Origin of the sequence: Leuconostoc rapi (genome assembly GCF_016908715.1) — a bacterium.
GTDB lineage: Bacteria > Bacillota > Bacilli > Lactobacillales > Lactobacillaceae > Leuconostoc > Leuconostoc rapi.
The window spans coordinates 57,672-115,342 of the sequence record NZ_JAFBEK010000003.1 but is presented as its reverse complement, the minus strand read 5'-3'; the positions used below and the strand labels follow the sequence as shown (position 1 = coordinate 115,342).

At 37.1% G+C, this 57,671-nt stretch carries 60 protein-coding genes (2 of these 60 cut by a window edge); 6 read left to right on the top strand and 54 right to left on the bottom strand.

The features are described 5' to 3' along the window. Window positions 1-1,123 carry the 5' portion of a collagen-binding domain-containing protein gene (locus JOD28_RS04400; protein ID WP_204769662.1) on the bottom strand. It extends 266 nt beyond the left edge of the window, so the window shows 1,123 of its 1,389 coding nt (coding positions 1-1,123); the start codon lies at window positions 1,121-1,123; its stop codon lies beyond the left edge, outside the window. A 269-nt stretch (window positions 1,124-1,392) separates the two neighbouring features. Between JOD28_RS04400 and JOD28_RS04395 the strand changes: the two genes are divergently transcribed. Beyond that, window positions 1,393-2,739 carry a threonine/serine exporter family protein gene (locus tag JOD28_RS04395; RefSeq protein WP_204769661.1) on the top strand — a complete coding sequence of 449 codons (1,347 nt, stop codon included), beginning with the start codon at window positions 1,393-1,395 and terminating at the stop codon, window positions 2,737-2,739. Window positions 2,740-2,858: 119 nt separating this feature from the next. Here JOD28_RS04395 and JOD28_RS04390 read toward each other — a convergent pair whose 3' ends face one another. The 39 genes from JOD28_RS04390 to JOD28_RS04200 all read right to left on the bottom strand — a co-directional run bounded on the left by JOD28_RS04390 (window position 2,859) and on the right by JOD28_RS04200 (window position 41,263). Beyond that, the gene (locus tag JOD28_RS04390) at window positions 2,859-3,563 is read right to left on the bottom strand and encodes an L-ribulose-5-phosphate 4-epimerase (protein ID WP_204769660.1); all 705 of its coding nucleotides are present in this window, start codon (window positions 3,561-3,563) and stop codon (window positions 2,859-2,861) included. 1 nt (window position 3,564) lies between these two features. Next, window positions 3,565-5,187: a xylulokinase gene (locus JOD28_RS04385; RefSeq protein WP_204769659.1), complete on the bottom strand. Its 1,623-nt coding sequence runs from the start codon at window positions 5,185-5,187 to the stop codon at window positions 3,565-3,567. A 138-nt stretch (window positions 5,188-5,325) separates the two neighbouring features. Then, on the bottom strand, window positions 5,326-6,591 hold the full coding sequence (locus JOD28_RS04380; protein WP_204769658.1) for an oligosaccharide MFS transporter: 1,266 nt from the start codon (window positions 6,589-6,591) through the stop codon (window positions 5,326-5,328). Window positions 6,592-6,612: 21 nt separating this feature from the next. Then, window positions 6,613-7,581 carry a glycoside hydrolase family 43 protein gene (locus JOD28_RS04375; RefSeq protein ID WP_204769657.1) on the bottom strand — a complete coding sequence of 323 codons (969 nt, stop codon included), beginning with the start codon at window positions 7,579-7,581 and terminating at the stop codon, window positions 6,613-6,615. Between the two features lie 18 nt (window positions 7,582-7,599). Beyond that, window positions 7,600-9,021, bottom strand: a complete 1,422-nt coding sequence (gene araA, locus JOD28_RS04370; protein ID WP_239531083.1) for an L-arabinose isomerase — start codon at window positions 9,019-9,021, stop codon at window positions 7,600-7,602. Between the two features lie 238 nt (window positions 9,022-9,259). Further along, window positions 9,260-10,345: a GntR family transcriptional regulator gene (locus tag JOD28_RS04365; protein ID WP_204769656.1), complete on the bottom strand. Its 1,086-nt coding sequence runs from the start codon at window positions 10,343-10,345 to the stop codon at window positions 9,260-9,262. 382 nt (window positions 10,346-10,727) lie between these two features. Continuing rightward, on the bottom strand, window positions 10,728-11,585 hold the full coding sequence (gene rfbD / locus JOD28_RS04360) for a dTDP-4-dehydrorhamnose reductase (protein WP_204769655.1): 858 nt from the start codon (window positions 11,583-11,585) through the stop codon (window positions 10,728-10,730). 60 nt (window positions 11,586-11,645) lie between these two features. Next, window positions 11,646-12,683 (bottom strand): dTDP-glucose 4,6-dehydratase, encoded by a 1,038-nt coding sequence (rfbB, locus tag JOD28_RS04355; protein ID WP_204769654.1) that lies wholly within the window; start codon window positions 12,681-12,683, stop codon window positions 11,646-11,648. 13 nt (window positions 12,684-12,696) lie between these two features. Then, window positions 12,697-13,290: a dTDP-4-dehydrorhamnose 3,5-epimerase family protein gene (locus JOD28_RS04350; protein ID WP_204769653.1), complete on the bottom strand. Its 594-nt coding sequence runs from the start codon at window positions 13,288-13,290 to the stop codon at window positions 12,697-12,699. Window positions 13,291-13,299: 9 nt separating this feature from the next. Further along, window positions 13,300-14,175, bottom strand: a complete 876-nt coding sequence (gene rfbA / locus JOD28_RS04345) for a glucose-1-phosphate thymidylyltransferase RfbA (protein WP_204769652.1) — start codon at window positions 14,173-14,175, stop codon at window positions 13,300-13,302. A 57-nt stretch (window positions 14,176-14,232) separates the two neighbouring features. Beyond that, entirely contained in the window at window positions 14,233-15,384 is a 1,152-nt protein-coding gene (locus JOD28_RS04340) for a glycosyltransferase family 2 protein (protein ID WP_204769651.1), read from the bottom strand. 305 nt (window positions 15,385-15,689) lie between these two features. After that, window positions 15,690-16,691 (bottom strand): polysaccharide pyruvyl transferase family protein, encoded by a 1,002-nt coding sequence (locus JOD28_RS04335; RefSeq protein ID WP_080968809.1) that lies wholly within the window; start codon window positions 16,689-16,691, stop codon window positions 15,690-15,692. Beyond that, on the bottom strand, window positions 16,684-18,093 hold the full coding sequence (locus JOD28_RS04330) for a lipopolysaccharide biosynthesis protein (protein WP_204769650.1): 1,410 nt from the start codon (window positions 18,091-18,093) through the stop codon (window positions 16,684-16,686). Before JOD28_RS04330 ends, JOD28_RS04335 begins: the two co-directional genes overlap by 8 nt. A gap of 38 nt (window positions 18,094-18,131) precedes the next feature. Continuing rightward, window positions 18,132-19,232: an EpsG family protein gene (locus JOD28_RS04325; RefSeq protein WP_048592255.1), complete on the bottom strand. Its 1,101-nt coding sequence runs from the start codon at window positions 19,230-19,232 to the stop codon at window positions 18,132-18,134. A gap of 18 nt (window positions 19,233-19,250) precedes the next feature. After that, window positions 19,251-20,318, bottom strand: coding sequence for a glycosyltransferase family 4 protein (locus tag JOD28_RS04320; RefSeq protein WP_204769649.1), 1,068 nt, complete (start codon window positions 20,316-20,318; stop codon window positions 19,251-19,253). Next, on the bottom strand, window positions 20,315-21,289 hold the full coding sequence (locus tag JOD28_RS04315; protein WP_048592257.1) for a glycosyltransferase: 975 nt from the start codon (window positions 21,287-21,289) through the stop codon (window positions 20,315-20,317). The genes JOD28_RS04320 and JOD28_RS04315 overlap by 4 nt, the downstream gene beginning before the upstream one ends. After that, the gene (locus JOD28_RS04310; RefSeq protein ID WP_048592258.1) at window positions 21,282-22,199 is read right to left on the bottom strand and encodes a glycosyltransferase; all 918 of its coding nucleotides are present in this window, start codon (window positions 22,197-22,199) and stop codon (window positions 21,282-21,284) included. Before JOD28_RS04310 ends, JOD28_RS04315 begins: the two co-directional genes overlap by 8 nt. Then, window positions 22,193-22,981 carry a glycosyltransferase family 2 protein gene (locus JOD28_RS04305; protein WP_048592259.1) on the bottom strand — a complete coding sequence of 263 codons (789 nt, stop codon included), beginning with the start codon at window positions 22,979-22,981 and terminating at the stop codon, window positions 22,193-22,195. The genes JOD28_RS04310 and JOD28_RS04305 overlap by 7 nt, the downstream gene beginning before the upstream one ends. Beyond that, on the bottom strand, window positions 22,962-23,597 hold the full coding sequence (locus JOD28_RS04300; protein WP_048592260.1) for a sugar transferase: 636 nt from the start codon (window positions 23,595-23,597) through the stop codon (window positions 22,962-22,964). The genes JOD28_RS04305 and JOD28_RS04300 overlap by 20 nt, the downstream gene beginning before the upstream one ends. Window positions 23,598-23,632: 35 nt before the next feature. After that, window positions 23,633-24,391 (bottom strand): CpsD/CapB family tyrosine-protein kinase, encoded by a 759-nt coding sequence (locus tag JOD28_RS04295; protein ID WP_204769648.1) that lies wholly within the window; start codon window positions 24,389-24,391, stop codon window positions 23,633-23,635. A gap of 18 nt (window positions 24,392-24,409) precedes the next feature. Next, complete coding sequence (locus tag JOD28_RS04290) at window positions 24,410-25,303, bottom strand: YveK family protein (protein WP_048592262.1); 894 nt, start codon at window positions 25,301-25,303, stop codon at window positions 24,410-24,412. A gap of 22 nt (window positions 25,304-25,325) precedes the next feature. Next, window positions 25,326-26,093 (bottom strand): tyrosine-protein phosphatase, encoded by a 768-nt coding sequence (locus tag JOD28_RS04285; protein ID WP_204769647.1) that lies wholly within the window; start codon window positions 26,091-26,093, stop codon window positions 25,326-25,328. Between the two features lie 161 nt (window positions 26,094-26,254). Continuing rightward, window positions 26,255-26,980 carry a tRNA (guanosine(37)-N1)-methyltransferase TrmD gene (trmD, locus tag JOD28_RS04280; RefSeq protein ID WP_204769646.1) on the bottom strand — a complete coding sequence of 242 codons (726 nt, stop codon included), beginning with the start codon at window positions 26,978-26,980 and terminating at the stop codon, window positions 26,255-26,257. Continuing rightward, a complete protein-coding gene (rimM, locus tag JOD28_RS04275; protein WP_204769645.1) occupies window positions 26,980-27,501 on the bottom strand; it encodes a ribosome maturation factor RimM in 522 nt (173 codons plus the stop codon). Before rimM ends, trmD begins: the two co-directional genes overlap by 1 nt. Window positions 27,502-27,527: 26 nt before the next feature. Next, window positions 27,528-28,022: a methylated-DNA--[protein]-cysteine S-methyltransferase gene (locus tag JOD28_RS04270; RefSeq protein WP_204769644.1), complete on the bottom strand. Its 495-nt coding sequence runs from the start codon at window positions 28,020-28,022 to the stop codon at window positions 27,528-27,530. Between the two features lie 96 nt (window positions 28,023-28,118). After that, window positions 28,119-29,912 carry a DNA-binding protein gene (locus JOD28_RS04265; protein WP_204769643.1) on the bottom strand — a complete coding sequence of 598 codons (1,794 nt, stop codon included), beginning with the start codon at window positions 29,910-29,912 and terminating at the stop codon, window positions 28,119-28,121. Window positions 29,913-30,098: 186 nt separating this feature from the next. Further along, the gene (locus tag JOD28_RS04260; protein WP_204769769.1) at window positions 30,099-32,027 is read right to left on the bottom strand and encodes a PTS fructose transporter subunit IIABC; all 1,929 of its coding nucleotides are present in this window, start codon (window positions 32,025-32,027) and stop codon (window positions 30,099-30,101) included. Window positions 32,028-32,035: 8 nt separating this feature from the next. Then, complete coding sequence (pfkB, locus tag JOD28_RS04255) at window positions 32,036-32,953, bottom strand: 1-phosphofructokinase (protein WP_204769642.1); 918 nt, start codon at window positions 32,951-32,953, stop codon at window positions 32,036-32,038. Beyond that, window positions 32,950-33,714, bottom strand: coding sequence for a DeoR/GlpR family DNA-binding transcription regulator (locus JOD28_RS04250; RefSeq protein ID WP_204769641.1), 765 nt, complete (start codon window positions 33,712-33,714; stop codon window positions 32,950-32,952). The genes pfkB and JOD28_RS04250 overlap by 4 nt, the downstream gene beginning before the upstream one ends. Before the next feature lie 138 nt (window positions 33,715-33,852). Next, window positions 33,853-34,449, bottom strand: coding sequence for a 5' nucleotidase, NT5C type (locus JOD28_RS04245; RefSeq protein ID WP_204769640.1), 597 nt, complete (start codon window positions 34,447-34,449; stop codon window positions 33,853-33,855). A 154-nt stretch (window positions 34,450-34,603) separates the two neighbouring features. Next, entirely contained in the window at window positions 34,604-34,891 is a 288-nt protein-coding gene (locus JOD28_RS04240) for a PTS sugar transporter subunit IIB (RefSeq protein ID WP_204769639.1), read from the bottom strand. 12 nt (window positions 34,892-34,903) lie between these two features. Next, on the bottom strand, window positions 34,904-36,229 hold the full coding sequence (locus JOD28_RS04235) for a PTS galactitol transporter subunit IIC (RefSeq protein WP_204769638.1): 1,326 nt from the start codon (window positions 36,227-36,229) through the stop codon (window positions 34,904-34,906). A gap of 17 nt (window positions 36,230-36,246) precedes the next feature. Next, complete coding sequence (locus JOD28_RS04230; RefSeq protein WP_204769637.1) at window positions 36,247-36,696, bottom strand: PTS sugar transporter subunit IIA; 450 nt, start codon at window positions 36,694-36,696, stop codon at window positions 36,247-36,249. Beyond that, complete coding sequence (locus JOD28_RS04225; RefSeq protein WP_204769636.1) at window positions 36,683-37,063, bottom strand: PTS sugar transporter subunit IIA; 381 nt, start codon at window positions 37,061-37,063, stop codon at window positions 36,683-36,685. The genes JOD28_RS04230 and JOD28_RS04225 overlap by 14 nt, the downstream gene beginning before the upstream one ends. Beyond that, a complete protein-coding gene (locus JOD28_RS04220; protein WP_239531081.1) occupies window positions 37,056-38,447 on the bottom strand; it encodes a BglG family transcription antiterminator in 1,392 nt (463 codons plus the stop codon). The genes JOD28_RS04225 and JOD28_RS04220 overlap by 8 nt, the downstream gene beginning before the upstream one ends. 159 nt (window positions 38,448-38,606) lie before the next feature. Further along, a complete protein-coding gene (rpsP, locus tag JOD28_RS04215; RefSeq protein ID WP_204769635.1) occupies window positions 38,607-39,020 on the bottom strand; it encodes a 30S ribosomal protein S16 in 414 nt (137 codons plus the stop codon). 88 nt (window positions 39,021-39,108) lie between these two features. After that, window positions 39,109-40,572 carry a PH domain-containing protein gene (locus JOD28_RS04210; protein WP_204769634.1) on the bottom strand — a complete coding sequence of 488 codons (1,464 nt, stop codon included), beginning with the start codon at window positions 40,570-40,572 and terminating at the stop codon, window positions 39,109-39,111. Continuing rightward, complete coding sequence (locus JOD28_RS04205; RefSeq protein ID WP_204769633.1) at window positions 40,565-41,056, bottom strand: PH domain-containing protein; 492 nt, start codon at window positions 41,054-41,056, stop codon at window positions 40,565-40,567. Before JOD28_RS04205 ends, JOD28_RS04210 begins: the two co-directional genes overlap by 8 nt. A gap of 3 nt (window positions 41,057-41,059) precedes the next feature. Continuing rightward, on the bottom strand, window positions 41,060-41,263 hold the full coding sequence (locus JOD28_RS04200) for a hypothetical protein (protein ID WP_204769632.1): 204 nt from the start codon (window positions 41,261-41,263) through the stop codon (window positions 41,060-41,062). Window positions 41,264-41,547: 284 nt separating this feature from the next. Here JOD28_RS04200 and mscL point away from each other — a divergent pair, with 284 nt between their 5' ends. Further along, window positions 41,548-41,928 carry a large conductance mechanosensitive channel protein MscL gene (gene mscL / locus JOD28_RS04195; RefSeq protein ID WP_204769631.1) on the top strand — a complete coding sequence of 127 codons (381 nt, stop codon included), beginning with the start codon at window positions 41,548-41,550 and terminating at the stop codon, window positions 41,926-41,928. A gap of 97 nt (window positions 41,929-42,025) precedes the next feature. Continuing rightward, window positions 42,026-42,658 (top strand): deoxynucleoside kinase, encoded by a 633-nt coding sequence (locus JOD28_RS04190; RefSeq protein ID WP_204769630.1) that lies wholly within the window; start codon window positions 42,026-42,028, stop codon window positions 42,656-42,658. Window positions 42,659-42,701: 43 nt separating this feature from the next. Here the strand turns inward: JOD28_RS04190 and ruvA are convergent, their stop codons facing one another. From ruvA to racE, 7 genes are all read right to left on the bottom strand, one after another. Further along, entirely contained in the window at window positions 42,702-43,292 is a 591-nt protein-coding gene (ruvA, locus tag JOD28_RS04185) for a Holliday junction branch migration protein RuvA (RefSeq protein WP_204769629.1), read from the bottom strand. Window positions 43,293-43,405: 113 nt separating this feature from the next. Beyond that, complete coding sequence (gene queA / locus JOD28_RS04180; protein WP_204769628.1) at window positions 43,406-44,467, bottom strand: tRNA preQ1(34) S-adenosylmethionine ribosyltransferase-isomerase QueA; 1,062 nt, start codon at window positions 44,465-44,467, stop codon at window positions 43,406-43,408. After that, the gene (locus JOD28_RS04175; protein ID WP_204769627.1) at window positions 44,460-45,323 is read right to left on the bottom strand and encodes a metallophosphoesterase family protein; all 864 of its coding nucleotides are present in this window, start codon (window positions 45,321-45,323) and stop codon (window positions 44,460-44,462) included. The genes queA and JOD28_RS04175 overlap by 8 nt, the downstream gene beginning before the upstream one ends. Beyond that, window positions 45,323-46,381, bottom strand: coding sequence for a Holliday junction branch migration DNA helicase RuvB (ruvB, locus tag JOD28_RS04170; protein WP_204769626.1), 1,059 nt, complete (start codon window positions 46,379-46,381; stop codon window positions 45,323-45,325). Before ruvB ends, JOD28_RS04175 begins: the two co-directional genes overlap by 1 nt. A gap of 106 nt (window positions 46,382-46,487) precedes the next feature. Then, window positions 46,488-47,024: a YfcE family phosphodiesterase gene (locus JOD28_RS04165; protein ID WP_204769625.1), complete on the bottom strand. Its 537-nt coding sequence runs from the start codon at window positions 47,022-47,024 to the stop codon at window positions 46,488-46,490. A gap of 34 nt (window positions 47,025-47,058) precedes the next feature. Next, window positions 47,059-47,664 carry an XTP/dITP diphosphatase gene (locus JOD28_RS04160; protein WP_204769624.1) on the bottom strand — a complete coding sequence of 202 codons (606 nt, stop codon included), beginning with the start codon at window positions 47,662-47,664 and terminating at the stop codon, window positions 47,059-47,061. Continuing rightward, on the bottom strand, window positions 47,639-48,511 hold the full coding sequence (racE, locus tag JOD28_RS04155) for a glutamate racemase (protein ID WP_204769623.1): 873 nt from the start codon (window positions 48,509-48,511) through the stop codon (window positions 47,639-47,641). Before racE ends, JOD28_RS04160 begins: the two co-directional genes overlap by 26 nt. Before the next feature lie 90 nt (window positions 48,512-48,601). On the opposite strand from racE, the gene JOD28_RS04150 reads away from it, so the two are divergent. Further along, complete coding sequence (locus tag JOD28_RS04150; RefSeq protein WP_204769767.1) at window positions 48,602-49,321, top strand: YslB family protein; 720 nt, start codon at window positions 48,602-48,604, stop codon at window positions 49,319-49,321. A gap of 52 nt (window positions 49,322-49,373) precedes the next feature. Here the strand turns inward: JOD28_RS04150 and dltD are convergent, their stop codons facing one another. Genes dltD through JOD28_RS04125 form a run of 5 tightly spaced genes read right to left on the bottom strand, consistent with a single transcriptional unit; the run spans window position 49,374 to window position 53,814 of the window. Beyond that, a complete protein-coding gene (gene dltD, locus JOD28_RS04145) occupies window positions 49,374-50,657 on the bottom strand; it encodes a D-alanyl-lipoteichoic acid biosynthesis protein DltD (RefSeq protein WP_204769622.1) in 1,284 nt (427 codons plus the stop codon). Between the two features lie 5 nt (window positions 50,658-50,662). Beyond that, window positions 50,663-50,899 carry a D-alanine--poly(phosphoribitol) ligase subunit DltC gene (gene dltC, locus JOD28_RS04140; RefSeq protein WP_013103812.1) on the bottom strand — a complete coding sequence of 79 codons (237 nt, stop codon included), beginning with the start codon at window positions 50,897-50,899 and terminating at the stop codon, window positions 50,663-50,665. A 28-nt stretch (window positions 50,900-50,927) separates the two neighbouring features. Then, window positions 50,928-52,133 (bottom strand): D-alanyl-lipoteichoic acid biosynthesis protein DltB, encoded by a 1,206-nt coding sequence (dltB, locus tag JOD28_RS04135; RefSeq protein ID WP_204769621.1) that lies wholly within the window; start codon window positions 52,131-52,133, stop codon window positions 50,928-50,930. Further along, entirely contained in the window at window positions 52,126-53,658 is a 1,533-nt protein-coding gene (gene dltA, locus JOD28_RS04130; protein ID WP_204769620.1) for a D-alanine--poly(phosphoribitol) ligase subunit DltA, read from the bottom strand. The genes dltB and dltA overlap by 8 nt, the downstream gene beginning before the upstream one ends. Window positions 53,659-53,673: 15 nt before the next feature. After that, the gene (locus tag JOD28_RS04125) at window positions 53,674-53,814 is read right to left on the bottom strand and encodes a teichoic acid D-Ala incorporation-associated protein DltX (RefSeq protein ID WP_204769619.1); all 141 of its coding nucleotides are present in this window, start codon (window positions 53,812-53,814) and stop codon (window positions 53,674-53,676) included. A gap of 151 nt (window positions 53,815-53,965) precedes the next feature. Here JOD28_RS04125 and JOD28_RS04120 point away from each other — a divergent pair, with 151 nt between their 5' ends. Next, window positions 53,966-55,183, top strand: coding sequence for a PTS sugar transporter subunit IIC (locus tag JOD28_RS04120; protein ID WP_204769618.1), 1,218 nt, complete (start codon window positions 53,966-53,968; stop codon window positions 55,181-55,183). Beyond that, window positions 55,173-56,000, top strand: coding sequence for an alpha/beta hydrolase (locus JOD28_RS04115; protein WP_204769617.1), 828 nt, complete (start codon window positions 55,173-55,175; stop codon window positions 55,998-56,000). Before JOD28_RS04120 ends, JOD28_RS04115 begins: the two co-directional genes overlap by 11 nt. 41 nt (window positions 56,001-56,041) lie before the next feature. Here JOD28_RS04115 and JOD28_RS04110 read toward each other — a convergent pair whose 3' ends face one another. Both JOD28_RS04110 and JOD28_RS04105 read right to left on the bottom strand, forming a co-directional pair. Continuing rightward, complete coding sequence (locus JOD28_RS04110; protein WP_204769616.1) at window positions 56,042-57,409, bottom strand: DEAD/DEAH box helicase; 1,368 nt, start codon at window positions 57,407-57,409, stop codon at window positions 56,042-56,044. Between the two features lie 24 nt (window positions 57,410-57,433). After that, window positions 57,434-57,671: the end of a DHH family phosphoesterase gene (locus JOD28_RS04105; protein ID WP_204769615.1), read on the bottom strand. It continues 755 nt past the right edge of the window; the window shows 238 of its 993 coding nt (coding positions 756-993); the start codon falls outside the window, past its right edge; its stop codon occupies window positions 57,434-57,436.

Genomic DNA, 57,671 nt, shown 5'->3' with positions numbered 1-57,671 from the left:
CTGTTGCTTGAGGCGCCAAAACGGCGCCAATATTATCGTTAGTCGTTCCTAGGTTCACATTTCCAGCAAAATTCGACTGTCCTGCTTCGTTATAATAATTAAAAAATATGCCTTTATCTTCTGTGCCATTCACAAATGTTAAATTTGTTGTTGATACATCATTAACACCTGTTGTATCAACAGTAATCACAATCCTTTGATTTGCTGCAACACCCGTTACATTTAATCGATTATTCATACCAGACAAATCGCTAGCTTTGACTGTCATATATTTTATATTATCTTTTGCAGGGATATTAGTGACATCAAAAGTGATTAATCCATAGTAGTTAGTGACTATTGGCACATTATTTTTGGAATAATGTGCAATGTTTTCAGATGACGTACTTAGTCTATTAAATTCCGCATCAAAATCAATGTATTTTGACCCATTTGCATCTTGACGTAAGTTTTTAGGCGCAGTATCTAACCGTATGCCATTAATTGCAGGTCTTCCCCATTGAAAGTCCGGATTATAATTGAACGATTGCCCTAAAATTAACGTATCACTATTAAAGCCAATCGAATCACCATCTGAAGTGATGTTATTTTGGACATATGAGAGACTCTTGTTGCCATTTACAACCCAAGATTGTGTTTTTACAGTTTGAGTCGCAAAATTACCATCAACTGGGTGATTCTGGGTTGTGTCCATATTTCTAGCAAACACATTAAATTGACCTGCAATACCTAAAGCATTATTTTGATTAACGTTTTTAAAGTCATCAGTCCAGTTTCCTGCAGTTGGTAATCCAGAATCAGATATAACAGCTCGACTAGTAATCTTTGGTGCTTCAGATTCAGGTTTCTTTGAGTTCTCAGATGAACTGTTACTGCTACTGCTACTGCTACTGCTACTGCTACTGCTACTGCTACTGCTACTGCTACTGCTACTGCTACTCATTATGGCACCATCTTCTGTGCTTGAGGAGGCTTCATTAGCTAAGGGTTTCATTTCATATTGACTAGGTCGTGACGAACGAACGAACATTTCTGATTTATCGTTTGTATGCTGAAAATAGACTGCCCCCCTTACGAATAGCATAGAAGTTGCCAAAGTTATGATACTTCTTTTGTTGGTCATATAAGGCTCCTTTCAGCTAAACGACTTAATTTAAGTTGCGGCCTTGCTATTGAATATATTTTTTCACAATAATAAATTAGTTTTACTATGATTTTAATACTTTGTAAAGTGTTATTATTTTAATTGTAAATTGTATTGTTAACAATTACTATTTATATGCTAAAAATTTATTAATCGTTACTGACCCCATGCACACGGCAACTAAACATTAGCATTAAAACACTTCAAGGTTTAAAATAAAGTTAATGTCATACACATTGGACGATATCATGGACAAATTGAGTAAATCACAACAAATAAACATTTCCAAACCGCATCATATGCCAATTCCTTGGCAAAGCTTAATTCAAAATGATGAACTGCCCGCACAAGAGGCCAGTTTGCCAGAACGCGCTTCTATCGTTGGCCGCATCGGTATTTTGATGCTATCGTGTGGCACAGGTGCGTGGCGTGTACGAGATGCTATGGATAAAACCGCTAGAAAATTAAATCTCACTTGCTCAGCTGATATTGGTTTGATTACCTTGTCGTTTACTTGCTTTAGCGATGGCGACAGCTACACACAAGTTTTATCCTTGCCAAATACAGGTGTGAACACTGATAAACTAAACGCGTTAGAAAATTTCGTCAGAAATATTGATCATTCTTTTGCAACGCAAACAGTACGACAAATACACAAATCAATCAATCATATTCAAACTAAACCGACACAGTATTCACCCCTCGTTGCTGGCTTAGCAGCTGCTCTTGCATGTAGCGCTTTTATTTTTCTACTCGGTGGTGGCATACCAGAAATGATTTGTTCATTTCTAGGTGCTGGTATTGGTAATTTTGTCCGCGCAACTTTAGGGAAGCACACGATTACAACGCTTGTTGGTGTTGCTGTCAGTGTCGCTATTGCCTGCCTAGTCTATATGTTGACATTCAAAATATTTGAATCTTATTTTCATGTTTTGGTTCAACATGAGGCTGGTTACATTGGCGCGATGTTATTCGTGATTCCTGGATTTCCTTTCATTACCAGTATGTTAGACATGTCAAAGCTAGACATGCGGTCAGGGTTAGAAAGATTAACTTATGCATTAATGATTACGTTAGTCGCAACATTAGTCGGTTGGTTAGTGGCTTTAATTTTTAATTTTCGACCTGAAAACTTTTTACCACTTGGCCTTTCACCTATTGTTATTGCCTTGCTCAGATTACCTGCTAGTTTTTGTGGCGTTTATGGCTTTTCAATCATGTTTAATAGCTCGCAAAAAATGGCTATTGTTGCTGGCTTTATTGGTGCATTGGCCAACACATTACGTTTAGAGTTAGTTGACTTAACCGTTATCCCTCCCGCTGCGGCAGCCTTTGCCGGTGCGTTACTTTCTGGATTAATCGCATCGATTGTGACACGATACAATGGCTATCCAAGAATCTCTCTAACTGTGCCATCAATCGTGATTATGGTTCCAGGTCTATATATTTATCGCGCCATTTATAATATTGGCACCAATCAAATAGGCGTTGGTGCCCTTTGGCTAACGAAAGCTGCTTTAATCATGATGTTTCTACCTCTTGGTCTCTTTGTTGCCCGTACCCTATTAGATAAAAATTGGCGTCACTTCGATTAGCACTAAAATAATTTATCAACCAAATAAAAAATAAGATCTTTTTAAAGACCTTATTTGAACAAACGATTAGTTTTGTTGACAGACACATTTTTTCTGTCGATAGACCTTATCGTTTTATTTTAAGATTGAACTTGTCCGTAGTAGGCATTTTTACCATGTTTACGGAAATAATGCTTATCCAAGAGATACTGTGGCACATGAACATCTGTTGCAGTATCTAGTGTCATTGTATGATAAGCCATTTCCGACACAACGTCTAGTACAATCGCATTATGCACGGCCGCCATGGCATTTTCACCCCATGTGAATGGGCCATGATCATTTGTCAAAACACCTGGAATAGCCATTGGATCGATATGATCACGATCAAAGACACGTGCAATTGACTTACCGGTATTTAATTCATAGGCACCTTCGACTTCTTCTTTTGTCAATTTATCCGCAACCGGCACATCCCCATAAAATGTGTCAGCATGCGTTGTGCCTGCAGCGGGTACCGCCATTCCTGCTTGCGCAAAAGCTACAGCCCACTTAGAATGTGTATGCACGATGCCACCTATATCCGGCCAATGCCTGTATAAAAATGCGTGCGTTGGTGTATCACTAGAAGGGTTTAAATTGCCTTCAACAACATGACCATCCAAATCTACAATCACAATGTCTTCAGGCTTTAAGGCGTTATAGTCAACACCACTAGGCTTAATAGCAAATACACCCTTATCTCTATCAATTTGTGACACATTTCCCCAAGTCAATGTGACTAAATTATTAGCAGGTAAAGCCATATTAGCTTCATAAACTGTTTGCTTTAATTCTTCTAACATATCAGTGATTTCCTTCCTTTTTTGATGGTAGTGCTTTGATCGCTGCCAACTCAATATCTAATCCTGCAATATACCGTTGCATAAATGTATCAAATCCTTCAACATCACTTGTTTCTGGTGCGATTGTTTCTGATTCTTCATGTGCGAAAACAGTATCATCTAAAAATTCATCCAGTGTTTGGTCGGGTAATTTATCAGTAACATAGAGGCTCAATATTGCCATACCCCATGGTCCACCTTCGCTGGCAGTTTTCATCACTGTAATGTCCGTGTTTAGTGCTGCAGCCAATAACTTTTGAGCAACAATCGGCGTTTTGAAAACACCGCCTTGTGCAACAATGTTATCGGTCAAAACTGCCTCATCAGACAAAATCCGCATACCGATTTTGATTGCACCAAATGCTGTAAATAAGTGAAAACGCATGAGATTACCAATGGTAAATGCTGACTCAGGTTGACGAACCAATAATGGTCGACCTTCTGGCATCGCTGTAATATTTTCACCTGAATAATAACCATAACCTGTTAGGCCACCTGCATCTGCCTCAGCGTCATTCAAAGCCGCATTGAAGAGTATTTTATAAAGCTCATCTGTTGAAATATGACTACCAATCATCGTCGCAAATTGATCAAATAATTTAGTCCAAGCATTCAAGTCTGATGCTGAATTATTCGCATGCACCATGGCTACTGGTAAGCCAGTTGGCGTGTTTACAATATCAATGTTATTGTAAACATGCTTTAAATTGTGTTCCAAGACAATCATTGAAAAAATTGAAGTACCCACGGAAATGTTGCCAGCTTTTGTTTTAATGCTATTTGTTGACACCATACCTGTACTTGCATCACCTTCTGGTGGTGCCACAATCGCGCCTGCCTTTAAGCGGCCAGTTGGATCTAGCAATTTAGCGCCAACTTCTGTCAATTGACCAGCTATCTCGCCTGCCTTTAAAGGTTTTGGCAAAATGTTAGCAATCTGCCACGTATATTGCTGAACAGACTTCAATGAACTGAACTGTTGCATCATGTTTTGGTTATAAGATCCGGTTGCAGTTTCAATTGGAAACATGCCAGATGCATCACCAATACCAATTACTTTTTTACCTGTTAATTGCCAATGTACATAACCTGCCAGTGTTGTCAAAAAATCAATATTTTTAACATGTGCTTCTTGATTTAAAATCGCTTGATATAAATGTGCAATACTCCAACGTTGTGGAATGTTAAAACCAAATAATTTGGTTAAATCAGTCGATGCTTGCCCTGTAGTTGCATTACGCCAAGTTCTGAAAGGTACCAATAACTGATCATTTTTGTCAAATGCTAGATAACCATGCATCATGGCCGAAACACCAAGACTTTTAATAGTTGCTATTTCGGCACCATAATGGTTGAACACTTGTCGGTTGAGTTTTTGATAGGCTGTCTGTAATCCCAGCCAAATATCATCAATACTATAAGTCCACAAGCCGTTTTCAAGGTTATTTTCCCAATCATAACTTCCTGAACCAATCGTTTTAAAATCATCAGCGATTAATGATAGTTTAATGGTAGTTGAACCAAACTCGATACCCAAGGCAACATTTCCTGATTCTATTATTTGTTTGACTTCTTTTTTTACCATTACCCTTTTTCTCCTGTAAAATGAAGCGTTCTAATAAATATAGGTATCACGCATTAACCTGTTTATTCAGATATATTATTTAATTTACCTGGCATTTGACACAATACTTAACCAAGATACGTTATTTATCATTCGAATCTATACTTTAATTTCTTCTGGTTCTTTATTGTTCACTATTTTTAAATTATTACTGTCAGTTTTTGAAAGAAATATGGTAGCAAATATTGAAACTACCAGAACAAAGACACCCATAATCAGATAAGTTTTTTGAAAACCAATGTTATCGTACATGTTTCCCGCTAACGCTGAAAATATGAAGACTGAAATTTGCTTCATGAAATTGGCAGCTAACGCATAAACTGTTGCATATAATCGCAAATCGAAGGAATCAGAAATATACTTCATAATAGATACCAAGACTAATGGCATTTCAAATCCTGCAAGTAGCCGTAAGGCAACAATAACTATCCAATTAGGTGCCAAAGCTGTACCGATGATGCGGATTGCAGTAATAAACCCGTAAATAAGTAAGCCATTTCGAGGTCCAATCTTATTAATGATCCAAGGCATAGGTATCATTAATACAAGTTCAATAATCATCTGAGCTGTAACAGTGTTAGCATAAACGGTTGTTGACATAGCAACTGAAGAGAAAAATTGATGGAAGAATATAATAAACTGCTGGTCGAATACATCATATAATGCGGAGGCACCCATATAAAATATACCTAGCACCCAAAAATTTTTTAGTTTAAATATTTTAGTAATATCTGATACTTTGAGTTTTTCTGAATTTTCTCCAACTAGATCAGCATTGCCATAATTTATTTTGTTAAAAAAGGCAAACATTACAATAGCAATCAGTGCAGTTACTGTAGCTGCCCAAAATATTGCGTTAGGTGTCCACAAAAATAGACGTCCACCTATAAATGAAGCAACCATTCCCGCAACGGATCCGCCAATGCGGGAATGACCAAATTCAAATTTATTGGCTAATGACGCTCTTTGTATATATTGCTCAATAACTGACACGCCACCATTAAGCACGAATGCTAAGTATATACCTGTGAATATTGCAACACTAAAAGCATTCATGGCATGTAATACTGGCAGAAAGACCCACTGGAAGTAAGGCCCAATCAACGCACCTGCGAATAAAATTATAAATACTAAGTTCTTTTTTAACAACAATCGATCTGACACAATACCAAAGATGGGTTGATAAATCAGTGACATACCTGCCATCAATGAAAACACCATGCCTGATTCAGAGCCCGATAGATTTGCTACTTGCTCCAACCAAAGTGTCAAGTAGCCGTTCACAATTGCCCAAATAAAGAAATAGGAAAAATGAGAAACTGGAAATGACCAAAATTGTCCATGTGCTTTTGATATAGCTTTCATTTTAATTGTTCTCCTAACAATTTATTCGTAATTATAATTAACAGGTGAGCCAAATACTGGATAACCCTCAACATCCCAGCCAAATTCTTGGACATTTGTATGACGATTTGGATCGTATAATGGATCGCCTGCTATTTTTGTATAGTTACGAGAATGATATACTAATATATCTTTTGTCCCGTCTTCTGAAACAGTGAACGAATTGTGTCCTGGTCCATATTGATTAATTTCTAAATTGCTCGTAAAGACAGGCTTTTCTGATTTACGCCACGCATTTGGATTTAAAACATCCTGATCATCATTCAAAGATAGCATCCCCATCGCATAATTTTCATCAGTTGCGCTTGCTGAGTAAGTTAAAAATATTTTATTATCATGATGAATAACAGCTGGCCCTTCATTGACCCAAAAAATTTGTTTCTCCCAATCATACTCTGGTTTAGTCAGTAAAACAGGTTCTGTTTTTAATGTCCAAGGATTTGCCATTTCAGAAATATAAATGTTGGAATTTCCTTTAATAGTAGGATCTTTTTGCGCCCATACATAATACAATTTGTTTTTTAAAGTGAAAACAGTTGCATCGAGGGAAAAGCTATCGATCGGCGTCTCAACACGACCCTTTTCAATCCAACTATCCTCACTTTCCATAGGATTCTCCGCTATGCTTTCTAACACAAACATGCGATGCTGAAACATACCATTCTCATCAAACTCAGTTGTACTTGCTGCGGCAAAATAGACATACCATTTACCATTCAAAAAATGAATTTCTGGTGCCCAAATGAGTTGACTCATTTCACCAGTATCATGTTTACGCCAAATTGTTTTTGGTGTTGCGTGAGCCAAACCATTTATTGTCTTTGCTCTGCGTAATTCAATTCGATTATAATCTGGCACGGAAGCACTAAAGTAATAAAAACCGTCACTGTGTTTATAAATTTGTGGATCTGCTCGCTGAATAACTAACGGATTAATATATTCACTTACCATTTTAATTTCTACCCTTTCTTATTTAATATCTACATAACTCAGTCCAAACAAGTTGGCCAAGTCTTGTAACTGTTCAGAAGTAACGCTAAAACTTAGTGTTGTATGGTGCCCACCACCAATTGCTAACCACCCTTCAGCGCCAGACTTGAGTCCTGACTTAGGTGTCCACAACTGCTTTGCAACAGGCAAATATGGTGTATCAGCCTCGGGCTTATTGCCTACAACGTCATAGCTAAGTAGCTTAAATTCATCACCGTAGTCGGCCAAAGTGACATCAACTGCGTCGCCTGTCTGACCTGTGAATACAAGGCGAGCAGGATCTTCTTTGCCACCGATACCAAGAGGATGTACCTCTACGCGTGGCTTATCAGAAGTAATTGTCGGATCAACTTCAAGCATGTGTGAACCAAGAATAGCTTCATGCCCTTTACGCAAGTCTAAAGTATAATCTTCCATGAACACTGTGCCTTTGTTATGCGAAACGATTTTAAGCAATCGAGTTAATGCAGCAGTCTTCCAGTCGCCTTCGCCAGCAAATCCATACCCTTCACTCATTAACAATTGAACAGCTAACCCTGGCAATTGCTCCAATCCTACTAAATCTTCAAAGTTGGTAGTAAATCCTGAATAACCCTTGTCATCCATAAACTTTTTGATAGCAATATATTCACGTAGTTGGTACTTAACATGATATTCAAATTTTTCTGGATCATTTTGACCTGCAACAAAATCATATTTTTGTTGTAAGTCTGTATAGAGTTTATTGACAGCAGCTTCATCAACAGCTTCAACATATGACACTAAATCGCCAACGCCCCAATAATCGACTGTCCAGCCCAATTTAATTTGCGCTTCAATTTTATCACCGTCGGTTACTGCAACATCACGCATTTTGTCACCAAATGTCACAATTTTGATATTGAAACTCTCGTTATACCCGACAGCGACATTCATCCAGTCGCCAATTTGCTTTTGAATTGCTTTATCTGCCCAGTGTCCGAAAATAATTTTATTATTGACGCGCAAACGTGCGTTGATATAAGCATATTCTCTATCGCCATGAGCTGATTGATTCAAATTCATATAATCAAAATCAATTGTGTCATAAGGAATCGTTTCTAACATTTGAGTCGCCAAATGAAGAAGCGGTTTCGTGAGTAATTGTGTTCCTCTAATCCAATTTTTTGCAGGTGAGAATGTATGAGCCCATGTAATCACACCAGCAACTTCATCATTAAAATTGGCTTCTTTCATTGTTTCAGTGATATTTTCAGCAGTAATGCCCACTGTCTTAAACTCGATTGGATAAGCTAACTCGCCTGAAGCATTCAAAGCATCAATCATTTTTTTTGAATCTATCTCTACTTGTTTCAAAACTTCTGGACCATAAAGTAATTGCGATCCTGTCACAAACCAAAACTTATAATTTTTACCTGTCATGATTACCAAATCCTCTTCTGCTATTTTTATAATCCTTTTCACCAAAAGACTGTCATCTAGAATTTTTTGCCATTTATGAAAACGCTTACAAACACACTATAAAACATTTGTCCGTATAAGTCAATATTATATTTTTTTATATGATGAATTTTTCGTGACTAATTGCATGTCGCTGTTAGCTGAAGGATAAAAAAGATCAGCTTAGAATAAAAATTCTAAGCTGATCTTTTTTTTTGAATTATGATGGTCTAATATCTTTTACTGAATCACGTTCAATTAATTCTGATTGGTATACAATCGAGCTAATTTTATGATGCTTTATTTTTTGTATTAAAAGCGTGGCCGCGTCATGCCCCATTCTTTCTTTTGCATGTGTCATCGTAGTTAGACGTGGCGAAATATACTTAGATAGTTGAAAATCATCAAACCCAATAACAGATACATCGTCTGGTACGCGCAGACCCAAATCATGGATTAAATCTATGATTCGTATCGCAAGTTGATCGTTGTACGCAATAATTGCTGTAGGTCTTTGATTAGCATCATCTATCAGCAAATCCGTGACTTTATTTAACGCAATCGATATTTCATCTGACTTATACATTATTGGTACACAATGCGTTAGAAATGCTGGATGATCTTGATATGATTTCAAATAACCATTTAATCGATGGACGCCTTGTCGATCATCAACCTGAAATACACCAACAATATTAGTATGCCCTTTTGTCATCAAATAATTTGTTGCCCGATAAAAGGCTGCTTCATCATCACTAATTACTGAATAGTTAGTCATATTTTTATAAGTAGCATTAATAAAGATAACTGGAATGTTCATTTGATTTATTTTTTGATAAAGATCAATATTTGGCGTGGCTAAGGCACTTTGTGTTGGTTCAACAATTAATCCAGCTAAATTTTGGCTCATCAGGCTGGTCAATGCGACACGTTCACGCTCAGGATCATTGTGCGTATTCGCCAAAATAAGTGAATAGCCATTCTCAGATATTACTTGGTCTGCCCCATCAATGATAGCTGGAAAAATATAGGACGCCACGTGTGTAGACAATATGCCAATAACTTTAGGATCGTTATCACTCTTTTTTTGCGTCTGCCAATCAGCGACAAAGGATCCCCCGCCTTGCACACGGTACACGTAGTTTTCGTTTTCCAAGTCGGAAATGGCCCGCCTAACAGTATAGCGACTAACAGCAAAGGAAGCCATCATTTCACTTTCTGTCGGTAATTTTTGACTTTGCTGAAATTCACCTGTGATAATTTTGTCACGTATATTTTTCTTTACAATATCGTACTTATTCGTCATATTTTATTGTTTTAACCAACTAAATCGACAATGTTGCAAATAACGCATACAATATATATGTTACGCATCAACAAATCTTAGCTGTCTCTCACTTTCCAATCCCTTAGCCGCTTTTAATTACCTAGGGAGTAACATTTAATATTAATACATTTATTACCATGTTACCATATTTTTTATAGTGCGAAATAAAAAAGTAGAAACGTGAAGTGAACCCAATAACTTTATGAACAGATTTTTTATTCTGTCCAACTATTGGGGTTCACTTCATGCTCAAGTCCTTTTGTTAAACATTAATATGATACCACAAAATAAGTTGATAGATACTTTAACAAACCAGCATCTGTTTAATATGTAGGCGTGAGTTTAACCCCCACGCTAGTAGTCAGCGCTTAACTCTCTCACTCGCCAACCCCGTCAAAAACATCTCCAATGCTTCACGCCAATTAAGTATTTCAAATCCTGTTGATTCAGCTTTTTCAAGACTCATCACAGAATGTCTCGGACGATAAGCCTTTTGTGGAAATTCAGCACTTGTAACTGGTGCAACTTCAACATCGGTATCCTTTAAAATCTCACGGGCAAAATCAAACCATGTTGTCGTGCCTTCATTAGATAAATGATAGATCCCATAAGTTGCCTTGGCATTGATTAGATGCAGCATGAACTCTGCTAAGGTACGTGTCCAAGTTGGCCGACCTAATTGATCATTTACCACTGTTAACTTAGGATGTGTAGCGGCTAAGCGTTGCATGGTATAAACAAAATTATTGCCAAACTCACCAAATACCCAGCTGGTACGCACAATATAAGCCTCAACGCCACTTTCCGTTACGGCTAATTCACCGGCTAATTTAGCGCGACCATAAGCATTTTGTGGGTTTACTGCATCTGTTTCGACATAATCATTATTTTTAGTGCCATCAAAAACATAATCTGTTGAGACAGCAATTAATTTGGCTTGTTGTTGCTTCGCGGCATCAGCGACATTCTTAGTCCCATTAACATTGACTTGCCAATTCAGATCGCGTCCCTCATCTTCTGCGACGTCTACTTTTGTATAGGCTGCCGCATGTAAAACAACATCTGGATCGACTTGCTCAAAGACTGACATTACAGCCTCACGGTCAGTGATATCAAGTTGTTTTGAATCAAAAGCTACAAAATCCAAGTTGCGTTCCCGCAATAACTTTTGTAGTTCTTGACCCAATTGACCATTGGCACCTGTAACTAGAAACTTCATTTGGTTCTCTCCCTCATAGACAAAAAACTCACGGTTGTGAGTTTTGTTTACTAATTCATTTTACTGGTTATTTTGAGCGTATTTTGCTTCAACGTCGTCTTTTTCAGCTTGCCACCAAGATTGATTATCTTGATACCACTTGATTGTGTCAGCTAACCCTGTTTCAAAGTCTGTATACTTTGGTGTCCAACCCAATTCTTCACGAATTTTTGTGGCATCAATGGCATAACGCAAATCATGCCCTGAACGATCTTGCACAAAGTCAAAATCATCTTCGGCCTTGCCCATATCTTTCAAAATCGCACGTAAAACAGTGATATTATCTTTTTCACCATCAGCACCAACCAAATAAGTCTCACCAATCTGACCTTGCGTTAAAATGGCCCAAACAGCAGTCGCGTGATCATAGGTGTGAATCCAATCACGGACATTTTTACCAGCGCCATATAGTTTCGGCTTGATACCGGCAATAATATTTGTCACTTGTCGTGGAATAAACTTTTCAATGTGTTGGTATGGCCCATAGTTGTTCGAGGTATTAGAGATCGTTGCTTGCAAACCAAATGAACGCACCCAAGCACGGACTAACAAATCAGAGCTTGCCTTTGTTGATGAATAAGGACTTGAAGGGCGGTATTGCGACGCTGAGGTGAACTTTTCCCCATCCCCTTCACCATGACCTGGCAAGTCTTCACGTAGTGGCAAATCACCATACACTTCATCCGTTGAGACATGATGGAAACGCTTGTTGTACTTGCGTGCTGCCTCAATTAAAGTGTAGGTACCAATAATATTCGTTTGCACAAAAGGTGATGGGTCTTTTAGTGAATTATCATTGTGACTCTCAGCAGCATAGTGGATCACGGCATCGGTTTCAGATACCAATTGATCAACCAATGGTGCATCAGCAATATCGCCAACCACTAATTTTACGCGGTCTTCAGGCAAACCAGCCAAGTTTTCCTTGTTACCAGCATAAGTTAATTTATCTAAAACTGTCACAAAAACATCAGGATGTTCTTCGACAATGTAACGGACAAAGTTCGCTCCGATGAAGCCGGCACCACCCGTTACTAAAATATTCTTATATTCAGTCATGAATGTTCTCCTATTACAATTGCTCTTTTGTTAGTGGCACGACATCTTTTAGCAAAGGATGATTTTTGTCTGCTTCACTTACTTCAGCATTTTCGACATCATGCCATTCAATGCCCAAAGCAAGATCTGCGTAATTCACAAAGGCATACTTTGGCTTTAAATCAAGTGCCCAGTAGTCATTGACTAAGTATGAGTATGATACCGTTTCACTCAATACTTGGAATCCATTAGCCACACCACGTGGTACATAAATGCCCTTACTGGCATCAATAACCGTTTGGTAGACATGTCCAAATGAATCACCTTCGCGTAGGTCAACCCAAGATCCCAACACACGACCATTATCAGCCACAGAAATGTACTTATCCCATGGTTCAGCATGCAGACCACGGAGCACACCCTTTCGTGATAGGGACACATTGTTTTGTAACTTATCCTCTTTAAAGAAAGACTCTGGAAAACCAAGGGGTAACATCTTTTCTTTTTGGAAGTTTTCCTTAAACCAACCACGATTATCACCGTGAACAGGAATATCGAAAGCGATCATCCCCGGAATAGCTGCAATTGGTTGTGCTGCTAATTTTTTCTCAAAAAATTCTTCAGTCATGTAAACGCCTTATTCCCCTTCTTCATCAACAATTCTAAGCAAATATTGACCGTAATCATTCTTTTTCAATGGTTGTGCCAACTTTTCTAATTGCGCAATATCAATATACCCCATACGGTAAGCAATTTCTTCTAATGAAGCAACTTTTAAGTTTTGTTGTTTTTGAATCGTTGCAATGAAGGAAGAAGCTTCGAGGAGTGAATCGTGTGTTCCAGTGTCAAGCCAAGCATAGCCACGTCCCATGACTTGAACATCCAAATCGCCACGATCTAAGTAAGCTTGGTTAATATCAGAAATTTCAATTTCACCACGCTCTGATGGTTTAACGTTAGCCGCGATTTCCACGACATCATTGTCATAGAAATAAAGACCGGTTACGGCGTAATTGGACTTTGGCTGTTCTGGTTTCTCAACAATGGACAAAGCCTTGCCATCTTTATCAAATTCAACCACACCAAATCGTTCCGGATCCTTAACTTGATAACCAAACACTGTAGCACCAGATGTTTTCAGAGCAGCTTCTTGTAACTTCTCTGATAACCCTGCGCCATAGAAAATATTGTCACCTAGCACAAGAGCCACAGCGTCATCACCGATAAAGTCAGCGCCAACAATGAACGCATCAGCCAAACCGCGAGGCTCTTCTTGAATCGCATATCGGATATTTAAACCAATTTCATGGCCATCACCGAATAGTTCCTCAAACTGTCCAACATATTCGGGTGTTGAAATTAGCAAAATATCCTTGATACCAGCTAACATCAGAACAGACAATGGATAATAAATCATTGGCTTGTCGTAAATTGGTACCAACTGCTTACTTGTTGCCTTAGTAATTGGATAAAGTCTCGTGCCGGAACCTCCGGCTAGGATAATACCTTTCATTTTTTCTCTCCTTATATATGCTCGTGCATTTTACATCAAAGAATGGTGTCCATTAACTTAGTTCGAACCAAGAGTCTTTTCTTTCTTTAGAAAGTCAACTGGAATTGCGCATATTCGTCCATGGATTGACAGTTTTTTCACTGTCTCGCCATTAATGCATTGTATGTTCTGCACCAATGATTTCTCGCCTGAAAACAATTCTGTCTCTAAGTTCGATAATTCCTCATAGCTCATACCATACTTAATTCCCAGAACCATCCATCGTGATTCTTGGCGAACTTCGCTAATACTTTGTGAATCCATACGCTCATTGATTATTTTTCTCAAACCAGCAATTAGCGTTTCTCTCTCTTGTTCATTTTTCTGAAGCTTAATAATTTCTATCACAGTTGTATATGAGCTATTAAATAGTCGACCAATATACATTGCCTTGAGCTTAGATTGCTGTGCCAAAGACCAATTAGGAGACGCCTCAATAATATTGAATACCTCCGATAAGATATTGAGGTATTTCCAAGGCTCATTGTAAGTATAACTTGAGCTCTTGCCCAGATTACCAAAGTCTTCTCGTTGGTTCCAATAATAGTAATCTTTATCCGCTAAGATGGAAATTTTTCTCGAAACAGAATAGGCTTTCATATTGAAAACTTGATCTTCTTCGACTGGAATATAACTACTGTCAGGGAATTTAACATCATATTGATTTAACATTGCCCGTCGATACATCTTATGTGGTGCTAACGTACTGAGAATATGATCCGTTATGATGCTCGCGTCTTTAATGTTCGTGCCGTTTTTAAAGGGAACCTGTGTGCCGTTGTACATTTTGCCTTCAGCGTATTTGCCAATAATGACATCAGAATCATCGCCAGCAAATTCAACAAAAGTCAACAAGGTGTCGTCCGCCAAATTGTCATCTTGATCCATCAGCATGATGAATGTCCCACGTGCTTTTTCTATCCCATGATTTCTTGGAATGCTTGGATAACCATGATTCTGCTCTTCGACAACTATTCGCAAATGCTTAAGTTGACTCTCATATTCCCGAATAATGTTTAATGGCTTGGTACTCTTATCATCAACAATAATTACCTCAAAATCATCTTGGTTCATTGTCTGTCTGACCAGAGAGTCGAGCGCTTTTCTGATATAATCCCCAGCATTGTAGTGTGCTATAACAACTGATACTTTAAATTCATCTTGATTCATTCTCAGTCTCTCCCAAATCCTTAAATACTATGTTAACAAATATGGTTATTAAACATTAAAAAATTTCTTTCTCTACATAAAAAATGAAGGGGATACATTAATCTTGTTATATTTGGCTGTATTTCTATTTCATTTTAATATTTATTATCTCAAGTCTACTTACTGAACACTTACAAACAGGGTACATATAGTTTACAATCAACTTGTCTATTACCCATTTTTGGGACGTGTAACTCAATAATCAATTTAATTACTAGAATTTTTATTATGTCTATATTACAATAAAAGTTTTCAAAACAAAAGCATTAAATTTCAGAAATAAATTGACTTTTCCATCGTTCAATTTGATCAAAAGGAACATGTATGTCCATATCAAAATTACTATTTATCAAAGCATCTAGTTTAGATATATTTTGATAATTAAGAGTCTTTAAATTTGTATCTCTGGCAATTTCTCGGGCTCGATTATCTACTTCAATAATAACTGTTCTACGTCCATGCTGGAGGGCTCTAATTCCTGCATGTAAGCGTGTTCCAACATAATCTGTATCTTCTTTATTTAATACATTATCTAAGGCTTGTAATGTGGGAGAAAGCAACATAATTCTGTCTTCCTTGGCAAAACCTAATTCTGTTAACAGATCAATGTCAGCAGCTGATTGAACCCATAGAAATATTTGCTGGTAATTTTTAATTAAGATCAACAACATATCGCGATAAGATTCCAAAAATTCTTGGTCACGCCTGTAATCTGTCAATGTCATAACCACTGTACTCGATTTTGTCTGTTTTATATTTTGTAAATGTTCAGGTGTTAAGTCCCACATAGTAACACAAGCAGTATTGATTGAATCTATTCCGTATTCTAGCATCTTTTTCTGTGTAAAAGAATCGCGTACTGAGTGCAAAATTTTGTCGTTCATTGAATTTTTGTATAATTTTTTTTGAGCAAAAACAAATGGAATGTCTTTTGTCCGTGAATATTTTCGATCAGATTGCCACCCCACAGCTAAACCAATCACATCATTTATAGACTTACTATCTTTAAATCCGAACCTCCACTGGGCTCTATTTTTTCCAATATATCTTCCACTTAATAGGTTTGTACCTCCCAAAAAAGTATATGCGGCCTCTCTGTGCCATTCATGAGTTTTTTTGCCTATTGTTTCATGTGTTGATGCATTTATAAAAAAATCATCAGGAAATATTTTGCGTAGCTGTTTTTGGACAGAATCCATAATTATGAAGTCGCCCATATTTTCTGTATTGTTGCTTGTGTCTAATAATAATATTTTTTTCCTAGACATGTTTAGATTTTCTCCTGTTTATTAATTTCTTTATAGAATAAAAAAAGTCTTTGTTAAGATAAAGCATTAATAATAACAATAGTGTATTCCCTATAGTTTCTATTCTAGAAGAAACTAAATCACTGAACAACACAATAATCATTAAACCTAGTACAATGTGATCACAAACTAATAAGATATAATTTATTTTAAAGCTAACTAAATTTCTAGTATTTAATATTCGGATAACAGCAATAACAAAGAACCCTATTGCTCCACCCACGATTACTCCTTGAACTCCAAATATTCTTACAAGAACTAGTCCTAAAAGTATATTAATTCCCATTCCCAAGAACGTTGTCACGGTTATCATTGTGGTTTTTTTTGCGGCAATATATGTCGTACCTACGAAAGATGAAACATTCGAATACATAACAGTGAGGAGTAGAAATGGAACTAGTTGCCAAGAATTATAAAAGTTTGTCGAAACAAAGCACTTCATTATATCTTTAAGAAAAAGTAAAATGGTTGCATTAAAAATCATTGAAAACTCAATCATGCGCTGCAGTACAATCGAATAAAATTCACTCCTATCCTTAGCATCAAACTCTTCTACAGCAGATATTTGCCAAGCTTGTGCAAATATAGAAAAAAACATAGAAAAAATAGCTGGAATCTTGTTAGCAACAGCATATAAACCATTCGCTGCTGGACCAACAAAAGCTAAAATAATGATACGATTAGCGTCATTTGTTAACCACCATGACATGGCATTGGGAATCAATGGAAAACTATATCTCATCATTTCACGAATCTTTGCAATGCTAAAATACTTTATTTTGAAAAAATATGATATTTTTCCGAAGATGATAATGAACACTATACCCGCAACTCCAGATATGATTGCTGAAATCAGATATCCTTCCAATCCCAAACGAAACTTAACTAAAAATATTAGATTAGTTACCAACAAACATATTGCATTTACTATGCCACTCAATGTAAAAATCAAAACTTTGTCGACTACTTTCATGAAATTAGAAAGTAACGAGTTAACAATCGAAATTGAAACTGATATCATCAAAAAGATAGCAAATTGTTGTCCAACAAAAAACGATACTGCTGGAATTAATAGAGTTGAAACAAATACCCCGATTATCGTTACAATAGCACCATTAGTAAATACCTCACTTCTCTCTGACTCAGGGTCCAAAGTAAAACGAAATACAGCATCTGCAATACTAACTGCAAAAATAGGCGTTAAGACTGTAATAGTTGTTGTTAATACATCAGCAATACCAAATTCAGATTGTGATAAGAAATGGGTATATAGTGGAACTAAAATTATTGCTGCAAATTTTGACCCTAAATTGCCTATTGATAATATAAGGGTATTTGTTATTAATTTTCTTGCTTTACTCATCGTAAATTATCGAAGCTTCTTACAATTCTTTCAATTAACTATTGTATAAACTTTAAAATATAAAATGTATATGAACCCATCATTCCAGGAATATCATACAAATATCCTTCAGCAATTATTCCCAATATAATAGAAAGTGAAAAAAGTATATACTTCACTCCATCTCCCTTCTTTAAATTTTTAATTGTTGTAGTACTAGTTACTAAAATTATTCCGCACATCATTGAATTTCTTAATATTCTCTCAAAAGCAAAAGAGCTAAAAATTACAGGAATTCCTATCGCACCTATTAAAAATAAAAGATACAAGCTTTCATCTTTCTCTGTGAGCGTGCTATCATCCATTTTATCTTTTATTATTATCTGCAATACATGAAGCATAAATAAATAGCTCGCAACCATAGGTATAGTATATACGTTAAATATGCCTGCTGAGTACGTTTGTAGCGACTCTGAAATACCATTTCTTTCAGAGAAAAATGATAAACTTCCAATATACTGGGATAGTAATGATATTGATCCTGTTGCCCACAATAGGACCCCCGCTGCCGTTATAATATATATTAATTTAGGTATTATAATATAAATTTTTCTAAAATGAATGGCACGAAGAAGTACAAATAAGTAAAATATTGACCCTGTTGAATGGAATAAAGATGCTACATAAATCAGAGCTATAGCTAATAAATAACGTGAAAATGTTCTCTTTGTTAGCACAGCACATGCCATTAACACAAATGTCAACATAAAAAAATTTCTTACTTGAGTCGCATCACTCAAAAAAGGAAAAAAAGAATAAATTAATATAAAAAAATTAGGATTATTAGAAAGGGCATTCACACTAATATAAAACAAAATATAAAATACAAAAAAAGTAACTGTCCTAAATGTAGTGTAATCAAATCCATTAGTATAAAACCAATACGATAAGTTTAAATAACCGGATTCGAATATACTTGTACTTGGATTCATTGAAAATGTTCTCATGTAAGCTGCTGTGTCAGCAGAGTGATCAACAGAAACCGTACCAGCTAACCATGCTAGTATCAATATTCCAATCAGTCCAATAATTCTTTTAATTATCTTGTTATTAACAAACGATCCTATTAAATTAAAAAACCAACCAGTTAAAAATAACATATATACTAACCTCAGAGTTCAGTTTGTAGATAAAGCAGCCAATAGAATTTGTACCGAGTTATTAATATCATGTTTCTCTACACTATGAAGAGCTCTCTTTGCATACTTAACTCGACTTTCTTCATCGTTTAGAAAATGTATCACCTCGTTAACATATTGGTCAAAATTATTAACATCAACTAATTTACCCTCAATATCATTTGTAATATAATCACGTAAGCCACCAATATTACTTCCTACAACCACAGCTCCAGAGGCCATTGCCTCCATTCCAGTTAGGCTCCATCCCTCAAGAATTGTTGGCATCAAATAAACTTTTGCTTCTCCGTATAATTTACTACGCAACTGATTTTGAGTTGGTTTTTGAAAATATTGAACGTAGCTAGGCAAGCCAACGGGCATCTCACCTGTTCCAAACAGATACACCTCTAAGTCAGGGATTTGCTGTTTTACTTTTTCTAGTACACGCAATCCGAATTTTGTTCTTTTTGTTGGCTCGCCATGATTTAGTATTGTAACTACATTTTGTCTTTTTTCAATTTGTTTATCTATGTAAAATATGGAATGATCATAAAAATTAGGTACCTGTATTGGATATTCTTTTGTAACTTTATAAACTTCCTCACCCAACCATTTTGCAATTACTATTTTTTTTAATGGCAATAGATAGGTTTGTTTTAATTTTTTTTCCCCTAAATTCCATATTTCGTAATTTTGAATAAAATAATATTTTTCACCAACTTTATCAGAAAACCTAGATAATAACGTAGCAGTTTCTGGCGATGTTGCTATTACCTTATCGTAATGTAACAAACTATCTTGTTCGATTAAGTTTTGGACGATTTTTATATCATTATTTAGAGGAAACCACGAAACATTCTGACTATTTCCTTTACGACCTAAATACTTTTTCAAGCGTAGTTCTAATTTTTTAACCTTCAGAATTTTTTTACTATATGGATGATACATGAATGCAATCGTTACTTCATGACCTAACTCCATCAGTTCATTTGCATACTGATAGATTATTTTATAACCGCCTACAGGAGTATCATTGTTTCCTGGCAGTATAAACGCTATTTTCATTTTTTCACCTTATTTAACCATACAAAAAATAGAGTTATTCTTTTATGACGCCACCAAATATCTTTTTTTATTTCTTTCAATATTTTATGTGTTTCTTTGAAAGAATGTTTTACAGTTATATCATTATATTTTTTTAAATGATCCATTATATCTGTAGAAACACCAAATTTTTTGCGAAGTAAAAAATTATATATGCTAGCATTATTTAATAGAATAGAACTGATTAGTTTTCGTAAATCAGTTATTTTTTTTATAGGATTACTAGCACTTCCTTTTGCGCCCACAACATTATTTTCATGTTGTCTATAATTTAACAGTGGTTCATTAATTAGAATATTTTTACCCAAAATTTCAATCAGCAAACCTATTGCTGCATCGTGCATCGCAACATTTTTTATTTCATTTTTTGACAATTGAAGTACTATTTTAGCAGCTTTATTATTTATAGCATAATTGGCGCCCGTTATACGGAATCCCCATGTTAAAAATTCCACGCTTAAAGGTCTATTTAACCAATCATACATTTGTGACATTTTAGTTCCTTTAGATTTCCCCTTATCATCTGCAATCCAAGCATCAGAATAAATTCCAATAACGTCATTCGAATTACTTTTATTATAAACTTCAATAAATTTTTCAACTTTATGATTTAGCCAAATATCATCTTGGTCACTAAAAAAAATAATATCATAATCTGCTGACTGTTTTAATAACTCAAAGAAAGATCTAACAACCCCAATATTTCCCAATTGATCATCTAGAATCTCTATTTCCTTATATTTTTTTTCGTAGTTCTCTAAAGTATTTTTAGTAGCATCTGAAGAACCATCATCTCTTATTATTAATTTCAAGTCATAATTATTATCCGGATACTTAAAAAAGCTCTGATTCAAAATAGAATCAATTTGCTCTTCTATAAATTTTCCTCCGTTATATGTTGAAATAATTACCGCTATACTAATTTTATTCATTTTTTTCTTTCCCTATAACAATTGGACTCTTAGAAAATAGTCCTATAAATAATCCCTTGTTAAACAACAGACTTTTTTTAAAAAAATCTTTGTTTTCAAAGAAAATATAAATGCCGTGTGTTATTATAGTTCTCAAAACAATACTTAGTAGGCCTTTAACATATCTTTTGTTTGACTTGTAAAGCCAAATAGAGTTTCTTGCTATTGTAAATCTTCTTAGAGGGCTGTGATTTGTATTCCAAAAGATGATTTTTCCAAAAATTTTGATAGGTTTTCTTTTCCCTATGGGATGCTCAAGTAGCACTTCGTTGTTTTGTATAATATCATAACCCGAAATCAATAATCTTAAATCAAAATCTGTATCAACCGCATCAATAAACAGTTTTGACGTCATCCCACCAGCCGCACTCCAAGCCGATATACGAATCATCGCCCCTGAAGCGATGGGTATCGCCACCTTTCGTGTCTTTTTACTATTTTCTTGTTCTAAGTTTTTAGGCTCGTAAATTTTTAATTTGTTTTTTCTATTATATGTTCTTGCTTCAATATAGCAATTGGTATTCAAATCTTTAATCCTCGGGACAACCATGCCTATTTCGCTACTATCTAGAGAATTGTACATGTTTTTAAAAAAATTTTTAGGAATCATTGAGTCTTGATCAAAAACAGTTACAAAAGTATATTTGTCTTCCTCAGCCTTCGCAAAGGCCATATTTTGTGCTTCTGCTATTCCAACATTTTTTCCCATTTCTATGACTAAAGGTGTTACTTCAGCAAGGTAGTCAAGTTTTTTTCCGTTATTGACCACAATTACATCAACATTTTGAGATTCAATCTCTTTAATCATTTTTTCCAAATGAGCAGTATCAGGGTTATATGAAACAATTGCTGCTACAATTTTTTTTACCACAGTCTCCACCCCCATTTATTAAAGTATTTAATCATGCTTCTTATCATTAATTTTGCTCCACCGATAGAGTGGTTTCCACGTTGCCATTCATGCATAACTTCAAATTCAGGAGAAAAAAATGCCTTCCCCTTTTCATTAATAGCTTTTGTCAAGTCAGTATCTTCCATATATAAGAAATAACGTTCGTCAAATCCACCTATACTTTTCAAGGCCGAAACTCGAAGAAACATAAAACATCCAGTTGCATTCTTTATTATTTGTTCACGATTATATCCATCATTCAAATGTATAAATTTTGCCTGACGTTTTTTAAACCAATTAGGTCCAAAAAAACGAACGGCTAAATCAAAAACTGTTGGCTCATTCCTAGTCAAACGTTGAATGTTTCCGTCTGGAAATAAAACTAATGGACTTAACAAATTTATATCTTGACGTCTGTCCATGTACAAAACCATATTACGAATGAGCCTTTCCTGTTTAGGCGTTGTATCTAAATTCATTACAATATGATACTGACTATTCGTTTGTTTTATAGCTTGATTATGTCCATATCCGAATCCTTTATTGCTATCCAACAGAATTATCTTTAATTGTGGTTCATCTTCAGAAATTTGTTTTAAGATATCGTCCGTTCCATCCGTCGAGTGATTATCAATAATAAAAATATTGGTAACTTGGCTAGTTTTGAAAATTGGTAGTAGTATGTCCAAACGCTCTTTTAGAACATCAGCATTATTAAACGTAACAATGGAAACAGAAACATCAGAAAGGCTTTCGATCATGTGATTCCTCCAAATTCTCAACATCTCTGGTCAGTGTTTCTTTAAACACACCGTCACGCTTCAAAACAGAAACAAACGTTTCCACTGTCAATAACATATCTACCTTAAAACTTAAGTGTGCTGCATACTTCGCATCATAAGCTGCCTTATCTTCATCGGAAAGATTATTTCGACCATTAACTTGTGCTAATCCCGAAATACCTGGTAATACTTGATCAGCACCGTTCTGTTTTCGCAAAGACAATACCTTTTCATCAGTCTTAGCCAGCGGACGGGGTCCGATAAAGCTCATGTCACCCTTAATAATATTCCATAACTGCGGTAATTCATCTACTGATGTTTTTCGAATAAGCATACCAAAAGGCGTCACATAGCTTGTAATGTCTTTAAACTCTGAGTTTGCTTTTACCGGTGCTTTGTTAGTCATTGAACGAAATTTATACAACGCAAAAGGCTTCGAATTTCTACCGTAACGTTCCTGAATAAATAGAACTGGGCCTTCCGAAGTCAGTTTAATAATAATTCCAACAATGATTAGTGGAATCAATAAAATGATTAACATGGGGATTGCTAGCAATAAATCAAGCAATCGTTTAACAACTTTTCTATAAACCAATAGTTCTCTCCCATCTCCCAATATACGATTATCACTTAAGCCTTGGTTTCTCCATAACCGTAGCCATATCCGTAACCAGCACTGCCCTTCTTTTTACGACTCTGATCATTATAAATAAATCCAAGTACTGGTGCTTCAGCAATTTTTAAAATTTCGTGTGTTCGCTGTAAAGCACCCTTGTTTGTTTTGCCACCATTAACAACAATGGCCACACCATCCATTTTCGACATCAACACTTGTGCATCCGTAACCATCAAGAATGGCGGTACATCAAAGATAATCATATCGTAGTGTGTTTTTAATTGGGTAATTAAGTTCGTCATACGACCTGACCCCAAGAGCTCCGCTGGGTTAGGTGGTATTGGTCCTGACGGCATGACGTTGAGGTTATCCATGGCCGTGCGATGAATAATTGCCCCAACCTCTTTTTCAGAATCACCAAGATAATTCGTTAGCCCACTAGCATTTTTATTCAATCCAAATGTCACAGCCACCGTAGGACGGCGCAGGTCAGAATCAACTAGTAACACTTTCTTCCCTTGTTGCGCGTAGGCAACAGCTAGGTTAGCTGTGACCGTTGACTTACCTTCTGAAGGTAATGCCGAAGAAATTAATAACGTTTTGATTTCACCTTTCGCTACTGAGGCGAATTCGATATTCGTACGCAAGGTACGGAATTGTTCTGACACAGGATTTTTTGGTTCTGCTGCGGTAATTAAGCGAGCGCCTTTGGTCATTGTCTCAACGGACAGCTCATCTTTACCAACAGCTCGTCCTTTATTAAAAAAACTCATTCTGCTCTCCTAATCTCTTTAATCGCGATCCAAACGGCCCAAACGTGACCGTGGTGTTTTATGACTCTCTGGTTTAGCAATCTCTACCTTTGGTGACATACTGAAGTGCTTAATTGGCTTAACATGACCAATAATACCAAGGTTCGTCATGCCAAATGCTTCCGATATTTCATCCGGTGACTTAATGGTTGTGTCAGATAATTCTTTAACAAGCATATACAAGAATGTTAATCCGCCAAGTACAACCAATCCTGCCAAAGTAAACAACTTAACATTTGGTGCAACCGGTTGTTTGTTAGCCTTCGCTGCATCAATAATCGAGACGTTATTGATTTTCATAAAGCCACCAATTTTATCTTTAAACGCATCGGCAACTTCATTGGCCACATCGGCAGCTAGTTTAGAATCTTTGGCTTTGACGTTGATTGAAAAGACTTGCGAATTAGTTTGGTTACTGATAGAAATCATACTTTTTAACTCTTCAACACTTAGATTATATTTTGTCTTCGTTGAAGGCTTTGTAATTCTCTTTTTTGCTGGTGTTACTAGACGTTGTGTACCATCAGCAAGCGTTTTGTACTCAGCATCTTGGGCCTCTTGTACGACAATTGGTGCTGGATTTTTTAATTCTTTTGATACAGTTCCTAGAACATTGCTAGAAATAATCAAATTCTTATATGTATTAATCAGCTGCACGTCAGCCTGTTGATCAGACAAGTTAGCAGTTGCGGTACTCGTGTCATCAGCAGATCGGTTAACCAACATACTTGTTGAGGCACTGTAGGTAGGTGCAATGACAAACTTAGCAATGCCATACCCAGCAGCTGCACCAATGATTGCCATCACAACAATTGAAAAGAAGTGTTTTCGAATAATCTGCCATAATTGACGTAGTTCAAGAACATTATTCATAGTTCATTAATCTCTCTATTCTCTAAAATTTACTAAAAAACTTACGTTTAACGATTGGTTCTGGAACCAAGCTCGTGACATTATCACCATCAAGTATTGCTTCAGCATTAGTCTTAAACAATTCTTGATAGTCCCGTCCCATTTGTTTCTCTAATTTTGCCATGGCCTCAACCATCTCGTAATCACGATTTGGTAAGTCATGCGCATCAGAAACAAAAACATGAGCCAAGTTATGCTTAATAATTTCTTCGGCAAACTTCTCAACTTTTTTACCAAAGGTACCTACATAGGAACTTGCTGTCACCTGCGCCACCGCACCTGCTTCAATCAAATCAAACAAAATACTTGGTGTAGACATTATTTTAGTATTTCGCTCAGGATGAGCAATTTCTACAGTAATACCACGTTGCATGACTTGAAAAATCATATCTTTACTATATATAGGAACATCGTCATCTGGAAACTCCAGTAGAAGATAGCGGTTACTTTCATCAGCAAACAAAATATCATCATCATCCAAAGCCTGCAATAAGCCACCATTGATACGTACCTCCTGCGAAGGAAATACTTGGAGTCCAATGTCATTATTATCTAGGTGTTTTTGGAATTCTGATGTTAGTGTGATGATATCATCTTTATGGTTCACGTAATGGCCATTCATATGATGAGGCGTCATTAAAGCGGCTTTAATGCCACTATCTGCCGCTGCTTTTGCCATGCGTATAGATGCTCGCATAGACTGCGAACCATCATCTATGTTTGGTAATAAGTGACTATGTAGGTCAATCATCTATTCTCCTCACGATACTATCATGTTCAATCACGCGTTAAACTGCACTTCTACACTATACCAATATTCTTAAGATATAACTATGACATTAATATTACAAAAAAAAGCACATATTTATGCGCTTTAAAAATAATTAAATTAATCAACTGATTCAACCACGATTATTCCTGTTTGATATCATCTAATAAATCACGTTCTTGCTTGGTTAGTTGGCGATTTGCTAATAAATCTGGGCGCCGTTGCCACGTTCTGCGTAGTGACTCTTTCAGACGCCATTCAGCTATTTTAGCATGGTTTCCACTCATCAACACTTCCGGTACACGGCGACCACGAAATTCAGCGGGTCGTGTGTATTGCGGAAATTCTAACAGGTTATCCTGAAAAGAATCTTCTTCCGCGCTCACATTATTCCCCAATACATCAGGCAAAAAGCGCGCTGTCGCATCAATAATGACCATGGCACCGAGCTCCCCGCCCGTCAATACATAATCACCTAATGAGATTTCATCATCGACTAATTCACGGATACGTTCATCATAACCTTCATAATGACCCGCAATAAACGTCACATGTTCTTTTTGCGCTAATTCCTCGGCAACATGATGGTCAAATTTGCGACCTGCTGGGTCTAAAAGCACCACATGCCCTTTATCGCCTGCTTGTTTTTCAACAGCCGACATAGCATCAAATATAGGTTGTGCCATTAACAACATCCCCGCACCACCACCAAAAGGATAATCATCGACGTTATTATGTTTGTTATCCGTGTAATCGCGAAAATCCGTCACATGAAAGTCTAACGCGCCTTTGTCGATTGCCTTACCTAAAATTGATTGTTTTAAAGGTGTAAACATATCTGGAAATAAACTCAAGACATCAATACGCATTAATCAAGTAATCCTTCCAACGCATCAATTGTAATCAGCTTATGCGCAATATCAACTTCCTTAACCACATCGTCAATCATTGGAATTAAAGCATCTGGTTGACCAACACGTTTTACAGTCCAAACATCATTGGCACCTGTTGCCATGATTTCAGACACAACGCCAATGTCGTTGCCATCAAGATCGACAACACGACTATCAATAATTTCATCATAATAGTACTCGTCGTCATCTAGTTCTTGACGTGCTTCACCATAGACATAAATATCATGTGTCTTATATTTTTCAATTTCATTGATGTTTGTCACACCTTCAAATAAGACCAACCACATATTTTTATGTAATCGTGAGGATTGTACCTTCACAGGTACAAATCCTTGCTTCGTATCAATTTGTAACTCAGCGCCCTTTTTAAAGCGGTCTGCTGCAAAATCAGTGATCGCCATAATTTTAACTTCGCCACGGATACCGTGTGTGTTGACAATTGTGCCAACTTTAAAATAATTTTCTGTATTTGTCATAGTGTTATTATATCAGATTTTTACCGTCACTTTGCTAATATCAGCTGTTGATCTAATGCTAATATTGCTTGTTTAATCACTGAACCATAGCGAAACTTGCCAATGCCACCACTTTTTGGCAAAATACGATGGCACGGATTGATAATTGTTAAAGGATTTTTACCGACAGCCGATGCGACTGCTCGAATGGCTGTTGGATGTTTGGCCCGCACTGCTAATTCTGAATAAGTCAATGTTTCAGATAATTTCATCTCACGCATGGCTTGCCACACATCACGTTGAAATGACGTTCCCTTGAGATACGCTGTTTTGAGTTGGGTCCAATCCACAAATTCACCGGCAGAATAACTTTGAAAATAACGCATTTCTGGTAGTTGAGCACGTGTCACTTGTTCATCAGGATAAAAAGCATAAAAATCAGCACAGGCATCATCCGCCAAGCTAATAAAAACAAGCGCATCATGACTTTTAAAAAGGGTCAATTGCCGGTCTAAAAACGGTGACGTGTCATAAGTTATCATTGTGTCTACCTTTCTAGTGTTTCAGTATGCTAATTATACGCCATTTTTTATATCACTTCTATATAAAAAACGGTTATCACAAATAACCGTTTTTTATCATTTCAAATCTTTAATTGTTATATCGTCAATCGTTGCTATTTTAGCTTGATCCAAAACATTGGCCTTAAATGATACATCATCCCCCGTCTTTAAGAAAACGACTGTTGGATTGCTATCAGCATCAATTTTAAAGACAGTTGGTTGGCCATCAATCATAAAGTTAACAATTGTTGTTTTCCCATCATTAATCAGTGCCACACGAGACACTTTACCAGTAAATGTCTTCTGAGTTTTTGGATCTGTTGAGCGATTATTTGAACCAGACTCTGCCAAATCTTTTCGATAATCATCTAATGATTCTTGAGCATTATCCCCATCAATCACAATATCATTATCAATTGCATTAATATAGACATATTTCTTAAAAATACCCTTTGTGTCTAGTAATGAGACTACCCATGTTGGCGTGCCGTCGATATTATACAAAATCGGCATATGCGCTTGCCACTTCTTCTCAGGATAAATCTTATCTGCAATACTAATGGCACCATCTGAATCCATGAGACCGGATCGCGTATCACGATAATAAGTTAGGCGGCCTGTTCGCGCATCAACTAGTGAATAGCCCAAAGCTGAATCTTGATCATTGTTGCCAGATGTGAAATCCGTAAAGTATACCAAACGACCCTTTGAGTCGATTAACGGTGTGATTTGACCACCAGAATAAATTCCGTTATCCGTTGGCACCTTCACATCACGTTTTGCCCCTAATGATGTTTGGTTCCACCAACCCTTTTGGTAACGACCGTAAAATTCATTCATTTGATTAGCCGCAGAACTCGTAATCGGCGCATCAATGAATTTTGGTGCTTTGTTAGCATCATAAATTTTAACCTGACCTGTTTGTGCATTGAGCACAGCAGTCTTAAACTCATTAAATTTCATACGACCAGACACACCATATTCTCGGTATAAAGTCTGAACGTAGTAAGGAACACCCTGATCATCAATTTCTAAATTCATGCGACCTGTACTAGCATAGGTTGGTGCTTTAGCATAGATTTTTCGAGCGGCATCATCATTGAGATAAGCTGACGTTGTGTACTTCAAGCGTTCTTTGACAAACCTAGGCTGCGCATTAACGTCTGTTGCACTAATAATGAAATACCCTGGGACGTATTTATTTTTAAGCCATTTGAAGAACCCGTTAAATTCGACTGTTGCAACATAAACATACTCACCATTAACAGTTTGTGCGGTAATACCATCTAATTCATACATATTTGAATTTGGAATCACACTAAATTTTTGCTGCATTTTACGTTTTGCGGTATCTGGTGCCAGTGCGATTGGCATGTCTTTAGCTGAAGTCAGTAATTCCGCTGAACGCTTTGTTTGCGTGGGAATAGATTCATAAACATTATCAATACTTGTAATTTTTGTGACAAACGCTGTCGCACCAACGATAACCCATAATAAAATTGGTACGATCGCAACAACTGTATAACGTCGCAAAAAATGGACCTCTTTAGCAGGAACATTCACATTACGCGCATGTTTATGATTATTTTCTTGACCCAAATCGCGTATTTTATCTACAGCAGACAAACCAACATTGCCAATAAAATTAATGACTGCAGCTCCAATAGCTAGAAACAGATTAATATTTAACAACGCTGTCATGTTCTTCGGTGGCATTTGAACATATAACGCCAGATAAATCACAAGTATTTCAATGAGTGTCGTTAGTATGAACCATTTAGTCCGTCGGCTAATGATCAAAGCAACCACGTTCATCAATAGCAACCCAATACTAAACACAAGGGTGACATTAATAAAATTCAATAACATAAAAACCTCCAAATAATGTGTCGTCACCATAAGATAACTGACCTTAATGCGATACAACTCTTTATATCATTATAAAGTAACCGTTATCACAAAGATAGTCTACATGACTAACAACTCATTTTTGTGCATTAAAAAAGTCTAATGTCATCAATAACAATTAGACTTTAAACAGAAACATACGCCTTTTTATACTTTTTTCAATGTCCCGTAAATCAAACCAGAAACCACAGCACCTGCTGCGATAAAAATAATATAAAGCATTGGTGAACTTGTTAAAGCTATAACGAATACGCCACCGTGGGGTGCAAGTAATTTAATACCTGTCAAACCAACTAGGCCACCAGACAAGATCGAACCAGCCATGAAGCTTGGAATCGCACGAGCTGGATCAGCTGCGGCAAATGGAATTGCACCTTCTGTGATGAAGGAAAGCCCCATCACAATATTTGTCAAACCAGCTTGTCGATCTTGTTGATTAAACTTATGTTTAAAGAGTAATGTCGCAACAAATATTGCCAAAGGTGGTACCATACCCCCTGCCATAACTGCAGCCATAATTGTTGAACCGCCTGTGGACACCGTAGCCGCTAACGTACCTGTCCCAAAAACATAAGCCGCCTTGTTGATTGGGCCACCCATATCAATTGCCATCATGCCACCTAGAATTGCCCCTAGAAGAACTGCATTTGTGCCATCTAAGCCAGATAGGAACCCGTTAAGGCCGGTATTGATAGCAGACATTGGAATATTAATAAACAACATTGCAAACCCTGTCAATAAGACACCAAATACTGGGTAAAATAAGATTGTTTTAATGCCATCCAATGATTTAGGTAACTTTTGGAAAATTTTCTTTAGTAGTAACACCACGCCACCAGCTAAAAAGCCACCAACCAATGCCCCTAAGAAACCTGAAGGAATCGGCGCATGCGTTGGATCTAAGCCAACGTTATAAAAATTATAACCATTAGCTGACAGTGCACCAGCCACAAATCCGGCAACTAAACCAGGTTTTTCAGCAATCGAATAGGCAATGTAACCTGCTAGCACGGGCAACATAAAGTTAAAGGCAGCGCCACCGATTTGCTTAAATAATGCAGCTATCGGATGATAGGATCCTAATTGCGCCAAAGCATTTTGTGGCACGCCCAAACTTTGATCAATCAAGAAGGCCAATGCAATTGCAATCCCACCACCAATAACAAATGGTAGCATACTGGATACACCACCCATCAAATGACGATAAAACGCTTTACCAATTGATTTTGCTTGATTACCGTCAGTACTATGATTTTCGTGTGGTTCTTGACTGTGATAAATCGGTGCTGAATCATCTAACGCTGATTTTATCAACTCTTCTGGTTTGCGAATACCATCTGCTACCGGTCGATTAATGAGTGGCTTACCATCAAAACGCGCCATTTCGACTTTTTTGTCAGCAGCAATAATGACACCTTGAGAACGAGCAATTTCTTCATCGGTCAACCGATTACCGACACCACCGGCACCATTGGTTTCGACTTTAATTTGAATACCTAATTTTTCAGCTTGCTTTTTCAAGGATTCTTCAGCCATATACGTATGTGCAATACCAGTTGTACATGCTGTTACTGCCACCAAATATGGCGCGTCGGTAGCGACCTGATGTGCTGGCACAACTGTCTCTTCCTGTGCTGTAAATAATGCGACAACGTCATCAGGTGTTTTAGCTTGTTTTAATTTATCGGTAAAACCATCTTGCAACAGATAACGCGATAGACTTGCTAAGGCTTCTAAATGCGTATTATTAGCATCAGCAGGTACGGCAATCATAAATAGCAGATGCACAGGTTCCCCATCCATTGCTTGGTAATCAACGCCTTTTTCAGATCTCCCAAACACAATTGTTGGTAATTTGACAGCTTCATTTTTAGCGTGCGGCATGGCTATGCCATCACCTAAGCCTGTTGTCGTTTGCGCTTCACGTGCTAAAATACCAGATAGAAATGCCTGTTTGCTCGTGATACGACCTGCTTTTGACAACCGATCAATCATTTCATTAAAAACATCTTCTTTTGTGGTTGCTTGTAAATCCAAAATCATCACTTCGGGTATTAATAATTCACTAATTTTCATCATATGCCTCACCTATCTAATGGAATAATATTAACCTGTTGATAAATTTCTAAAATCTTTTGTTTTGTTGCAATATCATCACTAAATGCTGTTGCGGTACCACTTGCTACAGCCATTTTAAAACTTTCTAAAGCATCCCCTGTTGCTAACCAAGTACCAATAAACCCAGCAATCATTGAGTCGCCAGCACCAGCTGAATTTTTAACCTGACCAGATACTGGTTTAGCAAAGTACTCTGCATCATCTGTAAAGAGCAAGGCACCCTCTCCTGCAAGTGACACAATGGCGTATTGCGCGCCATCATTGATTAATTGTCTGCCCCATTTGATATAATCATCTTGCGTATCTAAGCTCACATGATAAAGTTGTGCTAACTCACCACGGTTGGGTTTGACTAGTAAGGGATGACTACGCAACGCCGACTGCAACTGTTCACCTGTAGTATCAATGACAAAACGTGCCCCCTGTGCCAAAATTTTTACAAGTAACTGTTGATAAATCGCAGGATCCAAACTACGAGGCACACTTCCGGATAAAATAACAACATCTTGTTGTGTTAACAGTCCGAAGTTTTCTAAAAAATTGTCAACTTCTTGATCTGTAATCGCCGGGCCGGTCGCATTAATTTCAGTTTCAATTGTTGCTTTAATTTTGAGATTAATGCGTGTTTGTCCAGCAATCGTGGTAAATGCTTGTCTCATATGCGTATCGGCTAATGTTTTTTGAAGATAATGGCCCGTAAAGCCACCTAAAAATCCTAATGCTGTGTTATCGATCCCTAAATTTCCCAACAAGCGACTCACATTGATTCCCTTACCACCTGGGAAAATTGTTTCGGATTGCGCCCGATTGGTTACCCCAAGCGTTAAATTATCTAATCGCGTCACGTAGTCCAGTGATGGATTTAACGTCACTGTATAAATCATAATGTGCCCTCCGCTTCTAAAACTGTCATTTCATGTTTTAACCGTGTTCTTTGTTCTGCTGATAATTGCGTCGTCACTAGCACAACTTGTCCTAAATCAACCGCTTTTGCAAAAGATGCCGTGCCAATTTTACTGGCATCTGCTAAAACATAACTGAGTTGTGAACGTGTCACAACTGCTCGTTTAATCGCCGCTTCTTCCAAGTCTGGTGTCGTCAACCCAAAATCTACCGACAACCCATCTGCCCCGACGAAACTGACATCGAAAACCATACTGTTAATTTGTGCCACAGCGGCTGCACCAATAACAGCATCAGTCGTTTGCTTGACTTGACCGCCAATAATCATAACGGGAATCATGAGGTCAGATAGCTTAGCGGCATGATGGACTGAGTTGGTTACCACAGTCACTGCAGGTTTCTTATCTGCCAAATAAGCAATCATTTCTCCCGTCGTCGATCCAGCATCTAGAAAAATGATTTCTCCACCCGATAACTGTTGCACAGCTCTTTGCGCAATTTTTCGTTTATCTGCTTGATAAATAGGTACGCGTTCGTTAACTGTGAGGTCAGCTCTGTCAGGCTCGACAAACTCAACACCACCATGTACCCGGCGGACGTTACCAGTAATTGTGAGATTTTCAATATCTCGTCTAATGGTTGATAACGACGTTTGCGTTACCGCCTTTAATTCTTGTAATGAAATAAATTTATTTTTTTGGATCACACGTAATAATCGTTTCTGTCGTTCTTCTACTATCATGATTCCCTCCACTTTATGTAAGCGCTTTCTTTACAAAACTATAATAACCTCTTTTAGGTTAATTTGCAACTTATTTCTATCATTATTGTTCAAAAAACGTCAAATAAAAAGCAGCCAGAATTAACTCGCTGCTTTTTATCATTCCCAGTCTGCTTTTTCGAAACTACTATCGTGGCTAAAAAGTTGATACCCCGCTTGTTGCGCAACTTGCTCCGCACTATTCCGTAATTCTCCAGAAGTTTGGTACGCTTGACCAACTAATTTTAAATAAGACACCAGGTCTTTTGACCAAACCAATTTTGGATCATAACCGTATTGTAACCATAAACTATCAGTACTGGCATCTTGCCAATCACTTGCACCATGATAAGGGCGATCATCAATCAAAATACCACCTACCCCATGGGCTAGACCCTTATCATGAGTTAAAGTGACCCTTTTATAAAATGGGCTAGATGCACCATCTCCAAAATATTGCGCCAACCAAGATATTTTATCTTGCCAAGCACTGGCATTTTTCCACGGTGCAGTGGATAGAATATGTAACTCATAAATACCTGATAAATCTTTAATTGCTTCAACAGCACCCGACATTGGTGGTAAATTTCGGAAAATACCAGGTATTTGATCTGGCTTCTCTACTGTTTGGTTTGTCATATCTATATGATTTAAAATAGTCAAGGTATCAACCAAGACATTATCCATATCTAAAAATAATTTGGGTTTTGTTAACATTATTTTCTCCGTCATTTTCAAAGTTAAAGAAAGCGCTTCCAACTTTGGATAACTTCATTATAGCGGATATGTGACTATTTCGCAAAATTGTACGCAACTGATACCTCTGAATATCATAGAAACAACAATTGATTCAATCCACTATCTTTACGTTTCAGAGGGCACTTTTTATACGATCAAAAACTGATTGCACCCCTACACCTGTTAATAATGGTACACCATTTATAACTTTGTCTTTAATATCATTTGGGACAATTGTTGTTGAAACAACGATATCATAATCATCATTACGAATAGCTCCCACTTCATCAGAAATTTTAGATTGTAAAAATTTAACATTATCAAGTAACCCTTCTTTTTCAAGATAGGATTTGATCTTTCCTGTCGCAATTGTTGACGTTGCAATACCCGTTCCACATACAACCATTAAAGATTTTTTCATTTTCATTCTCCTTTATACACGTTTTGCGTGAAATTTATTTAACCAAATCATCAATCCAAGAACTATCACACCAACAATGGCAATTCCTCCCCATGACAACATCTTACCCAAACCGACAATTAACAATGTTGTCCATGTCCCACCATCCGACAAAACCGATATTGATGAGGCACCATTCATTGAAAAATGAGCAGATTTAGCAGCAATTGTTAACAGCGGTGCAATCCACGATGCAATCCATAAAGATACGGCGATGTCCACAATACCACCAATAACGATACGGAAAACATTACCGCCAAATACAGCAGCCATTACAGCTAACATAAATGGAATGGTTGCTAAATCACCGAACGGTAATACCTTATTCCCTGGTAAAATAACTGCCACTAACAGTGACACCGGCACTAAAATCAATGAAGCAGATAATACTGCTTCCTGCCCAACAGCAAGTGCAGAATCCATACCAATATATAAATTACGCCCAGGAAATTTCTTTTGGACTACTTCATTTGCTGCTTCAGAAATTGGTGATAAGCCTTCCATTAGCAATGATACCATGCGCGGCATAAGGATTAACACTGCTGATGTTGTAATTCCAAGGTTCAATATTTTAGTCACATCGTACTGCGCTAGACCTCCAATGGCTAATCCAATAATTAGTCCCATGACAGCAGAGTCACCAAATACGCCTAACCGTTTTTGAATTGTTTCAGGTGTCCAACTAATATTTTTAACGCCTGGAATACGATCAAGTAACCAATTAATTGGTAAAGCTAGTACAAATCCCGGTGCTGAAGCACCTTGTGGAAAAGAGATTCCCTCTAGACCATAATGCTTTTGAATCGTTGGGGCTGCTAAGTCGGCCAAAAAATAAATCCACATTGCATGAACAGCCATTGTGGCTAACCCTAAACCAAAATCATCCGTTGCTGCAAAAATCAATGAACCAGTAAATGCAATGTGCCAGTAATTCCAAAGATCAACATTTAATGTTCTAGTTAACCCGACAATTAACAAGATAACATTTAATAAAACACCAATTGGAATAGCCAAACTTCCCAATGTGGTACCATAAGAAATAGCTGACGCAGCAGGCCAACCTACATCAATGGCATTCAACGATAACCCAAAATTACGTACCATTGCTTGCGCCGCCGGTCCTAAATTATCTGTCAACAAACCAATGACTAAGTTTAATCCTGTAAACCCTATACCAACCATCAAGGCAGCCTTGAATGCCTTACCAACCTTAATTCTCAAGAATAAGCCAAATGTAAATAACAACATTGGCAAAAATACCGTAGGCCCTGCATTTAACAACCATTTAATAACGCCCATTATAAGTCACTCCTCCCTTATACTATGCCCGCTGAATTCAGCGTGGAAATTATTAGTTGTGGATCACTTTCTTGTAATAACATCGAAACAATTTTTTTGTCTTGAAAAATACCCATCAACTTTTGCAACATCTCTAATTGCTCATGTGGCTTTGTTAGTGCAAGCATAAAAATCATTTTAACTTTAATTGCTTGGCCATCCCCCATTTGTAAAAATTCGACCGGCTGTTGCAGTCTGAGCAACCCTATTTGCTGACGAATAACGTGTTCCGCGTCTGTATGTGGAATAGCAAAACCAACACTATCAGTAGACAAACCTGTTGGAAAATTTTTTTCTCGCTTTAAAATTGCCGTTGGATATGTCGTTTTTACTGCACCGCTTACGACCAGTTGATTTGCCAAGATAGTCAACGCCTCTTCTTTATCTTGCGCTTGAAAATCTAATATAATAACCTTATCTTCTAACATTTTTCAACACTTCCTTTACTATCTGATCCAAATTTTGTTGATTTTTTATATTTCTCATTTTTTGCAAGCCATTGTCATTCAACATTTGACTAAGAATTCGTCTAACGTTTTCAGATGGCACATTTTTATCAACTATCATCACTAACTCATAATGTGTTTTAAATTTTATCCACATAATGCCTTGATTGGAAATATTTTCAATTTCAACGTGTGGTAAATTGATGTCAAATGCAATAGCTAGGTTACCAAGTTTATTTCTGTCTGTTAATGCTTGTTGCACAACATGACGATCTAATTTGAATTTTTCTGAAACAATTGCTGCCAAATCAATGTTATTCTTTGCTTCGACAAATATATATTTATCCATAAACTAATTCCTCAACACGACGCTTGTCCCCTTCATTGAATAAAGCACTCACTTGAATAACCGGTGAGACAGGTTGATACGTGATATACACTGTAGAAATGACCAAATCAATATTTTGATATTTATTCAAATTCATTTGATAAGCTTTAGACGATACAATATCTACAATCTCAAAATTAGGAAACGCGTGCAGAACCTTGGTTTGCAATAATTGCGCCGTTCCTACACCAGTTGAACACATTAACAAAACACGTTTGTGATCAGTTGCCTCCTCCAAAGCACGTACAACATAAAGGGTCAAAAATCCAATTTCATCATCTGAAATAGGGTACCGTGATTTGTTCAATATCTGTCTTATTTGACTAAAAACATCTCGATAACTAAATTTAATATCACTTAATAGCGGATTAACTACTGCTATGCTAGATTCGATACGATGAATCATCGGTCTAACATGCCCTAATAATCCTTTTTTTAGCGTTTCAAAATTAACATATCTGTCCGTCAATGACAAATTCTTAATTAAAAAATCAACTAATTGGTACGCTTCGTCATTCTTACTATCATCTAACTGTTTATCATATCTTAATCCCACAAGATAAATTAGCAGGTTGTCAATTTCCTGATCTGGAATTTTTTCGTGTAAAAAATGACTGATGTTACCTATAATCTGACGTGCTACCTTAGTCAACATAGCGTCATAATGCTTTTTGACAACTGCTTCTTCAGTTATTTCATATCGATGCTGGCGTACTCGTTGTAATAAAATATATAAGTGTGAAAAAATGTTAATTGTATATGGTTCTAATATCTGCACATTTAACTCTTGCTCAATTAGCGTCATCTGACTGCTAATGAATGCTTGATTCTTAACTGAAATATTTGGAAAAATTTCACTGATATTATCTAGCACTTTTTTGGTGCGAGTATTTTCAAGTAAAAAATAGTTTAATGCTTTGCGAACTTGCACCTCAGTCGCAATTACAGTAATTTCTCCATCCGATTTGTTTAAATGAATATTGAATTTTTTGAGTTGTTCTCCCAATCTAAACAAATCTTTCGTCAATGTTGAATCAGAGATATAAAATTTGTCAGCAAATTGTAAACGATTCAAACGATTTGGAAATTGGGTCAGTAAACTAACGGACATATCGATTTGCCGCTGCACTTCCTCCTTAGTATCCACCACTAACCTTAAATCTTCAATTAACTTATAGCCACGCCCTCTTTGTGATTCAATCATAATTTCGGAAGAATTTAATTTATTGATTGTACGGTAAATTGTTTTAGTTGATACTTTGAAGGTTAAAGCGATTGTTTTGGCATTAACAAAACCCACTTGTTGCCCTAGAAACATGAGCACCTGATTCTCAAGTGTACGCAATTTATTCACCTCCCTTTCTACATTTTTATTATACGTTTTTTTGAAAGCGGTTACTTTTATACATTGTCCATTGTAATGGACACACGACTCATAATTTCGCAAAAAAGGAGCCAAACATCATCACATGATGTTTGGCTCCTTGTTGTAACAGATTAACTTTTATACCAAAGCTAACAAATCAGCCTTCTTAGCTGAAGAAGCGTATTCTGTACCTTGGGCATCCAAATAAACTTTAATTTCAGCAACAGTATTCTTTTCTGTTGGCTTTGTTACTGCAGTTGTTGTCTTGGCAGAAGCTGGCTTCTTGCCTGTCTTTGTTTCTGCATACTTTGATAAAATACCAGCATGGCTCAACAAGTTACGAACAGTGTCTGATGGTTGTGCACCATTACTCAACCATGACAAAATCTTAGCTTCATCTAACTTGATTTCTTCTGGTTGTGCAATTGGGTTGTATGTACCAACTGTTTCGATAAAACGGCCATCACGAGGTGAACGTGAATCAGCAATAACAACACGATAGAACGGACGCTTCTTTGCACCCATACGCTTCAAACGGATCTTAACTGACATATTAATGTCCTCCAAATTTCTTCTGTGTTTTTCACACTTTAATTTACTCAATAAGTATCTCATTAATCGGCATACATGTCAAGTACTTTCACTTGACATGTCTTAATATATCATCTAATTGATCAATGCTAGACACCTTAAGATAGCGTAATGTGATCTGTTGAGATGAATCGCCATCACGCACAATAATATGTAAATGTTGGTTTTTTTGGCGTACCATAAACCAAGTTTGAGAAGTGGTATACCCTTGAATTTTTTCATAAGGTATGAAGTACGTTCGTTTTGTATAGTTAATAGTCCTTTGTATTATTAAATAATTATCAGTCAAGCTAAGTCCTTGATCTGACATGGCCATATAAGCACCACCCAATGTATACACTAGCAAAATAACAGTTGCAGCGACCAACCACCAAAAACTAAACGTGACTTGTAAAGACATTGACATAAATTCAAAAGCTACCAATAATAGTAATATTACCATTAAATCTAACAAAAAGATAAAGCGTGACCGCAAAAATAACGCATGTGAGGCCACTGGTGCTTTGTCTGGTTGTTGAAAATTGTATTTTGGTAAAAAGTGATGTAATATTTTCGGACGATGACGTTCAGTAACGACTGGTATAAGCGTCGTCTGTTTTGTCTGTTCTTCATCCTCTTTCATCGATGAGGCTAATAAAACCTTAACTGATACAAGATGAACTAATCGGCGCAATAACGTCTGTTCATAATAAACAGCCTGAATACGTGACGTACGTAAATTAACTGCTCTGATAGTCAAAAGGCCTCGTTTAATGGCTAGATGCGAACTAACCCGTGATATCGTGAATTTGAAATAATGGCCATATAAGCGTAAAAACGAAAACGCTATAGCAATAATGAGCACGATAAACACTAACAACACATAAACGGTCATCGTTTGATGATTGAACACACCATAAAAACGATTTTGAATATTCTGCGGTATCAAATCGTTCATCATTGTTAATCCAGCATAAATAATACCCATCGTCCCCAAACTACCTAACGATGTTAATGCATATAAGATCAAATCACGATTATTAATTTGGTAAGTCGCACTAACTTCTGGTTGAATCGCTGCCCTTTCAACATCTGATTGTTTTGTCTGTGCTTCCTGACGTCGTGTTTCAATATACTCAATTTTCGGCAATGATAAGGCATTAAATATCAATTTATCATCATTTTTACCAGATGTCTCCACATTGACTTTAAAAACGTTAAAAGGTCGAAAATAAATCGGTTGTGTCCGTGTAATCGTCTGTATTCTTTCAAACGGCATATGCACATGCTTTTTTACAAAAATCCCTTGCGATGTTGTTAATTCATAGGAAGACATATCATACGTAAAAAAAAGCCAATTCAAAAAACCAAATAACAAGGCGAGTATCAAACCAGCACCAATGATCATGATTCTGGTCGGCCAAGTGTGTTGACCACCAAAGAAAATAAAAATAATTGGCCAACCGATCATTTTGATACTTGATATGGCATCAGAAAAAATAGCAATCTTGGATTGGCGTGATCCCTTAATCATCGGTATCAACCTCACGTGCTTGGCGGGCTGCATCAATCAACTGATCACGTAGATACTGAGCAACATCTTCATTAATGCCTTCAATTTTAAAAGCATGGGCCGCAGTGACAATAGCTAAATTTTGTAGATGAAAAAATCCAAAAATGGGTCCTTGCCTTGTATCCACGTTTTGAATACGATTCAATGGAATTGTTTCCGAACGTCGCCAAATAAAACCTTTATAGATTGAGACAGCCGATTCATTAACTACATATTTATAAAATCGATAATGATATGGAATCAGGACAGCATCGCCAATAATAACCAACATCACGATACCAAATAAACCATTGACTCCTATTGCTACTGGGCTATACCAATCTAATTTGAAAATAAGATTAACAATCAGTCCAGTGACGAAAACAAGCAATAAGGCGATGATGTCTACGACTAACCAAGCCAATCTCACACGTTTTGGTAAACTTTTTGCATGTTCTGGTATCATCGATCAATTCTCATCTTGCTTTTGCCGCATCGCATTGATTTCTTCACTTAAAACAATCAAATTGTCCAAAGCTCGTCGTGCTAGTCGCGAATCGTGTGCGCGGTTCGCATCGTTAGTAATACCACCCAGCGTATGTGGTGTATTAATATCATTAATGATGGCAATCAGTTGCTCATGCCAAGTAGACCACTGCTCTTCTCTAGTCATAATTTTCCTCCAAACAATTATACTTATTTTATCATGAGATCAATTTAATTTCATGAAAATAACTAACACTTTTAGTCGATAATGATTGAAGATTGTATCCATCCGCTGCCGATGATCAGCAATGAATGACGTTAAAGTGACCTCAATTGTTGCAATTATGTAAAATCACTTGTATTTTTTTCAATAAGCTAGTAATTTTTACCTATTTTAAGTAAAATAAATAATAGAGAAAACGAAAGGAATAGACGTACAGAGTAACTTAACCTGTGCGTTCACATATAACTATGCTCTCAGAATTCAAAACATTTATCATGCGTGGCAACGTGCTTGACTTAGCCGTTGGTGTTATTATCGGTGGCGCCTTCACTGGTTTGGTCAAGTCATTGACCAATAACCTCATTGGTCCAATCCTGACATTTTTCACTGGTGGTACATCTGATTTAGCCAGTTTGGAACTTGTTATTACTAAAGAATTGACATTTAAGTATGGTGCTTTCTTAAATGACCTCATTAACTTTTTGATTACAGCTTTTGTGGTCTTTATCTTAATCAAGGTTATCAACCGTCTTTTCCGTACAAACAAAGCCGAAGAAGTGACAGTTAACCCTGAATTAGAAATTCTATCTGATATTCGTGATTTATTAGAAGCTGAAAAAAAGTCTTAATGTTCGCTTTTTGTAACAAATCCGTCCAATAACTGACCTTGTTATTTGGACGGATTTTTTGTATAGTTAATTAGTTATTAAATTATTGGAGGTCGTTATGGTGATTATCACGGCAGGTATGATTGGTGTTGGAAAAACAACGTTAACTGGATTGATTGCAGAACATTTTGGCACAAAAGCATTTTACGAACCGGTGGGTGACAATCCTGTACTCCCACTCTACTATTCTGACCCGAAGCAATATGGCTTCCTTTTACAGATATACTTTCTTAATCGTCGCTTTGATATGATTAAGCAAGCTTTAGCAGATGATAATAATGTCTTAGATCGTTCAATATATGAAGATGCGCTCTTTACATCTGAAAACCATAAAGACGGTAATATTACTGATGCTGAGATGTCAGTCTACACGCAATTACTTGACAATATGATGTCTGAATTGCAAAAATTACCAAAAAAAGCACCTGATTTACTTGTCTATGCCGAAACCGATTTTGAAACGATTCTATATCGCATCAAAAAGCGTGGTCGTGATTATGAACAATTCGACGATAATGACGAATTACGTCAATATTATTTCAGAATTTGGTCAGCTTACCGCGATTGGTTTGATGCCTATGATGCCTCCCCAAAAATTAAAATTGATTTACAGACATACGATTTGGAACAAAAAGAAAATCAAAGCATTATCTTACAGCAAATTGATGATGCCTTAAAATTAATCCGTTAGTCAAAAAATTCACGATAGCTAAGTTTAGCTATCGTGAATTTTTTTAGTTGACCAGTAGTTTTAATGCTGAGCGAATATAACCATCCGTTGTGTCATGTTGACTAGCTAGCGTTTTCTCCAGCTTAGCAACTTCTTTTGAACTATATCCCAGCGACTCTAGTGCTTCTAACGCATCTGACAATGCTTGATTAGTATTTTGTTGCACTGTTGATACCTGCACACCAGCAGAAACCGCTAAATCATCCAATTTACCTTTTAGGTCTAAGACAATTTGTTGCGCTGTTTTTTTACCAACACCAGGGAACTGCGTTAAGTAACTCGCATCATCATTAGCTACCGCATTGACTAACCCTGCTGCGTCATCACTAGCAAGAATTGCTAAAGCACTTTTTGGTCCAATCCCAGACACATTGAGTAATTTATTAAACAATATTTTTTCATTTTCATCAATAAAGCCATACATAGCAATATCATTTTCACGTACAATTTGCTCAACATATACATGAGATTCAACGTTTTGTTCAAATCGATAAGGATTTGCCACGAAGAGTTTATAACCAACACCGCTCCGATCTGCAATAACCAAATACGCAGGATATATATTTGTAATTAACCCATTAATATATTCGTACACTTGTCTTTCTCCCTTAAATTCATTATTTTCAGTTTATCATAAAATAACAATGAATTTCTTTTTTCTGAAAAATTTCAAGCACACAGCATTTTATCCGGGCATAGATGGACCCATTATCGCTTAATAAACATTGCATCCCCAAAACTGAAGAACCGGTACTTATCATCAACCGCATGCTGATAAGCATTTAAAATATTATCGCGCCCTGTAAAAGCCGCAACTAACATAACCAACGTTGATTTAGGTAGATGGAAATTTGTGATGAAAGCATCAACAGTTGTCCAGTGATAACCTGGTTTGATAAAAATATCAGTCCAACCAGAATCAGCCTGCAAGTGCCCATTAAACTTTGAACCAATTGTTTCCAAAGTACGTATCGAGGTTGTCCCTGTGGCAATAATACGCCCACCGTTAGCATGAACTTGATTCAAAGCATCAGCGGCCTCTTGGCTCAATTGATAGAACTCTGAATGCATTTTATGATCTTCAATATTTTCTTCCTCAACTGGTCTAAATGTTCCCAAGCCAACGTGTAACGTCAATTCAATTGTTTGAACGCCCTTTGCACGAACCTTATCTAGCAGCTCTGGTGTCCAATGTAATCCAGCCGTTGGCGCAGCCGCAGAACCATCAACCTTGGAATAAACAGTTTGGTAACGCTCTTGATCTGCTAACTTTTCTTTAATGTAAGGTGGCAATGGCATCTCACCCAATTTTTCTAATAATTCCATAAAAATGCCATCATAATGAAATTCAATATAGCGACCACCATGCTCTAGTTCGCCCACAACTGTCGCAGTCATGACAGGATGATCAATATCATCTCCAAAAACAATCGTTGAACCAACTGGTGATTTTTTTGCTGGTTTAACCAAAGTTTCCCAGACATCCCCATGATCTTGGCGCAGCAACAACACTTCAGCATGCCCGCCTGTTTCAGGTCGCGCACCATGTAAGCGTGCAGGTAACACCCGAGAATTGTTCATAACAATCGCATCGCCTGGATTAACATACGATAAAATGTCATAAAAATGTTTATCCTCATAGGCACCGCTATCAGCATCTAATACCAATAGGCGTGATGAATCACGTTGCTTTAATGGTGTTTGTGCAATCAATTCTTCTGGTAAATTATAATCAAAATCTGCTAATTGATAATGTGTTTCTTCAGTCATTTTTTTCACCTTTATCACCTGTCAAACCAGTTGTTGTTTTTTCAAATTCAAACCCAGTCAGGATTACTTTTTCTTTTTCTGTTTTAGATAATACTTTGTTTTCATTTGGAATATTAAACTTATCCAAAACATTAGCAAACGTCAAATCATGACTATTGAGGTAATCAACCAATAAAGCCAGTTCATGACGTTGCGTTGCTGTTGGTTTATTAATGGTTATCGTTTCATCAAATGCCCGTTCAATTGAACGATCGTATCGTTTATTCTCTGATTCAACTTGATATAACGCAGCAATTTCAGCAACCCGCTGTTCAAGTAGCGGTGTTAGTTCATCAAAACTCACAGGTACACCAAACGGTCTAGTTTGCATATACGCGGAATCAAGCGACAAATTAACCATTCCTGGACGTTGATATTCCGCTTCATGAATATGACCATGAAGCGATAAGATAGGATATGGCAAGTCAATCGCATAATGGCTCAACCAAACCTGTATGCCATTAATTTTCAATGCTTTGGCTGTTTCAACAATTGCCACGATATTTGTTTCAGGTGTTTTCAACGCAGCCTTAAGTTGATCAGAATGATCATGGTTCCCTTTGAAAAATACCTTTTGCCCATTTAAACGAGTGAGTTGTGCAACAAAATCTTGTTTCTTTCGAAACATACCCAAGTCACCCAAAAAATACACCGTATCTTTGTCATTCACCGTGTTGTTCCAAGCTTTTTCGAGATAGTTATCCATATTTTCAAGCGTCGGATCAATAGCAAGATTTTTGAGAGATTCCGCACGAGATTGATCAAAATATAGAATTTTCTCATGATTAAAATGGGTATCTGAAATAATATATTGCATTATAATTCCCTTTGATAAGGTAATTTTAGGTGCTCATACGCCGCTTCAGTGACAACACGACCACGCGGTGTGCGTTGTAAAAATCCAATCTGTAACAAATAAGGTTCAACCATTGATTCCAAAGTCTCAGCTTCCTCACCAATATTTGCTGCAATGGTGTTCAATCCTACAGGACCACCATTATAATAGTCAATCATGGTTCCTAAAAATTTATGATCTGTTTCATCTAATCCGCGATTATCAACGCGTAGTTTGTTTAACGCAATATCCACAATATCTTTATCAATCGCATCTTTGCCTTGTACTTGTGCAAAATCACGCACACGCTTTAATAACCGATTAGCGATACGCGGTGTGCCACGTGACCTTAAAGCAACTTCATAGGCGCCTTGTGGCTTAATCGGTGCATGAAAAATATCTGCAGACCGCACAACAATTTCTTGTAGTTCTTCTGGTGTATAGTAAGCCATCGAGTTAATGATACCAAAACGATCACGTAGTGGCTTTGAAAGCATGCCTGGTCTTGTCGTCGCACCTATTAATGTGAAAGGCGGTAATGGAAAATGAACTGCTCGAGCCGTTGGTCCCTGACCAACCATAATATCTACAAAGTAATCTTCCATAGCAGAGTACATTATTTCTTCAATATTAGTCGGTAACCGATGAATTTCATCAATAAATAATATGTCGCCTGGTTCTAGTTCATTCAGTAGCGCTACCAAGTCGCCTGGCTTTTCAATGGCTGGGCCCGAGGTTGTTTTGATATGCACAGCCATTTCATTAGCAATAATCATTGCTAATGTTGTTTTACCAAGTCCCGGTGGTCCAAAAAGCAAGACATGATCCAGTGCCTCTTCACGTTGTTTAGCCGCAGAAATATAAACATTCAATTCTTCTTTCAAAGCGGATTGGCCAATATACTCACGCAAAAATTGCGGACGTAATGATAATTCGTCCCGTTGCTCTAACGCATTTGCTTCTGCATCATGTACAAGTTGATCCGTTGGTGTGTTGTCATCATACCATTGGTTAAATTGTGGTTCTTGTTGGTCTACCATAAATATTATTTTACCACGTTTACGTTTAGAACGTTTTCATATCATTTGTCAGCTATGAGCCCTTATCGTGGTTACTTTCACTCTATTACGTGCCCTTAGTGGATGGCTATCGTGCAACTGACACCGTTAAATTTTCTAATAGTTGATGTGCTCGATTATAAAAATGGACCACATATTGTTTTTCTTCAACGACTAAGATTGCATAGGTTCCACCAATCACTGCCCGAGGTCCCTTGGGCAAACTAATTGACCCAGGATTAATAAATAATTTATGATGATAGCTCACAGCTCCCTCAAGGTGCGTATGACCAAATAAAACGACCTGAGCACCACGGCTTTGTGCAGCTTGATCCATTAACGCTAAATTCGCCCAAGTGCCTGGAGCTGTTGCTTGATACAGATGACCATGTGTCTGAAAAAAAGTCGTGCCAGCAATTGTTTCTGTACGTGCTTCAACGAAGTTAGGATCATAATCCATGTTGCCTATCACTGTGGTTACACCCTCAAAGACGTCATCTTGCGCTGATAATTCCGAATCACCATTGTAAAAAACACCATCAACCTGTGAGCGCCAGTGATTAATAATTTGCACCAAAATATCTCGATCGCCATGTGTATCTGAAATAATTAAAAATTTTGTCATCTGTCTATCAAGGAGTCACAACTTTTCATTGGACTCATTCTACTTTCAACCATTGCGGTAAGCGACGGCCTAACTCTTGTAACGCAAGGCCGCGATGGCTCACCTGATTTTTTTCATCTGCTGTCAGCTCCGCAAACGTTTTTGAAAATTGCGGTACAAAAAAAATCGGATCATAACCAAAACCATTATTTCCCTGGCGCTGTAATGTAATTGTCCCATCAATCACGCCGCTCACGACTAATTTGTGTTTATTTGGTCCAATTAACACAATCACGCTACTAAATTGTGCAGAACGGTCTGGTGAATTCTCTAGCTTAGTTAATACCTTATCAATATTTACCTCATCATCATGATCCCCTGCATAGCGTGCAGAATAGACCCCTGGCTCACCATTTAGCGCATTGATTGATAGACCAGAGTCATCAGCTAAAATATAGTCTTCCGGCGCAATTTTCGCAATGGTAGTCACTTTTTTCGTCGCATTTTCTTCAAATGTTGTGCCATCTTCAATAATTTCAGGAATATCATTTCCTAAATCACGCAAAGGTATAACCGTCAACTCAACATTGATTGTTTTTAAAATGGCTTCTAATTCTGTAATTTTATGGGCATTATTACTTGCTAAAATCAGTCGTGGCATCGTTTTGCTCCTCCAGATGTTGTTGGGGACCTGCATCGACAATTTTTAATTGACGAACTTTCAGGTCTCCCTCTCGTTCTAACCAATCCGTTGCAATGGCTTTAAATAGTGCTGGATCACCAGTTGTATAGTATACGTCATCATTATGGTCATGTTGGCTAACTGTCGATAAACGAGATTTTGTCAAACAATCCTGAATCACTTGAACAGTTTCTTGTCCAGAATCAATCAGGGTAACACCATCACCAATTGCCTTTTTAATAAAAGGTGTCAGCAACGGGAAATGCGTACAGCCCAAAATTAACGTATCGATTTCGGCTGATTTTAAGGCAACTAAATGATTTCTAACAAGATCTCGTGCTTCATCACTATGATATTTATTTGACTCAACAACTTGAACAAATGCCGGTTCTGCTTGTGAGATAACAGTTATCTGACTATTATACTGATGTAATTGTACATCATATGCTTCAGATGTTACCGTACCTTGTGTTGCGATAACCCCAATTTTTTCATTCTTTGTCGCTAACTGTGCCGCTTTCGCACCCGGTTGAATCACGCCAATAACTGGTATCGATAACTGATCTTGGAGTACTGTTAAAGCCCGAGCGGTTGCTGTGTTACACGCAATAACCAGTAATTTTATATGCTTTTCGTTTACCAAAAAATTAGCCATCTGGCGTGTGTAAGCAATCACCTCATCAGTCGTTCGAGGGCCATATGGCATACGTGCTGTATCACCAATAAAGATAAATTGTTCGTTAGGTAGTTGCTTCTGTGCTGCTTTGATAACGGTTAACCCGCCAACACCAGAATCAACCATCCCGATTGGATTATTTTTATTCATATCTATAATTATGACTGGAAAAATTAAGAATGCAAGTTTTACATGCCAAAAATTTGGTATAATAAAAGTCTGAAAGGTTTATATAAACTTATGAATATCAATGATTACGATAAAATTTTACAAACAAATTTTCAAGTTAACAGTTTCGCCTTAACACTGCTACGTGATGGTCTCTTGAAAAATCTGCTACAAGAGGACTACCCTCATATTCTTTACTGGGCAGGAAAAGAAATCGCGCGCCAATTTCCAACTGACACACTAAGTTCAGTGACTGATTTTTTCGACCATGCTGGTTTTGGTCACTTGGAAATTGCCTCACAGGACAGTAAAAATCAACGTTGGTACCTCACAGGTGATTTAGTGCAACAACGTCTGTCTCTTGATAGAACTGCTGATTTCAGTTTAGAGGCTGGCTTTTTAGCACAACAGCTTGAGGTACAAACTGGTGCAATTGCTGAAGCTACTTTTAATTTAATGAAAAAAAATGTTGGGGTGAGTTTTGATGTTGTCACTGATTTAAATGAAACTGTTGATGTTTCCGATCTCAAACAACGTGTCGCCGCACGCGAAACCTTTCTAAAACAAACTCACGAAACAGTTGAACATGCTAAAATTGTGGACGTGCGTGATGATGACGCGATTTCTCGTGAACAATCTATCACGGACTCACTATTAGCTTTTAATTTTGACGATATTATCCTACCGCCAGAAGAACAAAACAGTTTAAGTGCTATGTCTGGTGATGACACAATTGATCCGTTCAATTTTCCCACGACATCAAATAAAGATGGGCAGAAGCCTTTTTCATAATAAAAAAATCGCCGAGTATCGTGAACTTCAATTTACGATACTCGGCGATTTTTTATTTAAATTGTGCTAGATTATCAGTCGTTGGCATTAAATTCTGCCAATCTTCTGACAAATAGTTATTATTAATATGATAGTTCGTTGGTTGATAACCCTGTGTCAAAAATGGTTTAATATGCTGATCTGCCGCAACCCAACCATTCCATCCAAGATGAATCGTATCTTGCATGAAGTAATTTTGATCACCTTGATGTGACAAATCGGCAATATGATTAAATCCTTGCGATGTTAATTGCTTTTTGACCTTGTCAACACTTTGATAATACATTTCTTTTTTCAAACCTGTATAACTTGCCCAGCGTTGATTAACAGGTTGAATAATAAACAGCACATCTGTATGTTGTTTGGCAAATTCTGCCAAAACAGCTTGGAAATCAGCGTATTCATCTGATTGACGATAATCAAAATCTTTCTGAGAACCCGCCAACTGCTTTAAACGCAATTTGACGCGATAACTGTAGAACGAATTTTTAATTTGGAATCGATTATTGGATGTTTGCTTTTTACCAATGCTTGTTGCCTGTCGTGTCAATTCATTATTATTGTCTTGCTCTGGCAACTTTTTCAAAGCTGGTTCAACACGTTTTGACCAATTTGAACTTTTTGAGAAGCTTGAAAATAACTGATCCTCACGTAGCAACATGCGATGACGAACAGCCAACACTTTTCGATCAGTTTTTGATAATGGTTTATTATGACTAATTTTAGTAATCATTTTTGCATAAAGTTCATTATCTTTTATCTGACTCTGTTGCAATAATCGACGTGCCATAAAGCGATCTGTCGGTGTAATTTTTTTAATATGTCGTAACCAATCCGCCGTCTGCAAAGGTGAATAGAACTCTGGAAATGCTAACTTTGAACCTTTCTTGGTAAACCATTGCTGCGAAACGATAAACACTGCTTGCTTTTTGTGTAATGCTGGTGTCATCTCTTGCATACTAAGATAATGTGTTAATGACTCTGTTCCAGCTTGACCAAGTAAAAATGGTTGGTAATTACGATGATACTTTTCAGCTAATATGGCAGGATGCATACTATCTAAACGTAATAATTCACTAGAACCAAAGAATGGGACATAACGCTTAGAATGGTCATTGAATGCTGCATTCTTCACAGCTTCACCCTTAAAGACATTTTTTGAAAAAGACACAGATGCTTCACGCACATCTTTTTTTGTGATGTGATTTAAAGAAAACGGTACTAAAAATAATGCACCAATCAGGACAAAAGCGACCACTACTGGTCCAAAAATCCACCATAACCCCCGTTTTTTCATGGCGATTACCCGATCAAAGATTCAACTTTGGCAACTACTTTATTCGGTGTATTCCACTCTTCACGATTGAATTCTGACACAGGAGCTTGAATGTCAAATTTAGTTTCAAGGTCAAGCAACAACTCAACTGTTGCCATAGAATCTAGCAAGCCACTTTCAAAAAAATCATCATCCATTTGGTCTGAAATGTCTTCACCAATGATTGTATTTAAAATATCTACTACTTCTTCTTTAACTGCCATGTTTATTTCCTCTTTCTTTTATAAGTCGTTACTTGAACCATAGTTTATCCAAAAATCCGCTAAACAGTAAGAAACTGACCATAACAACGTTAAATGTTATAAAGATTGCAAATGCTTCTGTAAACTTGTTGTGTGGAACATGATGTTTCTTTTTGTAACGCAGCCAAGCATCATTAATCGCCATGCCAACACCATGGAACAAACCATAAGCAATATAATACCAATGCAGCCCATGCCAAAATCCCATGATGAGCATGTTTGCAATATAAGCAACATTCGATGTTGTCACGCGATTTTTAATCCATTTCTTTTTCATGATTAAAAATACTAATCTCATAAAAATATAGTCTCGGAACCAAAACGATAATGAGATGTGCCAACGGTTCCAAAAGTCTTTTAGGTTTTTGGATAGGAATGGTTTATTAAAGTTCATTGGTAACTCAACGCCCATCACATAACTTGTTGCGACAGCAAATAATGAATAGCCAGCAAAATCAAAGAACAAATCAAACCCATAAGTATACATGACCGGCACAAGCCACCAAGTCCAACCATGATGAACGCTGGCTGACAACATAGCTAAGTTTTCTACCTGGGGTAAAATAACTGTTCCTAGGATGTATGATATAACAAACTTGTATAAGAATCCAAGAAAGAAATACCATACTGCTTTTTCTAGCATCTCAGTATATTTTTGACGATCTGGCACCGTTGTTATATCTTTAACAAAACGCCGATAACGATCAATTGGTCCTGATGATATTGTAGGCATAAACAACATGAAACGCAAGAATAGCCAAGGGTTAAATTCTTTAATTGAGCCATCACGCGTTTCCAGTATCATTGCCACCGAACGGAATGTCAGGTAAGAGATACCCAGAAATCCTAGTAACGAGGTCACATGCGTCCAATTTGCTGCCGGCGCCACTTTAACTAATATCAAAGGTAAAATTGATAAAAAAGTCGCAATGTAAAAAACAACTGTCCCGTTTGCCTTTTTTCGATAAAGCGTGTAAGCCCAGACAAGCAACCATTGCCAAATCATATAACCAACAAGCGCAACCCCTTCATGATACTTTTTACCATCAAACATCAGAAAGATAAACACTAATGACACAACAACTTCATACCAATTTAATCGTTTCCCAAAATATAACCCAATAGCAACTGGTAACAAGGCTAGTAGCAAAATCACAAAGTACTTTGGATCCGCGTAAGGTTGTAAATTAAGCATGCCCATTTACCTCAGAAATCAATCCTTTCAGATCAATCTTACCATTAGCGGTCAGTGGCAACACATCTCTGTACATAAACCTACTTGGTATCATATAAGGCATCATAATATTTTGAAGATCTGTTTTGATTGCATTTGTCAATAATATTGGTTTTTCAAAATGATTCCTTTTGGCTACCAAAATAGCTATTAGTTGTTTTACCTTACCATCAGCATCATACCTTGGTACAGCAACTGCTTGGTCAACCCATTGACTTTGTTGCAATTGTTGGGCAACCTCTTCTAATTCGATACGGAATCCGTGTAATTTGATCTGAAAATCGCTGCGTCCTTTATAGTGCAATAAACCGTCAGCATCACGTAAAGCTAAATCGCCAGTTTTATAGGCATTTTGTCCGTTAACTGTTGTAAAAGCCGCTGCTGTTTTCTCAGGATTGTTTAAATAACCTTTGGATACAGATGGACCAGCAATCACAATTTCACCCGGCTGACCATCAACTACGACAACACCATCAGCATCTTGAATGATAATTTCTGTATCTGATTTCACAAAACCAATAGGCATTTTATCATTATTTGCAATAATTTCTTTCGTAATAGGTAACCCTGTCACTGCAACAGTTGCCTCTGTTGGTCCATAAGTATTATAAACTTTTGCTTCTGGGAAACGGTCAATCAGTTTTCGCGCTGTTGTGGTCGTCAAAACTTCGCCACAAAAGAAAAAAGCATTCAAAGCAGGATGATTTTCTTGCGTAAATTCTGGGTCAAGTAGCGCCATATCAGCAAAAGACGGTGTCGATACCCACTTATTCAAGTGTAAGCCAGGTAATGTTTTAAATAACGTTTTAAAATCATCAGCAGCTGCTTTTGGTAAGGCCTTTAATGTCCCTTGTGATAATAATGTTGGTACCCAATCCATCACTGATAAGTCAAACGAATAAGGTGGTTGTGACAACACATTGTTGCCTAATCCCCACCCAAAGTCTTCGCCCAACATCCAATTAGCAAAACTCAAAAGATTATTGTGCGAAATTTGCACACCCTTTGGCTTACCTGTTGTCCCTGATGTAAAGATAATGTAGAAATTATCATCCCCACGAACTGGCTTTGTCATATCAAAATCAGATGGTGTGTTAAAAATGCCATCAAGTTGTGTCCGATCAATGACTGGCACTTGCGTAATTTCAATTGGCAAATCATCTACGGCAATTACCAAAACCGGTTTACCAATTTCAATAATGTCAGTCAAGCGCTCAGATGCTGAATTAACATCAACTGGTATATAGGCGTGTCCCGACTTAGTACTACCTAAGAAGCTAGCAATCATTTCAAATTGTTGCCCACCATAAATCATGATTGGTGTTTCATCAGCAACTTGTGTTCGTGATATAAAAGCAGCTAAACGATCAGATGCCGTTTTCAGTTGTGCGTAAGTTTGTGTTCTTCCCAATTCATCATAAGCAACTGTGTCGCCTTGTTCTTGGCCAATGGTATCGATTGCTTCTATGATATTTTCAATAGTCATGTTAATGTCCCTAAGTTAAAATTCATTATAAATAAAGTGCCCTTCGCCCACACCTGAATAGCTGTAAAGATAAACGAGCGCTAGCAAGATAACAAAATAAAATAGCGTCCGACTAATAAAATTGATTATCGGCCGCTGAAAAAATTGCTTAATCACTTCATGTCCCCCCATATCTATGATTTCATGTATAATCAAAATAGTAATTATATCATACTAATATCGAGAATAATTGTATTTATTATATCACACATGTTTTATATTGTAACATATTATTAACTTATAAAAAACACAAACTTATGGAGCCGCTATGTTCACACACTTAATCAATACCACTCAACGCTGGGATGAAGTTTTATATCGTAAACCCACTATGCAAGCAGTTATCATTGCAATACAACAATCCGTACCAATTTTGGCCATTGATATTTATTGCCGATTAGTCATGAAGCTAGCTATCTCTCCAGATGCCTTATTAACAAATCTTTTTGATCAATATCCAACATTTCCAGATAGCGTTGTCGATATCTCAAGACATATCCTATCAGTACTTGATGCGTCTGTTATTCTCATTTTTATTGCAGGATTAACACACCAATATCTCAAAGAAAAAAGCATTCAAAACACGACACTCCCAGTTTTAACTAATTTAATTGTAACGTATCTATTACTATTTAATAAAAATCAATTAATTGCTTATAATGCTGTCCCCTACCTACTAATTACGCTGATCGCACTTTTAACCTGCCAAACTTATTATTGGTATTATAACCGTAACCGTGCAACACGGTCCCCCTATGCCTTAAGTTATTTATTTTGGTCACTTACCACAATCATCACATTTGGTAAATTACTTCATATTGTGCTCCAGTTACCACGTTTACAATCAATTTCATCAACTATTTTATCTCAATCCTTTTTTACAACTTTCTTCGGTTTACTACTTGTGGCTATTTTTTCTCCGATTTTATTTATCATGGGGTTACCACTACCGCTTGAGTTTACGAATAACCAAACAACGCTTAATACCGTTATTGCAAATCTCGATACGATGCTTACCCATGGGTTAACAACATTACCTTTCCCAGAAAACCTATATAGTGTTTATGGCTCGTTTACACTATTTGGCGGAATTGGAAATACCTTAGCACTGAATGTTTTATTACTTTTTGTAACATCAAAAAGCATTCGACGTTTGGGCCTATTGGCTTGGCTCCCAAGCTTGTTTGATAATAATTTCTTACTATTCTCAGGTTTGCCTTTATTTATGAGGCCTCTCATACTGGTCCCAATGCTCATGACTAACATCATCAGCATGCTTATTAGTTACACGGCTATTGCATGCCATTTCATACACCCTAGCGTTTATATCACGCCAAGCAATTTACCTAACATACTGCTACCAACACTTGCCAGTCCCACCCCAATCCAATCAACCATCGTCACAATTCTTATTTTCTGTATCTCTTTACTTATTTATCGGCCATTTTTATCACGTCTTATGCTAGAGGTTTCTCATGAAAAATAAAATCATTTTAGGTTTGAGTTTCATATTAATTATACTACTGGGTATTTACAGTCAACATTGGGTTGCACAAACAAGCACGAATCAAGCTAAAATTCAAAATTCTCGTATGACACCGGTCATTTTCATTCCTGGTTCTAGTGCAACAATCAATCGATTCGATAATCTACTCTCAACTATTAACACGAACGGCCCAACACATAGTATTTTAAAGGTTCAAGTCAACACTGATGGTAAGTTAGTTTACAGCGGCAATATCAATGCTAACGATCGACAACCGTTCATTGTTATTGGTTTTCAGAATAATGAAGACGGTTATAACAATATCAAAAAGCAAACCCAATGGCTAACTAGTGCGTTGTATTCTCTACAAGAGCGTTATCATTTTCGAACATTTGCCGCTATCGGCCACTCAAATGGTGGTCTAGTTTGGACAGATTATTTTGAAAATTACTATGACAGTGATACCTTCACGGTCCCAACACTCATGACATTAGGCACACCTTTTAATTTTTCTGAGTCTTCTTTACAACGGCGCACCGAGATGTTAAAAGATTTCATCCAAAACAATAAGAAGTTACCAACCAATTTATCAATGTACTCCATTGCAGGAACTGAAGATTACTCTGATGATGGTATTGTTCCTATCCAAAGTGTCATTGCAGGACGCTACATTTATCAGAAAAAGATCAAAGATTATACTCAAATTACCGTCTCTGGTGATAATGCACAACATTCAAATTTGCCAGATAACCCTGAAGTTGTCAAACTCATTCAAACAAACGTCATTAGGCCTTTATCACAATCAGGAAGGCGTTAAAAAAACCGCGTGGGTCACCATTTAGTGACCCACGCGGTTTTTTATTGATTATCGCCACGTTTTTTATTTTCTTTGCGTATCGCACGCATGTCTTCTCGCTTTGAAATACGGCGATCCATTTGATCCTTACGCTGAAGTGCCTTTTTGATACGGCGTTTATAGCCAGGCTTAACGATTTTCTTCTTCTTTTTAACCATACCTACCATTGTTGGATCAAGCTTTCGAGTCGTCGCTACACGTTGTTTACGGGCACGGCGATCCTTAATATCTACTATTTCATTATCTTTAATCTGCTTAGCCTTGAAATTAATACCCAAAGCCTCTAATTCTTCAACTTCATTTTCTTCATCTGGGCCATACAATGTAATTGCCAGACCAGGTAACCCATTACGCCCTGTTCGACCAACACGATGCACAAAGAATTCTAATTCCTCTGGAATATCATCATTAATCACATGTGATACGCCAGTAATATCAATACCTCGAGCTGCTAAATCAGTCGCTACGACATATTGATATTCCAAATTTTGAATCGATTTCATCACACGGCGACGTTCTCGTGGCTCAATATCACCATGAATTTCTGCAACTTTTAAACCACGACCGCGCAGATTAGAAACAATTTCTTTTGCTCTATCTTTTGTATTAGCAAAAACCAAGGCCAAGTACGGATTGCCTATTGTCAATACTTGATAAATAACATCATTTTTATCTTTTGATTTCGTTGCCAGCAACCAATTATCAATGGTATCCGCAATAACTGTTGATACAGGAATCGCTTCAAATTGTGGATTATCTAAGTATTTCTTTAAAAACGGCTTCAATTTTTCAGGCATTGTGGCACTGAAGACCAAAGTTTGCAAATTTGCTGGCATTACGCCAGCAATAAAATCAACTTCGCTCAAGAATCCCATATCCAGTGTCATGTCAGCTTCGTCAACAACAAACGTCTTTACAGCGTGTAATTTTAGCGCGCCTGAGGCGACTAAATCTTTAATACGGCCTGGTGTGCCAATCACAATTTGTGGTTGGTTTTTTTCAAGCTGCTTAATTTGACGTAATTTATCAGTTCCACCTACAAATTCAGAAATAGTAGCATCTTGATGCCAATGTTCTGAAAAATCTCTTGCTGCTTTTGTAATTTGTGCCGCTAATTCACGAGATGGTGTTGTTATAACAGCTTGGACATATTGCTTATTTTGTTCTAATTGATTAAATATTGGAATCAAAAAAGTATGTGTTTTTCCAGATCCAGTTTGTGACTGTCCGACAACGTCATTGCCTTTCAGGATACTAGGAATTAGTTTTGCTTGAACAGGCGTTGGTTCTGTGAAGCCAATCGCCGTCAAAGCGGTAATAATTTCAGGGTTTAAATTAAATTGCCCAAATTGGTTTGCAGTTTCTGCCATCAATTCTCTCTACTTTCAATAAGCTCAATTATTTGTTGAGCTGGTTTCTTCGCTACCGTATTGCGTCATCAATGCTTCGTCAACTGTTTTGATTAAACGGTCAACATCCTGTGAGGTTTGTGCCCAAGCGCCAGAAGCCATTGGATGCCCGCCACCTTCAAATTGATTCGCAATTTTATTAATAATAATCGTCCGTGAACGCAACCGAACACGGTAATTCCCTTCGTCTTGTTCTTCAAAAATGGCCCAAGCTTTGACTTTA

Excerpts from the sequence above, each read along its gene's own strand:
- JOD28_RS04395 (WP_204769661.1), top strand. The coding sequence starts at position 1,393 with ATGGACAAATTGAGTAAATCACAACAAATAAACATTTCCAAACCGCAT.
- JOD28_RS04390 (WP_204769660.1), bottom strand. The coding sequence starts at position 3,563 with ATGTTAGAAGAATTAAAGCAAACAGTTTATGAAGCTAATATGGCTTTA.
- JOD28_RS04385 (WP_204769659.1), bottom strand. The coding sequence starts at position 5,187 with ATGGTAAAAAAAGAAGTCAAACAAATAATAGAATCAGGAAATGTTGCC.
- JOD28_RS04380 (WP_204769658.1), bottom strand. The coding sequence starts at position 6,591 with ATGAAAGCTATATCAAAAGCACATGGACAATTTTGGTCATTTCCAGTT.
- JOD28_RS04375 (WP_204769657.1), bottom strand. The coding sequence starts at position 7,581 with ATGGTAAGTGAATATATTAATCCGTTAGTTATTCAGCGAGCAGATCCA.
- araA (WP_239531083.1), bottom strand. The coding sequence starts at position 9,021 with ATGACAGGTAAAAATTATAAGTTTTGGTTTGTGACAGGATCGCAATTA.
- JOD28_RS04365 (WP_204769656.1), bottom strand. The coding sequence starts at position 10,345 with ATGACGAATAAGTACGATATTGTAAAGAAAAATATACGTGACAAAATT.
- rfbD (WP_204769655.1), bottom strand. The coding sequence starts at position 11,585 with ATGAAGTTTCTAGTTACAGGTGCCAATGGTCAATTGGGTCAAGAACTA.
- rfbB (WP_204769654.1), bottom strand. The coding sequence starts at position 12,683 with ATGACTGAATATAAGAATATTTTAGTAACGGGTGGTGCCGGCTTCATC.
- JOD28_RS04350 (WP_204769653.1), bottom strand. The coding sequence starts at position 13,290 with ATGACTGAAGAATTTTTTGAGAAAAAATTAGCAGCACAACCAATTGCA.
- rfbA (WP_204769652.1), bottom strand. The coding sequence starts at position 14,175 with ATGAAAGGTATTATCCTAGCCGGAGGTTCCGGCACGAGACTTTATCCA.
- JOD28_RS04340 (WP_204769651.1), bottom strand. The coding sequence starts at position 15,384 with ATGAATCAAGATGAATTTAAAGTATCAGTTGTTATAGCACACTACAAT.
- JOD28_RS04335 (WP_080968809.1), bottom strand. The coding sequence starts at position 16,691 with ATGTCTAGGAAAAAAATATTATTATTAGACACAAGCAACAATACAGAA.
- JOD28_RS04330 (WP_204769650.1), bottom strand. The coding sequence starts at position 18,093 with ATGAGTAAAGCAAGAAAATTAATAACAAATACCCTTATATTATCAATA.
- JOD28_RS04325 (WP_048592255.1), bottom strand. The coding sequence starts at position 19,232 with ATGTTATTTTTAACTGGTTGGTTTTTTAATTTAATAGGATCGTTTGTT.
- JOD28_RS04320 (WP_204769649.1), bottom strand. The coding sequence starts at position 20,318 with ATGAAAATAGCGTTTATACTGCCAGGAAACAATGATACTCCTGTAGGC.
- JOD28_RS04315 (WP_048592257.1), bottom strand. The coding sequence starts at position 21,289 with ATGAATAAAATTAGTATAGCGGTAATTATTTCAACATATAACGGAGGA.
- JOD28_RS04305 (WP_048592259.1), bottom strand. The coding sequence starts at position 22,981 with ATGATCGAAAGCCTTTCTGATGTTTCTGTTTCCATTGTTACGTTTAAT.
- JOD28_RS04295 (WP_204769648.1), bottom strand. The coding sequence starts at position 24,391 with ATGAGTTTTTTTAATAAAGGACGAGCTGTTGGTAAAGATGAGCTGTCC.
- JOD28_RS04290 (WP_048592262.1), bottom strand. The coding sequence starts at position 25,303 with ATGAATAATGTTCTTGAACTACGTCAATTATGGCAGATTATTCGAAAA.
- JOD28_RS04285 (WP_204769647.1), bottom strand. The coding sequence starts at position 26,093 with ATGATTGACCTACATAGTCACTTATTACCAAACATAGATGATGGTTCG.
- trmD (WP_204769646.1), bottom strand. The coding sequence starts at position 26,980 with ATGCGTATTGATGTCTTGAGTTTATTTCCAGATATGTTTACACCTTTA.
- rimM (WP_204769645.1), bottom strand. The coding sequence starts at position 27,501 with ATGACAAATACAGAAAATTATTTTAAAGTTGGCACAATTGTCAACACA.
- JOD28_RS04270 (WP_204769644.1), bottom strand. The coding sequence starts at position 28,022 with ATGATAACTTATGACACGTCACCGTTTTTAGACCGGCAATTGACCCTT.
- JOD28_RS04265 (WP_204769643.1), bottom strand. The coding sequence starts at position 29,912 with ATGTTATTGAATTTTATTAATGTCACCCTTGTGTTTAGTATTGGGTTG.
- JOD28_RS04260 (WP_204769769.1), bottom strand. The coding sequence starts at position 32,027 with ATGAAAATTAGTGAATTATTAATACCCGAAGTGATGATTTTGGATTTA.
- pfkB (WP_204769642.1), bottom strand. The coding sequence starts at position 32,953 with ATGATTTATACAGTGACGTTAAATCCATCACTGGACTACGTGACGCGA.
- JOD28_RS04250 (WP_204769641.1), bottom strand. The coding sequence starts at position 33,714 with ATGATAGTAGAAGAACGACAGAAACGATTATTACGTGTGATCCAAAAA.
- JOD28_RS04245 (WP_204769640.1), bottom strand. The coding sequence starts at position 34,449 with ATGTTAACAAAACCCAAATTATTTTTAGATATGGATAATGTCTTGGTT.
- JOD28_RS04240 (WP_204769639.1), bottom strand. The coding sequence starts at position 34,891 with ATGAAAAAATCTTTAATGGTTGTATGTGGAACGGGTATTGCAACGTCA.
- JOD28_RS04235 (WP_204769638.1), bottom strand. The coding sequence starts at position 36,229 with ATGGGCGTTATTAAATGGTTGTTAAATGCAGGGCCTACGGTATTTTTG.
- JOD28_RS04230 (WP_204769637.1), bottom strand. The coding sequence starts at position 36,696 with ATGTTAGAAGATAAGGTTATTATATTAGATTTTCAAGCGCAAGATAAA.
- JOD28_RS04225 (WP_204769636.1), bottom strand. The coding sequence starts at position 37,063 with ATGGATAAATATATATTTGTCGAAGCAAAGAATAACATTGATTTGGCA.
- rpsP (WP_204769635.1), bottom strand. The coding sequence starts at position 39,020 with ATGTCAGTTAAGATCCGTTTGAAGCGTATGGGTGCAAAGAAGCGTCCG.
- JOD28_RS04210 (WP_204769634.1), bottom strand. The coding sequence starts at position 40,572 with ATGATTAAGGGATCACGCCAATCCAAGATTGCTATTTTTTCTGATGCC.
- JOD28_RS04205 (WP_204769633.1), bottom strand. The coding sequence starts at position 41,056 with ATGATACCAGAACATGCAAAAAGTTTACCAAAACGTGTGAGATTGGCT.
- JOD28_RS04200 (WP_204769632.1), bottom strand. The coding sequence starts at position 41,263 with ATGACTAGAGAAGAGCAGTGGTCTACTTGGCATGAGCAACTGATTGCC.
- mscL (WP_204769631.1), top strand. The coding sequence starts at position 41,548 with ATGCTCTCAGAATTCAAAACATTTATCATGCGTGGCAACGTGCTTGAC.
- JOD28_RS04190 (WP_204769630.1), top strand. The coding sequence starts at position 42,026 with ATGGTGATTATCACGGCAGGTATGATTGGTGTTGGAAAAACAACGTTA.
- queA (WP_204769628.1), bottom strand. The coding sequence starts at position 44,467 with ATGACTGAAGAAACACATTATCAATTAGCAGATTTTGATTATAATTTA.
- JOD28_RS04175 (WP_204769627.1), bottom strand. The coding sequence starts at position 45,323 with ATGCAATATATTATTTCAGATACCCATTTTAATCATGAGAAAATTCTA.
- ruvB (WP_204769626.1), bottom strand. The coding sequence starts at position 46,381 with ATGGTAGACCAACAAGAACCACAATTTAACCAATGGTATGATGACAAC.
- JOD28_RS04165 (WP_204769625.1), bottom strand. The coding sequence starts at position 47,024 with ATGACAAAATTTTTAATTATTTCAGATACACATGGCGATCGAGATATT.
- JOD28_RS04160 (WP_204769624.1), bottom strand. The coding sequence starts at position 47,664 with ATGCCACGACTGATTTTAGCAAGTAATAATGCCCATAAAATTACAGAA.
- racE (WP_204769623.1), bottom strand. The coding sequence starts at position 48,511 with ATGAATAAAAATAATCCAATCGGGATGGTTGATTCTGGTGTTGGCGGG.
- JOD28_RS04150 (WP_204769767.1), top strand. The coding sequence starts at position 48,602 with ATGAATATCAATGATTACGATAAAATTTTACAAACAAATTTTCAAGTT.
- dltD (WP_204769622.1), bottom strand. The coding sequence starts at position 50,657 with ATGAAAAAACGGGGGTTATGGTGGATTTTTGGACCAGTAGTGGTCGCT.
- dltC (WP_013103812.1), bottom strand. The coding sequence starts at position 50,899 with ATGGCAGTTAAAGAAGAAGTAGTAGATATTTTAAATACAATCATTGGT.
- dltB (WP_204769621.1), bottom strand. The coding sequence starts at position 52,133 with ATGCTTAATTTACAACCTTACGCGGATCCAAAGTACTTTGTGATTTTG.
- dltA (WP_204769620.1), bottom strand. The coding sequence starts at position 53,658 with ATGACTATTGAAAATATCATAGAAGCAATCGATACCATTGGCCAAGAA.
- JOD28_RS04120 (WP_204769618.1), top strand. The coding sequence starts at position 53,966 with ATGTTCACACACTTAATCAATACCACTCAACGCTGGGATGAAGTTTTA.
- JOD28_RS04115 (WP_204769617.1), top strand. The coding sequence starts at position 55,173 with ATGAAAAATAAAATCATTTTAGGTTTGAGTTTCATATTAATTATACTA.
- JOD28_RS04110 (WP_204769616.1), bottom strand. The coding sequence starts at position 57,409 with ATGGCAGAAACTGCAAACCAATTTGGGCAATTTAATTTAAACCCTGAA.